Genomic DNA, 55,503 nt, shown 5'->3' with positions numbered 1-55,503 from the left:
GAAGATCACCACCGTGGCCGATGCCGCGGGCACCCTGTACTGCGCCGAGGGCCTCGACATTCCGGCGCTGCTGGAACTGCGCGACGGCTACGGCGAGATCGACCGGTCCCGCCTGCCCGCGGGCATCGAGGAGATGCCGCGCGGTGCCGTGATATCGGCCGACGTCGATATCCTTGTGCCCGCGGCGATCTCGTATGCGATCACGCCGGACAACTCCTACGACATCCGGGCGCGCATCGTCGTCGAAGCCGCGAACGCCGCCACCACACCGGAAGCCGAGGCCATGCTCGCCGCCCGCGGTGTCCCGGTACTGCCCGATTTCGTCGCCAACGCGGGTGCGGTGGCCTGGGCGTGGTGGTTGCTGCTCGGCGAAGTGGACGACGTCCCCGACACCTCGTTCGACCGGCTTCGCACCACCATGCACGACAAGGTCGCACAGCTGCTGATCGCATGGGCCGACGAGAACATCACCCCCCGCGAGATCGGCCACCGCTGGGCCGACGACCCGTCACCGCTCACCGGACCGGTCGTCATCCCCTGACAGCGCGGCATGCGGAGGACGGTGCTGCCCGCACGAGTGAAGGCAGCACCGACTCCAGGTCAGCGAGTGAACATCGAGTGCAACTCCACCCACTGGTCCGGGTGGACATGGGCGACGACAGTGCTGTGGTCGATGCCGGTAGCGGTCAACGCTTCGTCGACTCCTCGGTAGCGGGTACGCAGCGAAGCGCGCACCGTGCCACCGATACCGGAGTAGCCGGTTCGCACCAGCTCGGTGTAGGAATCCTGCTGTCGCACACGTGGTTCCGGTCTTCTGGTGATCCGCAAGATCGCCGAATCGACCGACGGGATCGGGCGGAAGCTGTCGCGGGGTACCTGCCCGTGGAGTTCCCAGCTGAACCACGGCCAGGTCGTCGCGGTCAGTAGGCTCCAGCGGCCGTAGTCGCCGGTGCGCTTGCGGGCGTATTCGCGTTGGGTGAGCAGTGTCGCCGAGGTCAGGGCCGGTGCGGTCAGACACCAGTCGACGATCTCGGCGGTCACGGAGAACGGGATGTTGCCCACCACGGCGAACGGCTCACGGGGAGCCCTGGCCTTGGTGAAATCGCCACGGACGACGCGGATTCCGTTCTCGGACCGGGTTCGTGCCGAGAGCTTGGCCGCGAGCAGCGGATCGATCTCGTACGCGGTGACCTGAGCGCCCCGGCGAGCCAGTGCGTGTGTGAGAACGCCTTCGCCCGCACCGGGTTCGAGAACTGTTCCCGCCGGATCGGCCACCGTCACTATCGATTCGACGGCGGCACGATCCACCAGAAAGTTCTGGGACAGTGTTCTTCTCGCGTGGTCACGGGCGGTCCGACCGCCGCTCTTGCCGGTGACCTTGCGCTGTGTGTGTGAGTAGTTTCGATGTGCGAAATCCTGCGCCACGGCAGTTGCCCCTTCGGGTCTTCGAGTCGAATGAGTCTCGAAGGGCCCTGGGCGCGCCGGTGGACGCCGATGAAGTTATCCGCGTCCGCTAGCGGGCCAGAGCCCGGATGTAGCGGAGGCGAATGAAGTAGTGGCACGACATGGGACCGACTCTAGGAAGCGGTCGAGAACCAGGCAACCGAATTTCGGACCGGCGCCGATCGGCTCGAGGGGCTGGGCGGAACGAGATCCGTGGGTCACTGTGGCTCTGACCGGCCGTGAGCAAATTTATCGCAACTGCGCGGATTCGATGGGAATTACCTGGGTAAGCAGCACGAACAGGTGCATCGGCAATTCAGCCGCACTGATCGGAATGAGCGAAAGGATAGGCCGTGGATACCTCCGTCATTGCGATAGATTTCCAGCAGGGCTTGACCGACGCATGGAGTTCGGTCGCGCAGTTCGTCCCCAAAGCGGTGGCATTCATCGCCATTCTTCTCGTCGGCTGGATCATCGCGAAGGTGGTCGCCAAGATCGTGAACGCGGTGCTGGAACGTGTCGGATTCGACAAGCTCGTCGAACGTGGCGAACTGCGGAAAATGATGTCCCGCAGTAAATATGACGCTTCCGACATCATCGCCAAGATCGCCTATTACGCGATTCTGCTGATCGCGTTGCAGATCGGTTTCGCGGTGTTCGGGCCGAACCCGGTCAGTGCGCTGCTCACCAGCATCGTGGCGTGGCTGCCCAAGGCGGTGGTCGCGATCATCATCGTGGTGATCGCCGCGGCGATCGCGCACGCGGTGAGCGATCTCGTCTCCAACGCGCTCGGCGGGCTGTCCTACGGGCACATGCTCGGCCGGATCGCGGCGGTGTTCATCTGGGGTATCGGCATCATCGCGGCGCTGAACCAGATCGGTGTCGCGACCTCGGTGACCACCCCGGTCCTGATCGCCGTGCTCGCCACCATCGGCGGCATCCTGGTGGTCGGTGTCGGTGGCGGCCTGGTCAGGCCCATGGAGCAGCGCTGGAGCAATTGGCTCGGCAACCTGGAATCGGAGATGCCGGCGATGAAGGGCCATGCCCAGGCCTACCAGCGCGGACGTGAGGACGCCGAGCGTCAGGGCGAGCGGGTGGCGCCGAGTGCGGCCGAGCAGGCGCGGGTCACCCCCGGCGCGACCTACCCCGGCGGCGAGCCGGGCTGGGGCGGCGAAACCGTGCGGTAGTCAACGGGCAAAGGCGCACCGTCACCTTCGGGTGGCGGTGCGCCGATGTCGTCGGTGGGGTATCAGTCGGCGGCGTACGCGCACACCGCGGCAAGGCGTAACTGCAGCCAGTCGGCGTCGTGCCAATTGTCCGGCGCACCCGCGAAGAACCCGTCGGCCCGCTCGGCGAAATGGTCGAGCAGTCCGCGGACATAACCGGCGAGCAGAATGGCGAGCGGCACCCGCGTCGAATCGTCGACGCCGAGAGCGAGAATGTCGCGCACCGCGGCGGCATGCTGGTCGAGCTGGGCGGACAGCCCGGGTACCACCGCGGCGACGGCGGCCGCGGGTGCTCCGAACTCGGTGTTCAACTGCTGTAATTGTCGTTGCGCCGAGAGTTCGAGCAACGCGGGACCTGGCGCAAACATTGCAATATGGTAGCAATCTCTCCGTCGCTGAAGAAATTGGATCGATTCAAGATCGATAGTGTGACCGGGCGAATACAGCGCAACCATGTCGCGGTCGATCGAATTCGGTTGAGCGCAACCATGGTCGCTCGCGCAGCGCCCTGCTGGACTGTCGACCATGGGCAGCGAACGTCGGAAATTGAAGACCGTCACCGGGGTGAGCGGATCACGCGATGTGTACGCCGCGGCACTGGACCCGACCCGTTCCACGCTCGAGGAAGGCATCCGGATCGCGCGGATCGCACAGCAGAACAAGATCGGTGCGATCTTCGCGGCGGACCTGCTCAGCTTCGGCGCCCAGGGGGCGATCGGCGCGCAGGAACCACTGATCCAGCTCGCCGCCCTCGGCGCGGTGACCACCGATGTCGGCCTGATCGCCACCGTGTCCACGACCTTCCATCATCCCTATAACCTGGCCAGGCTCTTCGGCACGCTCGACCACATCAGCAACGGCCGCGCGGCCTGGAACGCGGTGACCTCGTCGCTGGGCGAGGAGAACTACGGCGACCGCGATCTACCGAGCCCGGAGCAGCGCTACGCGCGCGCCACGGAATCCATCGAGGTGGTCAACGCGCTGTTCGACAGCTGGCGCCCTGGTGCGCTGCGGCCGGACGGCGCGGGAGGGGCGACCGTGGACGAATCGCTCGTGCGGCCGATCGACTTCGCCGGACAGCATTTCTCGGTCCGCGGCCCGCTGAACATTCCGCCGCTGCCCCAAGGCAGGCCGGTGCAGTTCCAGGCCGGTCAATCCGCGGGCGGCGTCGAACTCGGCGCACGATTCGCGGAGGTGGTGTTCACCTCGCTGGCCACGCTCGAGGATGCGATCACCTACACGAAGAAGATCCGCACCCGCGCCGCCGAGCTGGGCAGGCCGGACGGGCTTCCGCTCATCTTCAGTTCCTTCCATGCCACCTACGGCGCGACGGAGGAAGAAGCCCGCAGGCTGGTTCGCGAGGCCGCCGAAGCCACCGATTTCGAGGCGGGGCGCCGTCAACTCGCCGACATGCTGGGTGGCGGCCTCGACCTGTCCGAGCTACCGCTGGACAAGCCCATCCCGGAAACATTGCTGCCGCAACTGGATTCGGTACACCGACGACGCGGCCGGGTCGAGATCTTCGCCAAGCTCGCCGCCTCCGGCGCGACGCTGCGGGAACTCGTCATCGCCGCCAAGGACACCGGCCACTGGGCCGCGGCGGGCACACCCGAACAGCTGGCCGACGCGATCGAGGAGCGCTATCGGGCGAATGTGCTCGATGTGATCTCCCTCGGCGGGTTCACCGACGAGCGAACCCACGATTTCGTCGTCAACGGACTGCTGCCCGAGCTGCGTCGCCGGAAGCTGCTCGACACCGACTATCTGGGCGCGACCTACCGTGAGAATCTGGAACTGCCCGCGCCGACCTCGACGACGAGGGCGTAGCCGACGAGATGTGATCGAGATCGCGGACTTGCGTGAACCGGGCGCCCGATGGACTCTGAATGGGTATAACCGTTCGGAGACAACTTTCGGCAAACCAGCCCGGCGAGCGAAGGGATCCCGCAGTGCAGGTCACCGACCCGGCCGTTCACCTGTTCGGCATGAGCACGGTAATCGCTGCTAGCGCAGGGTATTCGGCGCAGACAAGGGTCTCCCGCGCCTGGCGCCGCTCGCCCTACGCACCCCTGCTCGGCCGTCTCGCCGCCGCGATCTTCTGGGGTTGCGGCAGTGTGGCCGGGCTGACCCTGCTCGGCATTCCCGCAGCGATCACCGTGCCGATCGCGCTGACCGTGCTCACCGTGGTGATCGTGATGCTCGCCGCTGCCTTCGCCGGCGGCATGATCAGGCCCGCGCCGAGGCCGAGCCTGTCGGCCCGAACCTGACCTACCGGAACGCGTTGGCGTCGGTGAGCGCCTTGCCGATGACCAGCTGGTGCACCTCGGCGGTGCCCTCGTAGGTCAGCACGGATTCCAGGTTGTTGGCGTGCCGCAGCACCGGGTAGTCGAGGGTGATGCCGTTGGCGCCCAGGATGGTCCGGCATTCGCGAGCAATCTTGATGGCCTCGCGCGTGCTGTTCAGCTTGCCCGCGCTGATCTGCTCGCCGGTGATCTCGTGTCGATCCTTCAACCGGCCCAGGTGCAGCGCGAGCAACTGCCCCTTGCCGAGTTCGAGCGCCATATCGGCCAGTTTGGCCTGGGTGAGCTGATAGCCCGCGAGCGGCTTGTCGAACACCTCGCGGGTGCGGGCGTAGTCGATCGCGGCGCTCAGGCAGTCTCGCGCGGCGCCGAGCGCGCCGAAGACGATGCCGAATCGCGCCTCGCTCAAGCAGGCCAGCGGCGAACTGAGCCCGCGTGATTCGGGCAGCACGGCATCGGCGGGCAGGCGCACATCGTCGAAATCCAGTGCGGCGGTGAGCGATGCGCGCAGCGACAGCTTGCGATGGATCTCGCGAGTGGTGAAACCCGGTGTGCCCGCGGGTACCAGGAAGCCGCGCACCCGCGCCTTGTCCGCGCCGGGCTCCTCCGCATACGCCCAGACGACGGCGACATCGGCCACCGACCCATTGGTGATCCACATCTTCGACCCGTTCAGGATCCAGTCGTCACCGTCGCGGCGCGCCCGCGTGCGCATGCCGCCGGGGTTGGACCCGAAATCGGGTTCGGTGAGCCCGAAGCACCCGATCACCTCACCGGCCGCCATCGCAGGCAGGTACTGCTGCTTCTGCTCCTCGGAACCGAAGAAATGAATGGCCGCCATCGCCAGCGAGCCCTGTACCGACACCATGCTGCGCACGCCGGAGTCGACGGCTTCGAGTTCCAGGCAGGCGAGGCCGTACGCGGTGGCCGACGCGCCCGCGCAGCCGTAGCCGTCGAGGTGCATGCCGAGCAGCCCGAGCTTGCCCAGTTCCGGTGCGATCTCGCGGACCGGGAATGTGCCCTGCTCGAACCAGTCGGCGAGGTGCGGTCGCAGCCTGCGTTCCCCGAATCGCGCCACCGTGTCGCGGATTTCGCGCTCCTCCGACGACAGCAACGGATCGATGGCGAACAACTCTTCGACAGTGACCATGGCGTGAGCTTAACCGCAGTACCAGCCCTGAAACCGACACTTCGACCAGGCCGCCACCCCAGCGATCGCACCCGGAGCAGGCCAACTAGTCTGAGGTGATGAGTGAGCTGGGATTCTCCACCAGGGCCGTGCACGCCGGATACGAACCCGATCCTCAGACCGGTGCGGTCAACGTGCCCATCTACGCGAGCTCCACCTTCGCCCAGGACGGCGTCGGCGGCATGCGCGGTGGTTACGAGTACGCGCGCACCGGCAACCCCACCCGCACGGCACTGGAAGCCAACCTCGCGGCCCTCGAATCGGGCAGCTACGGGCGTGCCTTCGCCTCGGGCATGGCGGCCACCGACTGTGCGCTGCGCGCGATGCTGCGCCCCGGCGATCACATCGTGATTCCCGACGACGCCTACGGCGGCACCTTCCGGCTCATCGACAAGGTCTTCAGCCAGTGGGGCATCGAGCACTCGCCCGCCCACATCGCCGACCTCGACGCGGTGCGCGCGGCCGTCCGCCCCAACACCAAGCTGGTGTGGATCGAGACGCCGACCAACCCGCTGCTGAGCATCGGTGACATCCCCGCGCTGGCCGATATCGCCCACGAGGCCGACGCGAAGCTGGTGGTGGACAACACGTTCGCCACCCCGTACTTGCAGCAGCCGCTGCTGCTCGGCGCCGACGTGGTGCTGCACTCGACCACCAAGTACCTCGGCGGTCACTCCGATGTCGTCGGCGGCACGCTGATCACCAACAGCGCCGACCTCGACAAGGACTTCGCGTTCCTGCAGAACGGCGCGGGCGCGGTGCCCGGTCCGTTCGACGCCTTCCTCACGATGCGGGGCATCAAGACCCTGGCCGTGCGCATGGAGAAGCACTGCGACAACGCCGAGGTGATCGCGGAGTTCCTGACCAACCATCCGGCCATCTCGCAGGTCATCTACCCCGGTCTGCCCACGCACCCCGGCTACGAGATCGCGCAGAAGCAGATGCGTCGCAGCGGCGGCATGATCTCGGTGCGCCTGGCCGGTGGCCGGGAAGCGGCGCTGAAGTTCTGCTCGCGGACCGAGATCTTCACGTTGGCCGAATCGCTGGGCGGTGTCGAATCGCTCATCGAACACCCCGGTGCCATGACCCACGCCAGCACCGAGGGGTCGGCGCTGGAAGTCCCCGCCGACCTGGTCCGGCTCTCGGTCGGCATCGAAGACATCAGCGATCTCCTCGCCGATGTCGAACAGGCGCTGAGCTGAGCGGGACCCGACACACATGACGAAGCGGCCGCATCCGGTATCCGGATGCGGCCGCTTGCGTTCGGGTTCCCGACGTACGGGTTCAGCGAGCTCAGCTGTGGTACGGCTCCGCGCTGACCAGCGTCACCTTCATGGTGTTGCCGTTGGGGAGTGTGTACTCGCGGGTCTCGCCCACCTTGGCGTCGATCAGCGCCCCGCCCAGCGGCGAGTTCGGCGAGTAGGCCTCCAGGCCGGTGGCGCCGAGTCCCTCTTCGCGGGTCGCGATCAGGAAGGTCTCGGTATCGCCCTCGTCGCCGTCGTAGTAGACCGTGACGACCGAGCCCGGCAGTGCCACACCGGATTTGGTGGGGGCGACGCCGACCTTGGCGTTGTTCAGCAGTTCCTGCAGCTGGCGGATACGCGCCTCCTGCTGACCCTGCTCTTCACGCGCGGCGTGGTAGCCACCGTTCTCCTTGAGGTCGCCCTCTTCGCGGCGCTCGTTGATCTCGGCGGCAATGACCGGACGATTGGCAATGAGCGAGTCCAACTCGCCCTTGAGCCTGTCGTGCGACTCCTGGGTAAGCCAGGTCACATTCTCGGTCATCTCGATCACTCCCTAGTAGTTGTTCCCGGCGCACCGGGATTCCCTGAAACCAGCGCGAAACCTCCCGAAGGAGGGCATGCACCAGCCCGACGGCTGGAGCGATCCTGGGGGTGAACCCGATACCCGCAAACAGCACCGCTGGCCGCCAATGCAGCAAACACGGCTCCGAACCCCGGAACCGTGTATCAGCCCATTTTAGCATGTCTCACAAAAATGCAGGTCAGCCTAGTCAGGCGGGCTATTCGCCGTGCAGTGTCACTGATCGCTGGTGCGCAGATACCCGGGAATCTGGTCGCTGCAACCATAAATATCGCCCGCCGAAGCGCGTGCCGACGACTTCACCGTAGTGCTCACCTGCACGCTGGTCGAGTCCGAGCCCGGCACGAGTATTTCGCGCCGGCCCACCTCGGCACCGTCACGGTCCATCGCCCGTACGAAGCAGACCACGGCCTGCTGCGGGTCGTCGCGGGTGACCTTGATCCGCATGTCCAGGGTGGCGTCGTCGACGACCACGTAACCCAGCTGCTCGGTCTCGATCGCCTTGGGGCCATATTTCTGGAAGCCGAGATAGGCCACCGCGAAGCCGGCCGCCACCACGCCGACACCGAGCAAAACCATCAGCCACAGGCGACGCGCAGGTGGTTTCGTGCCATATCGATCGGCGTGTCGCGCTGCTGCGGCGGCCGAGGTCGCGGCGGAGTCCGGTGCGGGCTCGGTCATCGTTTTCGCGCTCCCGGGGGTGGTCGGAACAAACAGGGGGTCGGATGGAACTATAGGTAACGACATCTGACACCCGCGAGCGAGAGCGACGGTGAACGAGAAGTGAGTGGCCTTCGCCTCATGGCAGTGCACGCCCACCCCGACGACGAATCGAGCAAGGGCGCCGCGACGACCGCCAGGTACGCCGCGGAGGGCGTCGAGGTGCTCGTCGTGACGTTGACCGGCGGCGAGCGCGGCAGCATCCTGAACCCGGCCATGGACACCCCCGGTGTGCTGGACCGGATCAACGAGGTCCGGCGCGAGGAGATGGCCGCGGCCGCGCACGCGCTCGGCGTGCGCCAGCACTGGCTGGGATTCGTCGACTCGGGCCTGCCCGAGGGCGACCCGCTGCCGCCGCTGCCGGAGGGCTGCTTCGCGCTGGTGCCGCTGGAGGAATCCACCGAGGCGCTGGTGCGCGTGATCCGCGAGTTCAAGCCGCAGGTGATCACCACCTACGACGAGAACGGTGGCTACCCGCACCCGGACCACATCCGCTGCCACGAGGTCTCGATGGCCGCGTACGAGGCGGCGGGCGATCCCACGAAGTTCCCCGGGGCGGGCGAGCCGTGGACACCGCTCAAGCTCTACTACGACCACGGCTTCAGCATGAAGCGCCTGGAAGCCTTCGCCGAGGAGTACGAGCGCATCGGTGAACCTTTCCCGCTGCAGGAGTGGCTGGACCGGATGAAGCAGTACCAGGCGGCCCGCGGCGACATCATGGGCCGGGTCACCACCCAGATCGAATGCTCGAAGTACTTCCCCCAGCGTGACGACGCCCTGCGCGCCCACGCGACCCAGATCGATCCCAACGGCGCGTTCTTCGCGATCCCGTTGGAGATGCAGCAGCGGCTCTGGCCGACCGAGGAGTTCGAATTGGCCAAGACGCGCGTGTCCACCGCCATCCCGGAGACCGACCTGTTCGCCGGCATCGAGGACAACGACCGGTGATGTTGGTCTACCTCGCACAGCAACCGACGGGCCCCGAGTTCGGCAAGGCTTCCCCGCTCGGGCTGCTGGTCATCCTGATCCTGCTGGCAGGCACGGTGCTGCTGGTCCGCTCGATGAACAAGCACCTCAAGGGCCTGCCGGAAACGTTCGAACCCGAGCACCCGGAACCGGATCAGAAGGCCGACGACGGCACCGAGCCCGGTGTGATCGCCGTCGAGGAATCCGAACCGAAACAGAACTCCTAGCGCGCCGCGGCGAGGTCGGCGACGAGTTCGCCGACCAGGTCGCGCGCGGTGGCGGCGTGTTCGGCCACCGACCGCGACGCGCCGCCCGCACTCAACTCGATCATCGTGTTCATCAGGCCGAACAGTGCGACGAGTTGACGTAGGGCGGCGCGACGTTCGGACACTGTCATCGGCGCGGTGGTTATCGGCAGGTTCACGACTATGGGATCGTCACTGTTGACGGGTTCGTTTCTGCCGATACCCAATCGACGCCGTGCGCGACCTACCAGTCGATCAGGTCGAGTTCGTGCAGGCGCCGGAACACCATCATCGAACCGGGTGCGACGTGCTCCATCGCGGCGTATTCACTCACGGTGAAGTAGCGGAATTCGGCGATTTCGCCGGTGGCGTGGGGTTCTCCGGTGAGCTCGGCACGGAAACAGGTCATGTGCAGGCCGGTGTTGCGGCGGTGCCCGAAAGCCTCGGCCTCGAAGACGCCGAACTCGGCGACCCCGGCCAGCCCGACGCCCAGTTCTTCCTCGATCTCGCGATGTAGCGCCTGTAAAGGGGTCTCGCCGGGGTCGATCTTGCCGCCCGCCATGTAGAAGACATCTTTGCCTTCGGGGCGCGTCTGAATCAGCCTGCGGTCGCGGACATGGGCGAGGGCGGCGGTGCGGATCATGGGGATCACTCTAAGGAGCGATCGGCCCCGTTCCATGCCGAACGTGCTCCGCGTCACGCTGGTGTCTGGGTCAGCTCACCGAGACGGTGCCCGCGGCGGCGCGTCGACGGTCAGCGTTTCGGCTGCGGCCAGCGAGTCGGTACGCGAGGTGTCTTTGAGGTCGACTCCCGAGCGACCCAGTGCGCGGGCTCCCGCGACCAGACCCGCCACCACGCGGGCGGCGTCGGCGTAGGTGAGGCCGTCGGGTGGGTGGATGTTGGAGACGCAGTTGCGTTCGGCGTCCGCGCGGCCGGGGCGTGGTAGGTGGGTCAGGTAGATGCCGAGGCTGTCGGCGACCGAGAGGCCCGGGCGTTCGCCGATCAGCACCAGAACGGTGCGCACGCCCATGGCTTCGGCGATGTGGTCACCCAGCGCCACTCTGGCCTGGGTGGCGATCACCGGTGGGGCCATGGTGTAGCGATCGCCGAGTTCGGTTGCCAGGGCGGCGAGGAGTTCGGGGGCGTGCTCGGACAGTGCCAAGGGGGACAGCCCGTCGGCGAGAACGACGCCGATGTCCGCGCCGCTGGCGGTGACGGGGGTGAGATCGTCGGGCACTCGGCCGAGATCGGGGCGGCGCAGGTACTCGGCGCGATCGGCCGCCCTGCTGGCTACGGTGACCGGGGTGCCGAGGCCGAGTGCGGCGATGTGTTCGGTGAACGTCGCGACATCGAGAGGAAGGTGCACGGCGTCACGGGCCGCGGCGTGTGCGGCGCGCAAGGTGAGGACATCGGTCGTCGGCAACGCGTCGCCCGTGCGGCCGAGCCCGATTCTGGCTTGCGTACTGCCCCGAAGATCTCGCCAGAAGTCTTCGGCGACAGGCGATTGCGTCTCGTGCGCAGCGGCGATCGGTGGGGCCGGAACAGGTGGGGTCACAGGCGGTTCCGTTTCTGCGTCGATGGTCGTGAGCGGCTCGTCCGGCTGACGCGGTGCGCTCATCGAGTGGCTGTCAGGGCTCGCAGGGGTGAGGACAGCGGTTCCACCTGTCGCACACGGCCGTTCGCGTCGAGCATGCCGAGCCCCGACAGCCAGGCCTCGAATTCCGGTGCGGGCCGCAGGTTCAGGACCTGGCGGGCATACAGGGCATCGTGGAACGACAGGCTCTGGTAGCCGAGCATCACGTCGTCGGCGCCGGGCACCGCGATGACGAAGGCGCAACCGGCCGCACCCAACAGGGTGAGCAGGGTGTCCATGTCGTCCTGGTCGGCCTCGGCGTGGTTGGTGTAGCAGACATCCACGCCCATCGGCAGGCCGAGCAGCTTGCCGCAGAAGTGGTCTTCGAGTCCGGCCCGGATGATCTGCTTGCCGTCGTAGAGGTATTCGGGTCCGATGAAGCCGACGACCGTATTCACCAGCAGCGGTCGCAGATCCCGGGCTACGGCGTAGGCGCGCGCTTCGAGGGTCTGCTGGTCCACCGGCCGATCACCCACGCCCAGATGGGCATTCGCGCTCAGTGCCGATCCCTGCCCGGTCTCGAGGTACATCACGTTGTCGCCCACGGTGCCGCGCCGCAGGGATCGTCCCGCTTCGTTCCCCTCCCGCAACAGCGAAATATTCACGCCGAAGCCGGTATTCGCGCCCTCGGTGCCCGCGACGGACTGGAACACCAGATCCACCGGCGCGCCCGCCTCGATCAAACCGATGGTCGTGGTGACGTGGGAGAGCACGCACGACTGGGTCGGGATGTCGAAGCGCAGGCGCACGTCGTCGAGCAGATGCAGGAGATCCGAGGTGGCCTGCGGTGAATCCGTGGCGGGGTTGATGCCGATCACCGCGTCGCCACAGCCCAGCAGCAGCCCGTCCAAGGTGGCGGCGGCGATCCCGCGCGGATCGTCGGTGGGATGATTGGGCTGCAACCGCGTGCTCAACCGGCCGGGCAGGCCGATGGTGGTGCGGAATCCCGCGGTCACCTCGGCCGCCTTGGCCACCGCGATCAGATCCTGATTGCGCATGATCTTGCTGACCGCGGCCACCATCTCCGGCGTCAGCCCCGGCGATACCGCGGCCAGGGTCGCCGCGGAATCGCCGGCGGCGGCGACGGCGAGCAGCCAGTCGCGCAATCCGCCGACGGTCAGATGTGAGATCGGCGCGAACGCCGATCGGTCGTGACTGTCGATGATCAGCCGGGTGACCTCGTCGGTCTCGTACGGCACCAGTACGTCGCTCAGGAACGTGATGAGTGGAACTTCGGCCAGCGCCCACTGCGCCGCGGCACGTTCGGCATCGGTGGCCGCCGCGCAACCGGCGAGCTCGTCGCCGCTGCGCAGGGGGGTGGCTTTCGCCATCAGGTCGATCAAACCGTCGAAGGTGTAGGTCGTGACGCCGATTGTGCTGCGGTACACGGTCATCGGGTCCCTTTCGAGAGATGTACTCGGCCGCCGGAGCCCGGCAGCATGCGCGACGCTGCCGGGTGCCCGACGGTCTACTCGAGCTCGGATTCCGCCTTGGCGATGGCCGCGAACTCCTCGTCCGGGGATTTGGCGACCAGGTGTTTGCGACTGTAGAGCCCGAAGTAGGCCATGAAGGCGACGAACACACCGAGCGTCCACAGCGCGGCCTGCTGGTCGACCAGGAACGTGGCCGCCACCGATGCGGCCGCGATGACCAGCGCGAACGCCGTGGTAACGATGCCGCCCGGCGTGCGGTACGGGCGCGGCATGTTGGGTTCACGCACGCGGAGCACGATGTGGGACACCATCATCAGGACGTAGCTCAGCGCCGCGCCGAAGACGGCCATGTTCAGCAGCATCGCGCCCTTGCCGGTGAGCGAGAGGGCGAAGCCGATGATGCCGGGCACGATCAGCGCCAGCACCGGCGCCTTGCGGGAGTTGGTGATCGACAGGACGGTCGGCAGGTAGCCGGCGCGCGAGAGGGCGAAGGTCTGGCGGGAGTACGCGTAGATGATGGAGAAGAAGCTGGCGACCAGACCGGCCAGGCCGATGTAGTTGACCACCTTGGCCATCGAGCTGTCGCCCAGCGCCTCGACGAGCGGGTTGCCCGAGGCGGAGGCGCTCTGGGCGCCGAGCGCGCCGGTGACCAGGAACAGCACCACCGCGCCGGTGACGCACAGCAGCAGCATCGCGACGATGATGCCCTTGGGCACGTTCTTCTCCGGCTCGCTGGCTTCCTCGGCGGCCAGCGGCACGCCTTCGACGGCGAGGAAGAACCAGATCGCGAACGGGATGGCGGCCCAGATGCCCAGGTAGCCGAACGGCAGGAACGACGACGACCCGGTCGCCGCGGGATCGGCCGCGATATCGGTCAGGTTGGTCGCGTCGAACTTGCCGACGGCCGCGAACGCGAAGATCACCAGGCCGACGAGCGCGATCCCGGTGATCACGAACATCGCCTTGAGCGCCTCACCCGCACCGGTCAGGTGGATGCCGATGAACAGCGCGTACACCGCCAGATACACCCACCAGCCGTCGGTGATCCCGAACAGGTTCAGCGACTCCACGTAGGCGCCGATGAAGGTGGCGATCGCGGCGGGCGCGATCGCGTATTCGATGAGAATGGCTGTGCCGGTAGCGAATCCGCCCCACGGGCCGAGCGCGCGCCGAGCGAAGGTGTAGCCGCCGCCCGCCGCGGGCAGTGCCGAGGACATCTCGGCCATGCCGAGCACCATCGCCAGATACATCGCGGCGATGACGACGGTGGCGATCAGCAGGCCACCGAATCCGCCCTCGGCGAGACCGAAGTTCCAGCCGGAGAAGTCGCCGGAGATCACGTAGCTCACGCCGAGGCCCGCGAGCAGTACCCAGCCCGCCGAGCCCTTGCGCAGGGTGCGTTTGGCGAGATAGTCGTCGACCGGTGCGCCCTCGCCGGTGGCGGGGCTGATTTCTGTACTCACGTGGAGCTCCTCATCAACAAGCAAAGCGCGTTCGGCGGCAACGGTGATCGTCGAGGGTTGAAGAATGGTTGACGACTGTTACGGCCGTGGATCCGTCAGGTCAGCGGTGCGTATCGAGCACCGCTGACCTGCGGAAACGAACTGATTACGGGTGTTTCAGATCACCCGGTTCGCGGCGGCGCCGATTCGAGCGCGGCCGCTTCCTCGTCGGTGAACAGGCGTGAGCGGATCAGGAACCGCACGCCCTCGGGAGCCTCGAGCGAGAATCCGCCGCCGCGGCCCGGCACCACGTCGACGGTGAGGTGGGTGTGTTTCCAGTACTCGAACTGGTCGGCGCTCATCCAGAACGGGGTGTCGCCCGGCAGGTATCCGAGCAGCACGTCCGAACCGCCCACCCGGAACTCGCCACGCGGGTAACACATCGGCGAGCTGCCATCGCAGCACCCACCGGACTGGTGGAACATGACCGGGCCGTGTTGCCCGGTCAGGTCCCGCAGCAGCGCCGCCGCCTTCTCGGTGAGGTCGACGCGCTGCACCATCAGAAGAAGCCGAGCTTCGTCGCCGAGTAGCTGACCAGGATGTTCTTGGTCTGCTGGTAGTGATCGAGCATCATCTTGTGGTTCTCGCGCCCGATGCCGGACTTCTTGTAGCCGCCGAACGCCGCGTGCGCGGGGTAGGCGTGGTAGCAGTTGGTCCAGACCCGGCCTGCCTTGATGCCGCGGCCGAGGCGGTAGGCGGTGTTCATATCGCGCGTCCACACGCCGGCGCCGAGACCGTAGAGGGTGTCGTTGGCGATCGAGAGCGCTTCCTCGGTGGAGTCGAAGGTGGTGACCGCGACGACGGGGCCGAAGATCTCCTCCTGGAACACGCGCATGTCGTTGCTGCCCTTGAAGATCGTCGGCTCGATGTAGAAGCCCTCGGACAGCCCGTCGACGCTGCGGACCGCGCCGCCGGTGAGCACCTCGGCGCCTTCCTTCTTGCCGATGTCGATGTAGGACAGGATCTTCTCGAACTGATCGTTGCTGGCCTGGGCGCCGATCATGGTCGCCTCGTCGAGCGGGTTGCCGCTGATGATCGCCTTGGTGCGTTCGACGCAGCGGGCCATGAACTCGTCGTAGATCGACGAGGCGATCAGCGCGCGCGACGGACAGGTGCACACCTCGCCCTGGTTGAGGGCGAACATGACGAATCCTTCGATCGCCTTGTCCAGGTAGTCGTCGTCGGCGGCCATCACATCGGGCAGGAAGATGTTGGGGCTCTTGCCGCCCAGCTCGAGGGTGACCGGAATGATGTTCTCGCTGGCGTACTGCATGATCAGCCGGCCGGTGGTGGTCTCTCCGGTGAACGCGACCTTCGCCACGCGCGGGCTCGAGGCCAGCGGCTTACCCGCTTCGACGCCGAAACCGTTGACCACGTTGAGAACTCCCGGCGGCAGCAGATCCGCGACGAGTTCGACGACCTTCATGATCGAGGCCGGGGTCTGCTCGGCGGGCTTGAGCACCACCGCGTTTCCGGCGGCCAGTGCGGGCGCCAGCTTCCAGGTGGCCATCAGGATCGGGAAGTTCCACGGAATGATCTGCGCGACAACGCCGAGCGGCTCGTGGAAGTGATAGGCGATGGTGTCCTTGTCGACCTCGCTGATGCCGCCTTCCTGCGCGCGCAGCACTCCGGCGAAGTAGCGGAAGTGGTCGACCGCCAAGGGGAGGTCGGCGGCCAGGGTTTCGCGGACCGGCTTGCCGTTGTCCCAGGTTTCGGCGACGGCGAGGGCCTCGAGGTTGGCCTCGATCCGGTCGGCGATCTTGTTGAGGATGTTGGCGCGCTCGGCGGCCGAGGTCTCACCCCAGGCCGGGGCCGCACGGTGGGCGGCGTCGAGCGCCAATTCCACATCGGCGGCGCTCGAGCGGGCGATCTCGCAGAACGGCTGCCCGTCCACCGGCGAGGTGTTCTCGAAATAGCGGCCTTCGACCGGCGGAATCCACTTGCCGTCGATGAAATTGTCGTATCGCGGCGCGTAGCTGACGACGCTGCCCTCGGTGCCCGGCTTGGCGTAGATCATGTGCGGTGGCTCCTCGCTGATTCCGGTGAATCGTGACGCCCATCACTATCCCCGCTCAGGGTTGATGAAACGTTGAAGCCGGACCGATCAGGCGCGAAGGGCGCTGTGCAAGCGCGCGGCGGCGACGGCGCGGCGTGCGTCGCGGGTGGGGAGCAGCGCGAGGGCGTGTTCGTGGACGGCGATGTCGTCGGGGGCGGAATCGCCGTATGTCAGTGCGTGATTCGCGTCCGGGCTGTTGAGAACCGCGTTACGCATGGCGACTTCGAGGTAGTCGCGCCATTCGCTGATGCCCGGTGTCTCCGAATCGGGAAGCAGCGGGCCGTGATACAGGCGAACGGCCGTGTCCAGGTCGCCTCGCTCGATGGCGCGCAGCACGTCGACGGCGTCGCAGGACAGGGGAGTGGTGAAGCGGTAGACGCGACTGGTGATGTCGCCGCCGGTGGCGCGGCGCAGGTACGACATCTCCGATTTGAGAGTGCTCGCGCCGACCGCGCGATCACCGTAGACGGCGTAGTGCAGGCGTTCGTGGCTGTAGCCGTCGTCGTCGAGGGCGAGCAGGGTCAGGATCTCGAGATGGCGTGGCCGCAACCGGATCTGCTGACCGTCACGCATCAACCGGCCGGTGCCGAGGCAGGTCAGCCGCATTCCGGCGGGCGCGGGCACGGCGGCGTGCAACTTCGATTCGATGGCGCTGGTCATGGTGCGCACGGTGGCCATGGCCAGCGGATGTGAGCGTTTCCAGGTCGTCGACAGGTCGAGCACGCCGAGCAGGGTCCCGTCGGCGGCGCGGATCGGCGCGCAATAACAGACCCAGCCGTGCAGGGCCGCGACAAGATGCTCGGCCGAGAACACGGTGTGCGGTTGGTCGGTGCGCAACGCCAGCGACAGGGCGTTGGTCCCCATGTGCGCCTCGTCCCATCGGCCACCCGGCGCGAAGTTCACCTGCTCGGCGCGTCTGCGCATCACGGGTCCGCCATATGTCCACAGAATCGTCCCCGAAGCATCGGTGACCGCCGCGACGTAGCCCGCGTCGTCGGCGACGCTGTGCAACTGCTCTTTCAGCTCGGTCACCGGCCCTCGCAACGGCGACTCCGCCCACCGTGGCCCGATATCGGTCTCACTGACCGGCGCGTGATCGCGCCCAGGATCCACGGTCCGCAACGACCGCGACCAGGACTGCGCCACCTCGGACCGCACTCCTGCCCCCGAAACCCCCACCCCGCCCGGCACCCACATCGCCCACTCCCGCTCCAGCGCAGCCCGCTGCGCGGAAAGCGTGAGCTGCACCATCTCGGGTCTTCCTACTAGACGAACTGGGCGAGGATTCCACATTTCATCATGCCCCAGCGCCACCCGCTGAGCAGCGGTTTCGTCAGGCCGAACTACCCGATAAACCTGGAGACGCCCGACTCGGCGAGACGGCGACGTACCCTGTCTCCGTGGAGCCACCAGGTCGCCTCGGGCGAAGTGCCGCCGAACTGGTCGCCCGCCATCGAACGTTGCCGCGGGTGGACGGCGCGACGATGTGCCGGGACGCGGATGAGTTCTTCGGTTCGGAGGATCGGATCGGCGAAGACTCACCGGTCGAGCGGTGACCAGGTGAGCACATTCATACTGATCCCCGGAGCGGGGTGCGCGGCGGGTTACTGGGGGCCGGTGGCCGACGAGTTGCGCGGGCTCGGCCATGACGCGGTGCCCGTGTCGTTGCCGAGCGAGGACGACAGCGCCGGGTTGGCGGAATACGCCGACGCGGTGGTCGAGGCGATCGGCGCGCGCCGGGATGTTGTCGTGGTGGCGCACTCGTTCGGCGGGTTCACCGCACCGCTGGTGTGCGATCGAGTGCCTGTGGAGCGAATGGTGTTGGTATCGGCGATGATTCCGGCGCCTGGCGAGGCGCCAGGCGATTGGTGGGCCAACACCGGACACGCGACCTCCGGTGATGACGATGTGTTCTACAACCAGCTCACCCCCGAGCAGCGGGCCGAGGCGGAGAAATACGAGCGCGGCCAGTCCGATACGCCGATGACGTCCCCATGGCCGCTGGCGTTTTGGCCCGAGGTGCCGACCCGGTTCATCTTGCTGCGCGACGACCGATTCCTCCCAGCCGATTTCATGCGCGAACTCGTAGCCTCCCGGCTGGGGATCGAGCCGGTCGAAATGGACGGCGGGCACATGGTCATGGTGTCCAGTCCCGCGGAACTGGCGCGTCTGCTGCTCTGATGGCGCAGCCGAGCTGCTCATCCGGGCCGGACGGCCCCGGCACCCAGGTCGAAGTGGATGCCGGCCTGCAGCATCGTGGTGGCGGGCAGGCCGATCATGGCGCGGAAGGATTCGCTGAAGTGGGAGGGGGTGGCGAAGCCGGCGTCGATGGCGGAGCGGGTGAGGTCGTGGCCGTTGACGGCGTTGGTGATCGCGGTGACCATGCGGTTCCAGCGTTGATAGCCGCGGAACGTGGTGCCGCAGTGCTGGGTGAACAGGTGCAGGAAATGGCCGGTGGACAGGCCGAGGTTCGCGGCGATCTGGTCGGCGCGCAGCGCGTTGGCGGGCTGGTCGCGGATCGCGGCGGCGAGCCTGGCGATGCGTGCGTCCGTGTCGAGGGTCGGGCCCGCGACGGCGCGGTTGTAGAGCAGATCCGGGTCGACGCCGGGTTGGCCACACAGCTCGACGAGTTCGCGCTCGCGGCGGTGGCTGAGACCGAAAGTACCTGCCGCGGAAGTCATCTCGTCGGCGATCATGGTCGCGGGCGCACTCGACGGGTCGATGAACAACACCAGGATCCACCCCTGCGTGGCAACGACGCGGTGGGCGGTGCGGGCAGGCGCGAAGGAACTGCCCGTGCGAATCAGACCGCGGGTGGTGTGCACGATCAGCGGTCCGTCCAGGCCCACGGTGAGCATCGCGACCGGCGGCGAGTGCGTATCGGGCCGCAGATCCGGCCCGATGTACCCGATGTGGCCCGGCCGTGCCCACGCGGTCGGTATCCGCGCGGAACCGCGGATCTTCGAACGGGTATCGACGCTCACCCGTACCAGGGTATCGACGTGTCGCCGGGGACGTCGCGACCCGGGGATTCGGGTCGGCGTCGCTGTGGTGGTCATCGGCGATCGGCGGCCTCGGGGAGGCGGGGGACCGAGGCGACGAGTTGGCGGGTGTATTCGTGCTGGGGTGCGCGCAGGACGGAATCCGCCTCGCCGGATTCGACGACCCTGCCGTCTTTCATGACGAGGACGCGGTCGGCGAGGTGGTGCACGACGCCGAGGTCGTGGGAGATGAGCAGCAGGGCGGTGCCGAACTCGGATTGGAGTTCGGCGAGTAGGTCGAGGATCTGGGCTTGGACGGAGACGTCGAGGGCGGACAGCGGCTCGTCGGCGACCAGGAGGGCGGGGTTGGGGGCGAGGGCGCGGGCGATGGCTACGCGTTGGCGTTGGCCGCCGGAGAGGGTGCGGGGGTGGCGGGGGAGCAGGTCGCGGGCGAGGCCGACCGCGTCGAGGATCTCGCGGACGCGCCGGGTGCGGGCTTTGCCCCGCAGATCGACGGTGTCGAGGCTTTCGCCGATGACGCGCTCCACGGTGTAGCGGGGGTCGAACGAGCTCAGTGGGTCCTGGGCGATCAGTTGCGCCGCGCCACGCAGCGGCCGTAATGCCTTGTCGGAGAGCTCACTCCACGGTTCGCCGTCGACGACCACCCGTCCGGACGACGGTGTGATGAGCCGCAGCGCGAGGCGGGCCGTGGTGGTCTTGCCCGAACCCGATTCGCCGACGATGCCCAGAGTTTCGCCGCCGAACAGGTCGAAGTCGACGTTGTCGACCACGGTGCGGGCGGCCGATCCGGAGCCGTAGGTCTTGCGCAGGTTGCGGACCGAGAGCACGACCCGGGTGTTGTCGACCGAGCGCGGTGGCAATGGCTCGCGCAACCCGGGTTCCTCTGTGTGTCCGCTGGTTGGGCTTGCCGTCGATGCGGCGCGAACCGGCTCCGATTCCGGCGTTGCGGTGGCAGTCGGGTTCTTCGGCCGTGGCGATGCGGTGGCGCCCGCGACCTTCGGCGGTGGCGAGGTGGGGTAGGGCAGCGGTAGCTCGGCGGGCTGGCCGGAAACCGCCAGCTTCGAACCGCGCGAGGCGGCGGAGGGTACGGCCGCCAGCAGCTTCTTCGTGTACGGATGCTCCGGACGGGTCAGCACGTCGTGTGTGCTGCCTTCCTCGACGACCTCCCCCTCCCGCATGACCAGCACCCGGTCGGCCACCTCGGCAACCACTGCCAAGTCGTGGCTGATCAGGAGCAGTGCCGTGCCTTCGGCCTTGCGTGCACGGAGCAGCTCGAGGATCTGTTGCTGGACAGTCACATCGAGCGCTGTGGTCGGCTCGTCGGCGATGATGAGTCGTGGATCGCCTGCGAGCGCTGTCGCGATCAGCACGCGCTGGCGGAGTCCGCCGGACAGCTCGTGGGGATATTGGCGCAGCCGCAGTTCGGGTTCGGGGACACCGACGTCGGTGAGCAGTCGCACGGTGCGGGCGGTGAGTGCCTGCCCGCGCAGGTCGGTCAGCGCGCGTTGCGCTTCGGCGAGTTGGCTACCGATCGAGTACAGCGGATCGAGGGAGACCAACGCGTCCTGGAGTACGAATCCGATGTCGCTGCCGCGGATTCGCCGCCACTGCCGATCGCGATGATTGCGCGCGTCCTGCCCGAAGAGTTCGAGACGGTCTGCCCGCACGCCTGCGCCCGGACCGGCCAGGCCGACCAGCGCGCGCGCCGTCACCGATTTGCCCGACCCGGATTCACCGACGAGGGCGACGGCCTCGCCCGGCTCGATCCGCAGATCGATGCCGTGCACCACTTCCTTGCCCGCGAACCCGACTCGCAGATTCTCGACCGCGATCAGACTCATACCGATGGCCTTCCGTCGTAGTGCCGCTGCCAGTGCCGGCCGAGCGAGCTCACCGCGATCACCGTGGCGGTCACCGCCACGCCGGGCAGCACGGCGATCCACCAGGCATTGCGCAGATAGTTACGTCCCTCGGCGAGCATCGCGCCCCATTCCGGTTCCGGCGGCTGCGGGCCCATCCCCAGGAAGCTCAGACCGGCCGCGCCGAGGATCGCGGTGCCGAGGCCGATGGTGGCCAGGATCGGGACCTGCGCGACCGCGTGCGGCAGGACGTGCCGCCGCACCAGCGTTGCTCTGGTGAGCCCGAAAGTCCGTGCCTGTTCGACATACCCGGACTCCTGCACGACGAGGGTCTGCGCGCGCACCACCCTGGCGAACCGGGGGATCGAGGCGATGCCGAGCGCGAAGATCAGGTTCGTGGTGCCGGGACCGGTGAACGAGATCAGGACCAGTGCGAGCAGGAGATCGGGGAAGGCCGAGACCACGTCGAGGAACCGGGTGATCAGCTCGTCGAGCGGCCCGCGCGCCAGCCCGGACAGCAGGCCGAGCGCCGTGCCCGCCACCACCGCGATCGCGACGGCGGTGACGCCGATCAGCAGCGAGTAGCGCGCACCGTGGATGACCCGGGTGAGAACGTCGCGGCCCAGGTGATCGGTGCCGAACCAATGCTGCGCACTCGGCGGCAGTTGGGCGGCAAGGGGATCGGCGGCGAGCGGATCGGCACCGGTCAGCAGGGAAGGTGCGACCACCGCGATCACGACCAGTCCCACGGTCAGCGCGGCGACCGCGACGCCCGGCGCGACGGCGAAGCCCTGTGCGTGCGGTACTCGGGTGGCCGTCATCGATCCCCTCCATTGCGTGAGTCACGGCGCAGGCGTGGGTCGAGCCACAGGTAGAGCAGGTCGACCAGCGTGCTGATCACCACGTAGACGAACGCCGAGAGGATCGCCACCGCGAGCACCACTGGAAGATCCTGTGCGAGAACGGCTTCGACGGTCACCCGCCCCAGGCCGGGTCGACCGAAGACTTCTTCGATGATCACTGCACCGCCCAGCAATCCGCCGACCAACCAGCCGGTCAGGGTCACCGCGGGCAGGGCCGCGTGGCGCAACCCGTGCCGCAGCCGCAGCGCGCTCTCGCTCACCGACCACGACCGCACCGTCACCGCGAACGGTTCGTCGAGCGCTCGCTCCAGCCCGTCACGCAGCACCTGGGAGATCACCGCGCCCAGCGACAGACCGAGCGCGAGTGCGGGCAGGACCAAGGCCGACAGCCCCTTGTTCGCCGCCACCGGAAAGATCTTCAGCTGGAAGCTGAACACCGACAGCAACACGATGCCGAGCCAGAAGGAGGGCGTCGAAACAAGCGCCAGTTCCACCGCGTTCGCGATGGCGCGCGATCGCCGCCGCTGCGCCGTGCTCGTCGCGACGACGACCGCGAACACCAGCGCCACCAGCAACGCGGCACCGGTCAGCGCCAAGGTGGGGCCTGCCTGCGAGCCGATGACTTCCGACACCGGCCGCTGCAACACGTAGGAGCGGCCGAAATCCCCGTGCGCCACATTCCACAGGTAGCGGGCGTACTGGACAACGGCCGGGCTGTCGAGTCCCCATTCGGCACGGATGGCGGCCTCGACCTCCGGGGTGCGCTGCTGTTCGCCGAGCAACACGTCGACCGTGTCGCCCGGCGCCAGCCGCACACCGAGGAACGACAGCGTGGTCGCGCCCCACAGCACGCCGAGACCCGTGATCACCCGCAGCGTGATCCGTTTGGCTGTGCCGACGCGAGCATCGCTGTCCACGGTGGTGGTCACGACCTCCGGTGGGATCGCTTCCGTCGTCATCGGTGGCTATCCACGATCGACCCAGATGTCGTACGCGTTCTCCGCGAGCTGCTTGTACGGACGGTATCCCGCGCCGTACACGTGGGCCGCCGTCGCGATCTGGTTCTCGGGAATGTAGAGCGGCAGCCCGTAGGCCTTGTCGACGATCGCGAAGCGCTGCAACGCCGCGTACTGCTTGGCCCGCTCGGCGGAGTCGGTGGTCGAGGCGGCGGCCCGCAGCCAGGTGGACAGTTCGGGATCGGTGGCGCGGCTGTAGTTCAGCGTGCCCAGCGGCGTCGGCGGGTACCAGTGGTTCTCGATGTCGATGCCGCCGGTGATGGTGTCGGAGTTGGCGATCGACCCGAAGGCGTTCTTCTTGCGGAGCTCGCTGTAGGTGCCGAGGTCGACGTAGGACAGCTTCAGATCGATGCCCGCGTTCTGCTTGGCCTGCGCCTGCACCGCCTGCAACAGCACCTCACGCTGATCGCGCACCGTCGACTGGGCCTGCACCAGTTCGACGGTCAGCCGCTGGCCGTCCTTGGTCCGGAACCCGTCGGAATCCTTTGCCGTCCAGCCTGCTTCGTCGAGCAGCCGGTTCGAGGCGGTCTTGTCGGCGCCGTAGGTGCCCTCGATGCTCTTGTCGTAGAACAGGGTGTCCACGCTGGAGGCGATGCCCCAGCCGCGGGTGCGCTCGCCGCGATAGATCGACTGCAGCACCGCGTTCACGTCGACGGAGTTGTTGAGCGCCTTGCGGACTCGTTGATCGGTGGCCGGGCCGGAGGTCGCGTTCCAGTACAGCGTGTACGGGCTGCCGTTGTTCAGCCCGGTCGAATAGGTGAAGTCGGGATTGTCCCGGAACAGTGCGGCGTCGTTGCCGGAGACGCCTTCGATGAGGTCGACCTGACCGGAGGTGAGCGCGCCGGTGCGCACCGACGACTCGGGCAGGAAACGGTAGGTCACCTCGTCGAGGTAGGCCGGACCCTGATGCTTGGCGCTCTGCGGCGCCCAGTTGTAGTCGGGGTTCTTGCGGAAGTGCAGTTCCTGACCCTTCACGTAGCGGTCGAGGATGAACGGACCGGTCCCCGCGATCTCCGGCCCACCGGCCTTGAGCTGCGGCTTGTCCCACGCGGCCGAGGAGATGATGGGGAAACCGGCGGCGAAGTCGAGGAACGGCGCGTACGGGTCCTTCAGGGTGAACACCACGGTGCGCTCGTCGCGGGCGGTGACCGCGGCCAGATGTGACAGCGGCCCGGCGGACCAGCCGCCGGAATAGGACACGTCCTGCATCGTGGTGAAGTTGCGCGCCACGGCGGTCGCGGTGAGCGGATTGCCGTCGGTGAACTTCACGCCCTCACGCAGGGGGAAGGTGTAGGTGAGCCCGTCGGGCGAGATCTCGTGGCCGGTGGCCAGCCACGAGACGAAACCGCCCTCGGTGGTGCGCGCGAGGAGCGACTCGAAGACGTTGCGCAACATCAGGTGCGTATTGCTCTGCCCGTTGAGGTGCGGGTTCAACGTGGTCGGCTCGGTCTCCACCCCCCACGTCAACGAGCCGCCGCTGACCGGTTGCGCCGATTCGCGTGCCGCGGTGTCCGTTCCACCACACGCGGTCGCCAGCACGGCCACCGCCGATACCAGAGCTGTGGCAAGTAGTCGCCGATGTCGCATCACAGCGCGGCGCCCCTCTCTTCGATGAGAAACAGTGATTGAGCTGTGGTGACCACGGCGCCTTCGGCCGCGGTCACGGTGACGATCCCCGCATGGGTGGCGGTCAGTTCGTGTTCGAGCTTCATGGCCTCGACCACGCCGAGCAGCTGTCCCTTCTCGACCGGGTTGCCCGATTCGACGTGGAGCTGCACGAGGGTGCCCGGCATGGGCGAGCGGATCTCGGGATCCGTCGCCGTTGTGCCGAGCGAGCGGTATTCGGCGTAGCGCACCTGCCGGGAAACCCCGGCTACCTGGCAGCTCCAGCCCTCGCCGTCGCGTCGAACGACACAGGGGGTGGAGCCGACCGTGATCGTGTCGCCGTCGGTTCGCCGAGCGGTGATGCCCACATCGGTCGTCGGCCGGGTTGTGGCATCAGGGCCGGTGGTGGCTTGCGCGGCGGTGCCGCTCGAGTCGACGGTTCCCTCGCGCACGAGCACCGCGTCGCCCTCGTAGCCGCCGACTCGCACCGTGAAGGCGCGCCCGTCGACCGACAGATCGAGGCTGCCGAGGTCGCGATCGGTGGGATCGAGCCAGGCCCGATCACCTCCAGGCGCCCCGGTCGACCATGGTGTCGCACGGTCGGGTGCGGTCAGCGCGGCGGCCACCGCGAGGGCGCTCAGTTCGTCGGGATCGGCGAACTCGGCGACCGGATCGATCCGGTCCAGATAGGCGGTGTCGTGCTCGGCGGCCGCGACGATCGGTGCGGCGAGCACACGTGCGACGAAACCGAGGTTGGTCGAAATACCCTGCCAGCGAATGTCTTCGCATGCTCGCCGTGCGGCGGCGAGCGCGTCGTCGCGGGTGGTGCCGGTGGCGACGAGTTTGGCGATCATCGGATCGAACCCGCCGCTGACATCGAGCCGGCGGGTGAAGGCGCGTTCGACGCGAACATCCGGCCAGTGGGTGACCTCCAGCCCGCCAGGGCACGGCAGGAACGACCGGAACGGGTCCTCGGCGTACATCCGCACCTGCACCGAAGCGCCCGAGTACGCGATGTCCGCCTGCTCGGCGGGCAGTGGTTCGCCCGCGGCGACCCGCAATTGCCACTCCACCAGATCGAGGCCGGTGATCTCCTCGGTGACGGTGTGCTCCACCTGCAAGCGCGTGTTCATCTCGATGAAGAAGAACTCGTCACCGACCAGCAGGAACTCGAAAGTCCCCGCGCCCACGTACTGGAGAGCCTTCGTCCCCTGCACCGCGGCGGCGAACATCGCCGCGCGCACCGCATCGGGAATCCGTGGGGCCGGGGCCTCCTCGATCACCTTCTGATGCCGCCGTTGCAGCGAGCAGTCGCGATCGAAAAGGTGAACAGCGTGGCCGAATTCGTCGCCGAAGACCTGCACCTCGATGTGACGTGCGCGCTCGACGTACCGCTCCAGATGCAGGCGGCCGTCGGCGAAAGCCGCTGTCGCGGTGCGGGAAGCAGACGCCAGTGCCTCGCGCAGTCCGGCGGCCGAGCGCACCACCGACATGCCCTTGCCGCCACCGCCGCCCGCGGGCTTGACGATCAGCGGGTACCCGATGTCGGCTGCCCCGCCCACCAGGGCGTCGAGGTCTTCGCTCGCCCGCACGGTGCCGGGCAGTACCGGCACACCCGCCTCGGCCATGACCTGGCGCGCGGAGGACTTGTCGGCCATCGTCTCGATCACCCGGGAACTCGGGCCGGCGAACACCAATCCGGCAGCCCGGACCGCGCGCGCGAAATCGGCGTTCTCGGACAGGAACCCGTATCCCGGATGCACCGCGTCACAACCGGTTTCGGTCGCGGCGTGCACCAGCGCCTCGATATCGAGATACCCCTCGGGCAGCGCGACGGTCGACACCGCCGCCGCGTGATAGGTGAGCGACCGGTCCGCCGCCACGCTCACGGTCACGTACTCGATGCCGAGGCGATCGCAGGTGCGGGCGATCCGGGCGGCGATCTCGCCCCGGTTCGCGATGAGTAGTCGGGAGATCACAGCCTGAACACCCCGAAGTTCGAACCCGCGGGCTGCGGCCGATCCCAGCGCTCGTGCGCCAGCGACAGGCACCGTGCCAACCACGAGCGGGTGTCCTCCGGTTCGACCACGGCGTCGATCCACATGCGGGCCGCGATGTAGGTCGGCAGCGATTGGCGCTCGAAGCTGTCGATGATCGGCTGCTTGATGGCGGCTTCCTCGGCGGCGCTGAGCTCCTTGCCCTCGCGGCGCAGCCGGTCACGCTTGAGGATCGCCATCACCGCCGCTGCCTGTTCGCCACCGACCCCGGTGGAGCGGGCATTGGGCCACATCGCCATGAACTGGCCGCCCATCGACCGCCCCGACATCGCGAAATTGGCGGCGCCGAAACTGCCGCCGATCACCAGCGAGATCTTCGGCACCGTGGCGCACGAGACCGCGTTCACCATCTTCGCGCCGTGTTTGGCGATTCCGGCCCGCTCGTACTCCTCGCCGACCATGAACCCACTCACGTTGTGCACGAACAACAGTGGAATGCGGCGCTGTTCGCAGATCTGGATGAAGTTGGTGGCCTTGAGCGCGCTGTCGGGGAAGATCACGCCCTGATTGGCGATGATCCCCACCTCGTAACCCGCGATCCGGGCGGTCGCGCACACGATCGTGATGCCGTAGTCCTTGCGGTACTCGACCCACGAGGTGGCATCGACCACGCAGCGCAGAATCGCGCGGACGTCCATCTCCTTCTTGGTGGTCGCCGGAATCAGATCCGGCAGCCGCGCCGGATCGTCGGCGGGCTCGAGCGCCTCGAAGGCCGGCGGATGCACACGGTCACCGGGGGTACGGGACACGATGTCGCGCACCATGGCCAGCGCTTCCAGTTCGTTCGCCGCGAGATGATCGGCCACCGCGGTGTCGCGGACGTGCAGATCGGCGCCGCCGAGAGTCTGCGCGTCGACCACCACGCCCGTGGCGGCCTCCACCAGCTGCGGCCCGCCGAGGAAGACGGTGCTCAGATCCTTGACCATCACGGTCTCATCGCTCATCGCCGGGATGTAGGCGCCACCCGCCGTGCAGATGCCGAGCACGGCCGAGATCTGCGGCAAGCCGAGGGCCGACATCTCCGCGATATTGCGGAACATCTTTCCGAGGTGCTCCTCGTCGGGGAAGATCTCCTCCTGCAACGGCAGGTAGATCCCGCCCGAGTCGGCCAGATACACACACGGCAGGCGGTACTCCCTGGCCAGCTTCTGCCCCCGCAGGTGCTTCTTGATCGTGAGCGGATAGAAGGTTCCGCCCTTCACGTGCGGGTCGTTGGCGAACACCATGCACGGTCTGCCGTGGATGGTGCCGATGCCGACGATCAGCGCGGCCGCGGGCAGATCGGTGTCGTAGACCTCGTGCGCGGCGAGGCGACCGATCTCCAGGAACGGTGTCCCCGGGTCCAGGATGCGGTTGACCCGTTCGCGCACCGGCAGTTTCGCGTCACCGTGGCGCCGGCGCGGCGCCACGATCTCGGCGGTGTGGTCACGCAGCAGGGCGCGTTGGGCTTCGAATCCGAGGGTGTTCTCGATGACGGCGGTCATGCTGGTAGTTCCTCCCGGTCCTGATGCGCGGCGAGACTCGAGCTCAGGGTGTCGGCGAAGCGGCGGATCGTGTCGGGGTCGAGGTCGGCCCGCAGCATCAGGCGCAGGCCCGCGCTGCCGCGGCGGATGATCGGGAAGAACACCGGCGAGGTGTAGAAACCGGCGTCGAGCATGTCCCGGGCCACGGCGACGGTGACGTCCTCCTGCCCGATGCTCACGAACCGGATCGGCAGGCCGTCACCGGCGAGGTCGGTGTCGACCAGCGAGTCGAACAGGCGGACCCGTTCCTGGAGCGCGACCTGGAGCCGGTCGACGGTGCCGTCGTCGTGGAGGTCGCAGGCGGCGATGATCGCGCCGAGTCCGGCGGTGTTGACGCGCTGCGACCACATCAGCGGGCCGCTCGTGCGCAACAGGGTGGGCGTGCGGGACGCGTCGCCCGCCGCGCCGAAGAAGATCACGCCGCCGCTGGCGCCGAAGCCTTTGTTGAGCGAGGCGATCACGAGGGTTCGTTCCCGCCAGCCCTCGTAGGCTCCGAGAACGTATCCGCGGCCGTGGCTGCCCAACGTCGAAATGCCGTGCGCCTCATCGAAATACAAGAACAAGCCGTATCGATCCTGGAGCCGGTGCAACTCGGCGAGCGGTGCGCCGCCGCCGGTGCTGTAGACCCCGTCGGCGACATAGGCCACGTGCGAATGCGTGCGGCACAACTCTTCCAGGGCGGCGATGTCGTTGTGCTCGATCGTGACCAACTCGGTCTCGTCCGCGACCAGTGGCTTCATCGCGTTCAAGCAGAAGTGCGCGTTCTTGTCGAAGACCACCAGCGGCGGGTGCCCGTCGGTGAGCTCACCGGAGGCGAGCAGCGGCAAGGTCGCCCACGCGGCGGCCGCACACGACGACACGGTGACCGTCTGCGCGCCGAAGGTCCGGGAGAGCCGCTGTTCGGCCTCCTCCAGCAGACCGAGCCGGATGCGCATCCGGGAAATAGAAGAATTGATCGTCGCGGTTTCGTCGAGCCCGCGATGGGCGCCCTCGATGATTCGTGGATCGCTGTCCAAACCGAGATAGGAATAGGACGAGAAGTTGACGATCGTTCGACCGTCGCGGGAATGGACAATTCCCTCCCGCATATCATCGGCGATGATGTCGACCAGTCCGTGCGTGGTGCTGTCGTCCCAGAATGTGTTGCTCAGTTGCAACTGCCTGCGGATATTTGCGAATTGGTTTCTGGCCATTCCGTTCATTCCTTTGTTGGCGAGGGTGCGTCAGTTTTCTCGGGCGCCGCGACGACGAGTACGTTCACCGCGGCGAGCAGGGTGATGGCGATGGACCAGGCGAGGAGCCCGGACAGGGTGGGGCCTGCCAGCGAGGCGATGCCCGCGAGGCCCTGCTGCACCAGCGCGCACCACGAGACGGCGATGGCGGCTCCGGTGGCGAGGTGGCTGACAGCGTGCGCGGCGCTGTTGGGGAACAGCGTCGCCTGGCCGAAGGTCGTGGTGACGTACCCGGCGAGGAAGACCGGCAGCGCGATCGCCCGGGGCAGATCGACGGCCCACACGACGGTGACGAGCACGCAGCCCGCGAGCATGATCACCGCGCCCTGGCGCATCATGGCGTGCGCTCCCACCTGTCTCACACGCCGGCGGACGTAGGTCGCGCCGCCGAGGTAGGCGGCACCGTAGAAGACGCCGAACAGGCCGAACACCCACGGCGCGAGCGCGAAACGGTCGGTGAAGATGAACGCGGACTTCTGCTGGATCATCACGATGACGGCGAATCCGATGCCGCCCGCCACCGCGCTGACGACGAAGATCCGGTCGGTGAAAAGGCGTCTGGCTGTGCCTTTGTCTTTCGGCCCGGTTTCGCGTCGGGGCAGTGAGATGCGCAGGGCGAAGGCGACCGGCACCGCCGCGAGCACGGCCAGCACGGCGAATCCGTACCGCCACCCGACCGTCGAGGTGACGATGCCGCCGATCACCTGCCCGCCGCCGAGCGCGACGACGAAGGCCATCGACAGCAGCGCGAGTTGGCGCGCGAGCTCCGCGCCGGTGAACAGATCCTTGATCATCATCCGGCCGACGACCGCGATCCCGCCCGCCCCGATCGCCTGGACCACGCGCAGCCCGAGCAACTCAGGGGCGTTGGTGATCAGCGCGAGGCCCGCGCTGGCGAGGACGAAGCACAGCCCGGCCGCGACGAAGGCGGGAACCCGGCCGAACCGTTCCGCCGCCCTTCCCCACGCGACGACCGGGAGCGCGGCGAACACCACGAACACGGCCACCGACAGCTGCAGGACGCTGTCGCCGGCGCCGATGTCGGCGCCCAGCGCAGGCATGCTCGGCAGGTAGATGGTGGTCGCCATTTGGGCGACCGCGACCGCGACACATGCCGTTGTGACAACTGCTCGGCGTGTTGCCACGGAAGCCGGAATTTCGCCGGTTTCCGCTTGCACAGACAATGCACTCCCCTATGGCCGAGCGAATCACGCAGGACGCTGGATCCGAGTTATAGGTATACGGCCAGGCGAAGCGGTCGAACACCGTTGCGATCGCGTTGATTTCAGTAGGAAAGGTAAATAATCGATGGCGGATTCGTGACCACGCGGTGGGCCGCACAGGGGATGCGAAGAAATTGCCTGACCACCGCTGGCCGGGCGAAGTCGGTGTCCACCACATGGGGCGCAGCCGGCGTTCGTCGCGTATGGCAGGGTGGAACTCGTGAACCGATTGGCCGGTGCGACCTCGCCCTATCTGCGTCAACACGCCGACAACCCCGTCCACTGGCGGGAGTGGGATGCCGACGCGCTAGCCGAGGCCGCCGTGCGCAATGTGCCGATCCTGCTGTCGATCGGATACGCGAGCTGCCACTGGTGCCATGTGATGGCCCACGAGTCCTTCGCCGACCTCGCCACGGCCGAGCAGATGAACGCCGACTTCGTCTGCGTGAAGGTGGATCGGGAGGAGCGTCCCGATCTTGACGCGGTGTACATGAACGCCACCGTGGCCATGACCGGGCAGGGCGGCTGGCCCATGACGTGCTTCCTCACGCCCGACGGCGCGCCGTTCTACTGCGGTACCTACTACCCGAAGCAGCCGCGCGGCGGCATGCCGTCGTTCACGCAGTTGCTCAGCGCGGTGACCGAGACCTGGCGCAACCGGCGCGACGATGTGGACAAGGCCGCGCGGCAGGTGACCGATGCGCTCCAGGCGCAGGCATCGGGTCTGCCCGACGCCGAATTCGCGATTGCCCCTGATCTTCTCGACAAGGCCGTGCCCGCGATCGTCGCCGACGAGGACTCGACGCACGGCGGATTCGGTGGGGCGCCGAAGTTTCCACCGTCGGCGTTGCTGGAAGGGCTGCTGCGGCACTGGGAGCGGACCGGCGACCAGTCGGTGTTCGACGTGGTCGAGCGCACGGCCGAGGCGATGGCGCGTGGCGGAATCTACGACCAGTTGCGCGGCGGGTTCGCGCGCTACTCCGTCGACGCCGGGTGGCTCGTGCCGCACTTCGAGAAAATGCTCTACGACAACGCCCTCTTGCTGCGCGCCTACGCCCATCTCGCGCGTCGCGCGCCCGTGACCCCGCTGGAGTCGTTGCCGCACAGGGTGACCCGGGAGACGGTCGAATTCCTGCTCGGTGATCTCGGGACGGCGCAGGGCGGTTTCGCCTCCGCTCTCGACGCCGATACCCACCTCGAACCGGAGGGGCCCGGCGTCGAAGGCGCGACCTATGTGTGGACGCCGGCCGAGCTGATCGGCGAACTCGGCCCGCTCGACGGCATGTGGGCCGCCGACGCTTTCGGCGTCGGCACCGCCGGTAATTTCGAACAGGGCACCTCGGTGCTCACCCGCCACAGCGATCCCGTCGACGCCGAGCAGTCGTCCCGTTTCGATCGACTGCGCGCTCAGTTGTTCGAGGCCCGCACCCGGCGCCCCCAGCCCGCCCGCGACGACAAAGTGGTCACCGCCTGGAACGGCATGACCATCACCGCGCTCGCGGAAGCCGGTGCGGCACTGGAAGAACCGTCGTGGATCGCCGCCGCCGTGCGCTGCGCCCGCTACCTGCTCGACGTCCACCTCGTCGACGGCCGACTGCGCCGCGCCTCCCTCGACGGCGTCGCGGGCACCCCGCCCGGCGTCCTCGAGGACTACGCCTGGTTCGTCACCGGCCTGCTCGCCCTCTACCAGGCCACCGGCGAATCCGACTGGCTCGCCGCCGCACAGCTGTTGCTGGACAACACGATCGACCACTTCGCCGATCCCGAACGCCCCGGCAGCTGGTTCGACACCGCCGACGACGCCGAAACCCTGGTCGCCCGTCCCCGCGACCCCGTCGACGGCGCCACCCCGTCCGGCGCCTCCGCGTTGGCCGAGGCCCTCCTCACCGCCTCGGCGGTCGCCGATACCGACCGAGCCATCCGCTATCGCGAACTCGCCGACCAGACCCTCGCCCTCGGCGCGATCCTGCTGGCTCGCGCACCCCGCACCGCGGGCAATTGGCTCTCCGTCGCCGAAGCGGCGGTCCGCGGCCCGTACCAGGTAGCCATCGCGGCCACCGAGAAGTCAGCCACGGCAATGGAACTCCTGGCCGCCGCCCGTGCCAGCGCCCCTGGCGGCTCGATCATCCTCGCGGCCCCGCCGAACACCGCCCCGCTCCTCACCGACCGCCCCCTCGTCAACGGCGCCCCCGCCGCCTATGTCTGCCGTGGCTCGGTCTGTGACCTCCCGGTCACCGATCCCGCCGCCCTGACGGCTTCGCTACGGCGGTAACGGACCTGGTTCTCACTTTCTCGGTGAGATGTCCGTCCAGGTCCGGGTTCGGCCGGGGATTCCGCGCAGCCGTAAGTCCTTGTAGCGCTTCCATTTGGCTCGTTCGGCCGGGGTCGCGGCCTGCCAGATCGCATCGCTGACCAACACCCGCCGCGGTGCTTCCTTCGCCACCGTCGTGAGGCGGGCCGCTTCGTTGACCGCGTCGCCGATGACGGTGAATTCGAGGCGGGTGTCGGCGCCCACGTCGCCGGCGAAGACCTGGCCGCGAGCGACGCCGATGCCGACGTCGAGCTCGCCGGTGGCGACTACTTCGTCGCGGATGCGGCGGGCGGCGCGCAGGGCGGGGGTGGCGTTGTCCTGGAGTGCGGAAGGCGCGCCGAAGATGCACAGCGCGGCGTCGCCGGCGAACTTGTTCACCAGGCCGCCGTTGTCCTCGGTGGCCGCTACGACGGTGGCGAGCAGCCGGTTGAGTTTGTGGACGAAATCCTCGGGGGCCATTTCGGCGGAGAGCTGCACCGAGCCGGTGACGTCGACGAACAACGCCGAGACGATGCGCACATCGCCGGTGAGGTCGGAGCTGCCCGACAGTGCGCGTTCGGCCACCGTGGAGCCGACGTGCCTACCGAAGACGTCCTCGGTGTGCATCTGGTCGCGCAGGGTGGCGGCGAGTTCGTTGACGGAGTGTTCGAGGCGGCCGATCTCGCTCGCGCTGCCGACGGGCACCCGCACATCGAGTTCGCCGCGGGTGATCCGGTCCAGCGCCCGGTACATCGTGCGCATCGGCGTGGCCACCGAGCGCGCGAGCAGCGCGGTGGCGAGGGCGCCCACGCCGAGCGCGACGATCGAGAACAGCCACGCCGCGCGCACCCGGTCCGATGCCGGGGTGGTCGTGTCGCTGAGGACGACGATGATGATCAGCGCCGGCAGCGCGCTGGACACCGCCCAGGTGACGAGCACCCGCACCAGTACGGTCGAGCTGGGATGGACGGTCGGCCCGAGCACCGCGGCGATGATCGGCACGGCCGGGCGGATCAGGCGGTCGAGGATCAGGTAGATCGCGCCCGCGGCCTCCAGCCCGCCGAGGGCGAATCCGGCCAGCAGCACGGTGATGTTGTGATAGTCGGTGTACCGGTCGACGAGCCACACGGTCAACGCGACGCCCGGTGTCCACAGGATGATCGCGCGCAGGGTGATCGCGGCGGGCAGCCGGATCAGGACCCGCGCTTCCTCCGGCGTCGGTTTGCGGTTGTCGTCGAGCCAGCGCATATATCGGCGCCGGTCGTAGAGCGCGATGCCGATCCCGAGGGTGAAGGCGAGCACCGGGTAGATCAGGATCAGGACGGCCGCGTCACTCCAGTCGTCGCCGATCCGGGTGAACACGCCACCCGCCCAGCTGACCAGGAAGATGGCCGCCACCCCGACCATATTGGCGGTGATGACCACCAGCGCGAGTCCCCAGTAGGACCGCAGCGCCCACCGGACCAGCCGGTTCACCGCGCACGCCCGAGCCCGGCGCCCGAGGACGCCCGGGCATCACGAGCTGCGCTGACGGGTGACACAACTACCGAGCATAGAAGGCGCGCAGGCCGCGGCCGCGCGCACGCGCCGTTCAGCCGAGCACGACCAGCCAGATCGCGATGTAGTGACACAGCGCCGCGACCACCGTCGCGGCGTGGAAGAACTCGTGGTGCCCGAAGTCGGGCCAGGGGTTGGGCCACTTGGTCGCGTAGAGAACAGCCCCCACGCTGTAGATCACGCCGCCGACCGCGAGCAGCACCAGCGGCGCTACTCCGACGTTGTGCAGCAGCTCGGGGGCCACCGGCACGATCGCCCACCCGAGCAACAGGTACAGCGGCACCCCCACCCACGCGGGCGCGGTAGGCCACAGCAACTTCAACGCGATCCCGGCGACGGCCCCTGCCCACACCACGGCCAGCAGGATCTGCCCGGTCCGCCCGGGCAATCCGAGCAGCGCGAACGGCGTGTAACTGCCCGCGATGAACAGGAAGATCATCGAATGGTCGGCCCGCTTCATCCGCACCCGTGTCCGCACGCTCGCCCAGGTGACCCGGTGATACACCGCGCTCACCCCGAACAGCGCGCACACCGAGATCCCGTAGAGCAGCGTCGACCAACCCGCGGTCAACGACGTGAGGAACCCGAACACCACGAGCACCGTCACCGCGACAGCGGCGACGCCGACCGCCCACGTATGGATCCAGCCACGAAAACGGGGCTTGATCACCGTGGCGATCTCAGTCAGGACATCGTCCACGTAACCTCCCGAGCCGGAACCTACGGTACCGTAGGTTGTGCCCAACCGTACGTCAACCGCCCATCTCGACACCACAAACGTGCCCCTGGCCACACAAAACCCGACCGGCTGATCTCGGGAGGACATGGGTAACTTCCCGACCACCCCGAAACCCGGCCTTGCCCGTGCCGCCGGCCCGGCACGGATCTCACCCCCTACTCACGACCGGCAAAATACTCGGGGAGGCGGGCAAGCGTAGGGTGCGGGCGTGGAGTTTCTTGGTCGGGTGCGTGGATTGCCGTACCGCATCTACGAAGCCAGGCTGTCGCAGCAGCTGGCAGACAAGCAGCACCCTCGCCACGTCGCCGTCATGTGCGACGGCAATCGACGCTGGGCGCGTGAGAACGGGTTCACCGATGTGAGCCACGGCCATCGCGTCGGCGCGCTGAAGATCGCCGAGCTCGTCGGCTGGTGTTCCGACCAGGGCATCGAGATGGTCACCGTCTACCTGCTCTCCACCGAGAATCTGCGCCGCGACCCCGAAGAGCTCGAGACCCTGTTCGAGGTCATCACCGATGTCGTCGAGGAACTGTCCGCCCCGGAGCAGAACTGGAGCGTGCGGATCGTCGGGTCGCTCGAGGGTTTCCCCGAGTTGATCGCCAAGCGGCTGCGGGTGGCCGCCGAGCGAACGAGCGGGCGCGACGGCGTGCACGTGAATGTCGCGGTGGGTTACGGCGGCCGCCAGGAGATCACCGACGCGGTGCGCTCGCTGGTGCGCCAGGAGATCGCCTCGGGCGAGTCGGGCGAGGATCTGGTGCAGTCGATTACGGTCGACGCGATCGGCCAGCATCTCTACACCTCCGGTCAGCCCGACCCGGACCTGGTGATCAGAACCTCTGGTGAGCAGCGGCTTTCGGGGTTCCTGTTGTGGCAGAGCGCCTATTCGGAGATCTGGTTCACCGAGGCGTATTGGCCGGAATTCCGGCGTGTCGACTTCCTGCGCGCACTAAGGGATTACGCCGCGCGCCACCGCCGTTTCGGCGTGTGAGGCCGTAGCCGTCGCGTACTCTGCGGTCAGTGGAACCCGGACAGCCTTCTTACATCAGCTATGAGGAATTCGGCAGGCGTTTCCTGGAATACGCCGTCTCCGAGCAGCGCATCGCCGACGCGTTCGGCCAACTCACCGGTGCCGCTTTCGATTTCGGGCCGATCGGGGTGGGGCCGGGTCGATTGGCGAAGGTCACCGCGCAGGTGGAGCTCGGGCAGCCACGAATCCTGCGTTTCGTCGACGCGTTCATCTCCTTCGAACTGACCATTCCCTTGCGCGTGGATCTGGTTCTCGATCTGGCGGTCGACAGGTCACGTTTCCGGGTCGACGGCACCGTGCATCTGCATCTCACCGCGCGCACCGCCGACCCACTGCGGGTGGTCATCGACATCGCCGAGCCGCGTCCCGGCGATGTGCGGGTCAATGTCGCCAGCAGCTCCAAGCGCGGCGAGTTGCTGCGGGTGCTGGCCAGCGTCGACCACGAGATCCGCCGGTTCGTCGCCCGGTACGTCGCACAGGAGATCCGCAAACCCGAGATCGCGGCGGTCCGCAATATCGACGTGGCGACCAGGCTCGACGCGGCCTGGAAGTTGTAGCGGAGTAGGCCCGATCCGGCGCCACCCCCCGCTAGGCTGCTGCGCGAGACCGGGCCCGACGACACATTGCAGGGGTGTGAGCTGTGGGAATTGCGACGAAGGCGAGCGGGTGGCGGGCGCGGATCGTGGTGCTCGGCGTCGTGTGCGGTGCCGTGGCGGTCGTCGCGGGCTGCGGTGGGGTCGACCAGCCCGCGCCGCCACGACTGACGCCCGCCGAGGAGCAGGCCGCGAAGGGCGCGGTGTTCGCCTATCGCACCGACGCCGAGCTGGCGGTGGTGCGCGGCGGCGAAACCGTGCGGGCGCCGGGCAGTTTCGGCTATTCGTCGGCCGCGGTGGCGTTCACCAGGGACGGGCACTACGCCTTCGCGGTGGAGAGCGGTAGCAAGACGCTGGTCGCGGTGGGTGTGCGCGACCGGTCGGTGACCCGCATACCGTGTGACTGCGCCAACGCCGTGGCGTTGCGCGGTTCGGTGGTCGGCTGGTGGCGGGAGCCGGGCGAGATCATGAGCATGGACCTGGCCGGTTCCGAGCCCGCCGCGCCCGAACGCGAGATCGTCCTGCCGGATTCGCCGAGTCCGCTCACCGGTGGTGGGTGGGGCGGGGCCGAACTTGTGGCGGCCACCGACGAGTTCGTGCTGCTGGCCCGGGTGGAATCGCGCGGCTTGTGGTGGGAGAAGAGTCACCTCTACGCCATCGGCTCCGATGTCATCCTGCCGCTGGGTCGTGTGCCCGGCATCGACGCCGGACTGTCGGCCGCCGCCGGTCCCGATGGGCACACCTTCGTGCTGGCCGGGGCCACCGCGCGCAGCGCGACCTGCGGCAGCGGCAACGTGGCGACCATCGACGCCGCCAACAACGGTGTCCTGGCGATGCCCACCCTGCCGGGTGAGTGCTCAGCGGCCTACAACCCGCGCTGGAGCGCCGATGGTTCGATCACGATCGCCACCCGCAAGTGGTCCGACCTCGCGGGCGCGCCGAGCACGGTCGACCGGATGCAGTTGGCGGCGCAGGGGTGGGCGCCGGTCGGGGAGTACCCGGTGGTCGACATGCTCCCGCGGAAACAGGCGCAGGAGCCGATGCTCGAGGTGGTCGCCGGTGAGCCCACCGACGCGCGCGGCACGCCGCATGGAGTCCTGGTCGTCCACCAGGGCGAGGACAGCGCGGAAGTGGCGACGCAGGTCGTCTCGTTGGGCTCGCCGACGGCCACCGGCTGAGCGGTGTCGGCGCGCGAGCCGATCAGAGTTTGCGCAGCCGCAACCTGTTGATCGTGTGGTCGGAGTCCTTGCGCAACACCAGGGTTGCGCGGGGGCGCGTCGGCAGGATGTTCTCCACCAGGTTGGGCCGGTTGGTCGAGTGCCAGATATCGCGCGCGGCCGCGGTGGCCTGTTCGTCGTCGAAGGCCGCGTAGTGGTGGAAGTGCGCGTCGGGGTCGGCGAAGCCGGTCTTGCGCAACGCGAGAAAGCGCTGCACATACCAGTTCTCGATGTCCTCGATGCGGGCGTCGACGTAGATGGAGAAGTCGAACAGGTCCGACACCATCAGTCGCGGACCGGTCTGCAGCACGTTCAGGCCCTCGACGATGAGAATGTCGGGCTGGCGGACACAGTGCTTCTCGTCGGGCACGATGTCGTAGGACTTGTGCGAATACACCGGCGCGCACACCTCTTCGGCGCCCGACTTCACCTCGGTGACGAATCGCAGCAGCTTGCGCCGGTCGTAGCTTTCCGGGAAACCCTTGCGGTGCATGATGCCGCGACGAATGAGTTCGGCTGTGGGATAAAGGAATCCATCGGTGGTCACCAGGTCGACCCGGGGGTGGTGATCCCAGCGCGCCAGCAGCGCCTGCAGCACGCGCGCGGTGGTCGACTTGCCGACCGCGACACTGCCCGCGACCCCGATCACGAACGGCACCTGCTTGTCGGGATGTTTCTCGCCGAGGAAGGTGGCGGTGGCGGCGAACAGCCGCTGCCGGGCCGCGACCTGGAGATGGATCAACCGCGCCAGCGGCAGGTACACCTCGGCGACTTCGTCGAGGTCGATCTGCTCGCCGAGACCGCGCAGGCCGGTCAGCTCGTCCTCGGTCAGTACCAGGGGAGTCGACTTGCGCAGTGTGCGCCACTGGCTTCGATCGAACTCCACATAGGGGCTCGGTTCGCTCATCCGTGCCACCTACCCGACCCTCCGTCCGGGCGCATCCGCACAGCTTGGCTGCCCGTCTGGTGAGATCCGGGATAACTCTGACCGCATAGCGAGATTGTGCTCCGTGCTCGCTGCCCGCGCGCAACAGGGGGTTTGGCTACCGGTCGGTAACCAGCGACAACGCCGAGGTAAGACGCCATTTTCCGATCGACCACGTAATGTCGGGCGGATGGGGTCACATCCACTTGTCACCGAATACCTGCGCCTGGGTTTGGCTTTCGATCGCCTCGAAGAGGGGTTCGTCGACGCCTACACCGGCGATCCGCAATTGCGCCGCGATATCGAGAACGCGGCCGTCCCGGTGCCCTCGGAGCTGGCCCGGCGCGCCGTCGATCTGCGCGCCGCCCTGCCCGATGCCGGGCTCTCGGCGCAGCGCACCGAATTCCTCGATGCCCACCTGGTGGCGATGGAATGCTCGGCGCGCAAGTTCGCCGGTGAGCAGATCGGCTTCGTCGACGAGGTCCGCGCCTACTTCGACGTCGACATCGCACCGGGCGACCCCGACGACTATCGCGAAGCGCACCGGCAGATGGACGAGGTGCTCGGCGGCGACGGACCGCTGGCCGAACGCGCCGCCGCCTACCGCCGCGGTGACGAGATCCCCCCGGAAAAGCTCGCTACCTGTGTCGAAGCGTTCTCGAGTGCGCTGCGGGAGCGGGTACGCGAGCGCTACCCGCTGCCCGACAACGAGCACGTCACCTACGAGGTGGTCGGCGACAAGCCGTGGTCCGGCTTCAACTACTACCTGGGCAATTTCGCCTCGACGGTCGCGATCAACTCCGACCTCAAACAGCACATGGGCAACCTCCCCGCGCTCATCGCGCACGAGGCCTACCCCGGTCATCACACCGAGCACTGCCGCAAGGAGGCCGGACTGGTCGCGGCGGGCGAGGACGAGCAGACGCTGTTCCTGGTCAACACCCCGCAGTGCCTGATGGCCGAGGGCCTCGCCGACCTGGCCCTTCGGTCGATCGTCGGGCCCGGCTGGGGAGTCTGGGCGCAGGAGATCTACGCCGACCTCGGCCTTCGTTTCGACGGTGAACGGGCCGAACGCTTCTCGACCGCGTCGGCGAAACTGCTGAACGTGCGTCAGGACGCCGCGTTGCTGCTGCACGATCAGCATCGCAGCGAGGACGAGGTGGCGCTGTTCCTGCAGCGGTGGATTCTGGCGACGCCGGAACGGGCGCGGCAGTCGCTGCGGTTCCTGTCCTCGCCGCTGTGGCGGGCCTACATCAGCACCTATGTCGAGGGTTACCGCCTGCTCGGGGGGTGGCTCGACGGTGCGGTCGGCGCCCAGGATCGGGTCGAGCGGTTCGGGCGTCTGCTCGACGAGCCGCTGACGCCGGGGGCGATCCGGCGGATGAGTGTCGCTACTGGATGACGGCGCAGCCGCCGGGGTTCAACAGCGAGCAGACCAGGTAGCTGATCTGCAGCAGGAGTGCCTCGATCGGGTCGGACGGTGCGATGGCCGGGGTCACGGGCAGTGCGGTCATATCTGTGTCATCGGTCACCGTCGGATGGGTCGTTACGCCGAGTCTGTTGTGTTCGACGGCTATCGAACCTGGTCAGCCGGGCTGTGACCCTGGTCTCTCCGGTGGCGGCTCGGACGGTGTTGCGGTATCCCCGTGCTCGGCTCGCACACGGTCGGCAATAGACTCGACGGCGTGACGCAGACGACCGCTTCGGTGAATACCCAGTCTCTCGGTGAGCTCGATCCCGAGTTGGCCGCCGCGATGGCGGGCGAGCTCGCCCGCGAACGCGACACCCTCGAGATGATCGCTTCGGAGAACTTCGTGCCGCGCGCGGTCCTGCAGGCGCAGGGCTCCGTCCTCACGAACAAGTACGCCGAGGGGTACCCGGGCCGCCGCTACTACGGCGGCTGCGAGGCTGTCGACGTGGTGGAGACCCTGGCTCGCGACCGTGCCAAGGAGCTCTTCGGCGCCGAATTCGCCAACGTGCAGCCCCACTCGGGCGCGCAGGCCAACGCCGCGGTGCTGATGGCGCTGATGAACCCGGGCGAGACCCTGCTGGGTCTGGACCTCGCGCACGGCGGTCACCTCACCCACGGCATGCGCCTGAACTTCTCGGGCAAGCTCTACGACGTCCACTCCTACGGTGTGTCGAAGGAAGACCACCGGATCGACATGGACGAGGTGCGTGACATCGCACGCAAGGCCAAGCCGAAGGTGATCGTCGCCGGCTGGTCGGCCTACCCGCGCCACCAGGACTTCGCCCGCTTCCGTGAGATCGCCGACGAGGTCGGTGCCTACCTGTGGGTCGACATGGCGCACTTCGCCGGCCTGGTCGCCGCCGGTCTGCACCCCTCGCCCGTGCCGTACGCCGACGTGGTGTCCTCCACCGTGCACAAGACCCTCGGCGGTCCTCGCTCCGGTCTGATCCTGGCCAAGCAGGAATTCGCCAAGAAGCTCAACTCCGCGGTGTTCCCCGGTCAGCAGGGCGGCCCGCTCATGCACGTGATCGCCGCCAAGGCCGCCGCGTTCAAGATCGCCGCCACCGAGGAGTTCGCCGACCGTCAGGTCCGCACCCTGTCCGGCGCGCGTATCCTCGCCGAGCGTCTGACCGGCGCCGACGTGAAGGACAAGGGTGTTTCGGTCCTGACCGGCGGCACCGACGTGCACCTGGTCCTGGTCGATCTGCGTAACTCCGAACTCGACGGCCAGCAGGCCGAGGATGTCCTCCACGAGGTCGGCATCACCGTCAACCGCAACGCCGTCCCGTTCGACCCTCGCCCCCCGATGGTCACCTCGGGCCTGCGCATCGGCACGGCGGCCTTGGCCACCCGTGGTTTCGGCGACACCGAGTTCACCGAGGTAGCCGACATCATCGCCGCCGCCCTGGCGGGCACCTCCGACGTCGACACCCTGCGCGGCCGGGTGTCGCGCCTGGCCCAGAGCGTCCCGCTCTACCAGGGTCTCGAGGACTGGCGCCTGCTCGGCTGAGCCGGAGAACCTCTGCCCGATGGCCCCTGTCAGCTCCATGCAGACAGGGGCCATCGTGTTGTCGGAACACACAAAGTTCTGGTGAATCGCGTACGGGCCTAATGGAATAGGGCATGGTCAGTCCGTATGGAATATCGACGCGCGCTGGCGCGTGAGGTCGGCGGGGAGGTGCACGCGTTCGAGTTGCTCTCCGAGGCCGAGGCCAGGGAGCTGATCGAACTGTTCCGCGCCGCGCGGGCCAACGAGGTGCGGGCGCTGCGCCGGGCCATCGATGCCGCGCTCACCGCGATGCCCGCTCCGCTGCGTAAGGTCTCGCGCAAGATCCTCTTCGGCAGCTGATGATCGAAACCGAACTCGAAGCTCAGACACAGCTCGTGGTGCTCGCGCGCACGCTGAAAGTGCCGCCGCAACGCCTCGCACCGCTGGCCCGTCTGGGCGCGGTGCACCTGTCGGCGATACAGCAGCAGATCCTGCGCGCACTACATGCCGAGCACGCGGACACCTTCCGCCGGGTCAGCCCGCTCGTGCCGATCTTTCCGGTGGGTGTGGGCGTCGCGCTCTTCGAGCGGGTGGTGCCGCCGGTGCTCGCCGCCCGATTCCTCGGCGCGGTCGGCGTCAAACATCCGCGCAAGTGCGCGCAGGCGCTGTGCGCGGTCGATGCCGTCTACGCGGCCGACGGAGCGCCGTACCTGGACCCGAATGTCTTCGAACAGCTGATGCGATACGGCAGGCCGGAGCCGATCACCCTCATCATCAACGAGCTGTTGCGGCGCCGCGACTACGTGACGGCCGCGCGGTTCCTCTCGGTGGTGAACGAGCCGCTGATCGCGGCATTGGAGCAGACCGTCCTCGATGACGCGGGCTTGGTCTTCACCGCCGCCTACGCCTACCCGGCGCACACGTTGAGCCGGATCGTGCGGCAGTTGCTGGCGGGCCCACGCCAGCGGGTGCCGGCCATGCTCCACACCGTCCTGGCTGGCCCACCCACCCTGCATCACGCGATGCTCGCCCTGTTCTGCAAGGTCGACCCCGAAATCACCGGCATTCTCGGCGACATCTTCTTCGGCCGCGGCACCACACACGAGGTCGGCCGATTCCTGCTCACCGCGGTCAACCGGAACGCCTCGCCCGCGCTGCTCACCGTGATCGGCAGACTCGAACCCGTTGCCCTGTGGGCCTTGTCGACGAACCCGCAATTCGCGAACACCGACGTGCTCGGCGCGCTGGTCCGCTCGCTGGACGGCAAGGACGAAGCCGACCCGTGGCGCGGGCTGTTCGCCCTGTCCGCCCGCCTGAGCGAACCGGCCCGCCGCCACATCGCCGCCACCCTCGCCGAACTCGACGAAACCTCGGTAGCCGCCCTGCCCGCGCACGCCACCGACGCCACCTACTGGCCCGCTCTCCTGCAACTACTCGCCGAATCCGAACCTGCCGCCCAGTCCCGAGTCGCCGCGATCTGGTCGCGCCTTTCTCCTGAATGGCAAGCGGGCATAGAACGCCACATCCATGAAAACCGCTACGACACCCGCCTGAGCCGCATCACCAACGCCCTCACCACCGTCACCCCGGAAGAGGTCTTCTTCCGTCGCCGCCAGCAGAACCGCCAGCGAGGAGAAGACCACTTCGCGTCGTGGTGAGCTCGCTCAGTGCACCAGCGGGCTCAGGGTGCGGCCGACCCGGTCGATGACACCGGGCTCGTGGCCGTTGGCGATCAGGTTGATGATGACGCCATCGATGCCGTGGTCGAGGACGCGGGCCTGGATCTGTTCGGCGACTTCGTCCGGGGTGCCGGCGAATTGGCGGTCGGCGACGGTGGCCCGGCGTTCGGCCTCGGTCAGGGTGGACAGGTCGACGCCGAGTCGCGACAGCATGTCGGCCTGGGTCTTTCGGGCGCGGTCACCGTCTTCGTCGACGATGGTCAGCGCGAGGAAGCTGGTTTCCAGGGTGGCGGGGTCGCGGCCCGCCTCCTCGCACCGCTGGTGCAGAGCGTCGAGTTTGCGGGGCAGTTCGGAGGCGTTGCAGATGATGTTGAGGTGATCGGCGAAGCGGGCGGCCATGCCGAAGGTCTTCTTCTCGCCGCCACCGCCGAGCAGAATCGGCAGGTCGTCGCGGATGCGTGGCTCGTTCATCGCGTTCTCGGTGTGGTACCACTTTCCGTCGAAGGTGGATCGCTGCCCGCGCAGCATCGGCGTGATGATCCGCAATGCCTCGTCGAGCCGCTCGAACCGCTCGGTGAAGGTGCCGAATTCGAACCCGTACTGCTGATGCTCCAGCTCGAACCACCCCGCCCCGATGCCGAGCACCGCCCGGCCACCGCTCACCACGTCGAGCGTGGTGACGGTCTTGGCCAGCAGGGCGGGATTGCGATAGGTATTGCCGGTGACCAAGGCCGACAACTGGATTCGCTCGGTCGCGGTAGCCAGACCCGACAGCGCCGAGTAGGCCTCCAGCATCGGCTCGTCGGGCTCGCCGATCAACGGCAGCTGATAGAAGTGATCCATCACGAAGGCGGCGTCGAACCCCGCCCCCTCCGCCTCCCTCGCCTGCGCGATCACCGCGGGAAACAGCTCACGCACCGAGGACGTGTTGCTGAAGTTGGGCATCTGATAGCCGAGTCGAATGCTCATGTCGCCGACCTTATGACTTGGAGTGCACTCCAAGTCAAGCGCTACACCCGACCAGCTGCGGATAGTCGATCAGGTCGATGTCGTTGGCGGCCTTGTCGCCGTATTTCAGCATGAGGGTGAAGAAGCGGGAGCCGAGGAACCAGTTGCGCGCCTTGATGCCCAGGGTGGTCTTGGGCGCGAGGAAGGGGCCCGCGTTGCTGTTGCCCGCGATTTTGGCGTAGCGCTTCATGATCCGGTCGTAGTTGGCGAAGGCGGTGATGTGATCACCCGCGGCGGCGGCCAGTTCGCCCGCGAGAACGTAGGCGCCGACAACGGCGAGGCCGGTGCCGAAGCCCGCCAGGGTGTTTCCGTACGCGGCGTCGCCGATGAGGGCGACGCGGCCGCGGGTGTAGGCGCCGTTCATCCGGACCTGGCTGATCGAGTCGAGGTAGATGTCGTCGAATTCGGCCAGGTCGGTGAGCATGCGGGGGGCATGCCATGCCATGTCGGCGAAGGTTTCGGTGATGATGCGGCGCTGGGCGTCGACGTCGTTGCGGGGGTAGTCGAGTTCGGGGGCGGCGAACATGTACATCTGCTGGGCCTTCGGGCCGCCGTCGATGGCGAGTTTGCCCGGGGTGTTGTGGGCGGCGCCTGCCGCTTTGTCGCGGGGCGTGGCCGCGTCGCTCCAGCGGCTCGCGCCGGCGACGCAGTAGTAGTAGCCGAGGTGCGCCACGTAGTCGGCCTCGGGGCCGAACGCCAACTTCCGGACTCGCGAATGGATGCCGTCGGCGCCCAGGACGAGGTCGAAGGTGCGGGGCGGGTTGTGCTCGAACCGTACGGCCACGCCGTCGCCGGTGTCGCGCAGGTCGGTGATGGTGTCGCCGAAGAGGTACTCGACGGTGTCGGCGGTCTTGTCGTACATGACCTCGGCCAGGTCGCCGCGCAGGATCTCCAGGTCGCCGCCGGTGAACTCGCCCGACATCACGCCGAGCTCACGCCCGTTGTCGTCGACGAAGACCAGGTCGGTGGTACCGGTACGCCGGGCCCGGACCTCGTCGAGGATGCCCATCCGCTCGAGCACGGTCAGGTGGGTCTTGCCCTTGAAGTCCACCGCCTGACCGCCTGCCCGCAGCGCGGGGGCACGTTCGACAACGGTGACGGAGAAGCCGTAGCGGTGCAGCCAGTAGGCGAGGGCGGGGCCGGCGACGCTGGCGCCGGAGATGAGAACAGTACGCATGACGTAACTCCCGAAGATCTGTGTCCGATGGAATCTGTATCCGGTGGATGCAGATAAGAGTATGGTAGACACAGTTTCACGTCAAGACGATTTTCGAGAGGATGGGCAGATGCCACCGCCGACCACGGTCGAGCTGTTGTGGGGGACCACGCAGCGCCCCAAGCGCGGGCCCAAACCCGCGCTCACTCTCGACGGGATCGTCGCCGAGGCCATCGCGCTCGTCGACGCCGAAGGGCTGTCCGCGCTGTCGATGCAGCGGCTGGCCGAACGCCTCGGCTTCACCAAGATGTCGCTGTACCGATATGTGCCGGGCAAGGAGCAGTTGACCGCGCTGATGCTCGACGCGGCGATGGGCGAACCGCCGAAGGCCGCGGGCGCGCAGCAGAACTGGCGAACCGGCCTCCGCACCTGGGTCGAAGCGCTCTTCGCTCGCTACCGTGCGCACCCGTGGTCGATCGAGCTCACCGTCGGCATGCGGCCTCTCGGCCCGAACGAGATGGGCTGGACCGAGGCCGCCCTCACCGCACTGGCAGGCACCGGGCTCTCCGGCTCGGAGAGGCTGGACACGATCGTCCTGCTCAACGGTCACGCCCGCAGCCTGGCTCAGCAGGTCGCGTCGATGAGCGGGGACGGGGAAGTGCAGTTCACCGAGCAGTTCGCCGCGATGATGACCGCGGCCGCAGGCCGCTACCCCGAGGTGCAGGCCGCCTTCGCCGAGGAAGCCGCCGCGCCGGCGGGCAAGGGCGGACCCAACGACGCCCTGCGTTTCGGTGTCGAACGCATCCTCGACGGTCTCGCCGTCCTGATCGATCAGCGAAACTGAGCTGACCCCTGGCCCGGCCGCGATCGGCACCCTAGGCTCATCTCATGACCGATCAGCCGGAACTGCCGGAGCCCGCTGTCACCATCGTTCGCGAGTTCTTCAACGCACTCGAACTCAGCGCGGTCGACGAGGCGCTGGATCTGCTCGATCCCGCGATCGTCTGGAAGAACGCCTCGCTGCCGACCGTGCGCGGCAAGAATCGGGTCGCGGCGTTGTTGCGCGGCCTGGATCGACCGAAGCTCGGGTTCTCCGCGGAGATCCACCACATCGCCGCCGACGGCGACATCGTGCTCACCGACCGCACCGACTACCTGCACGTGGGCCCGGTGCGCATCGGCTTCTGGGTGAGCGGCACCTTCGAACTGCGCGACGGCCGAATCGTGCTGTGGGACGACCACTTCAGTAAGGGCAACGTCCTGCGCGGCGCCGTTGTCGGCGTGGTGAAGGCGATCACCGGCCGCTGAACTATCCGTGCTTGCGCAGATACTCCAGGTAGGTCGGGCGCAGCACATCGGCTAGTTTGCCGTCGCCCGCGTGGAAGTAGTCGTCGAGCATCGGCAGCACGTACTTGATGTCGGCCGAGCTCTCGCCGAGGTCGCCCGCCTCGGCCTGGGCCGCCGGAATCGACTTCAGCAGTTCCCACAGGAACTTCACGTCGCCGTGGCGCACGGCCGTCTTCACCGCGCGATCGTGCAGTTCCTTCGACGACAGCTTCTCCAGATCCTGGTCTTCGGCCATGTCATCGACTCTAGCCCTCGGTGGCGCACACGTGCCGGATCCGTCGCGACAGTGCCGGTTAACGACAAATTCACGGACACGTGTGCCGGTCCAGCAGCGCGGCTACGAATTCGGCGGTAGCGTCGGTGATGCGAGTCGCGTCGGTGTGATTCGTACGGGAGGTCCTGACCGTGACTGAGCTATTCAGTGCGAGAGGGCCGGCACCTGGCCCTCGTGGCGGTTGACTCAGCGTCAAACGCCCACAAGGACGGACCGGTCCAGCGAGATCGTTCGCACGGGTGCCGTGCGAACACATAAGGAGCCCACCGTGACTGCTGCACGCTCCGTTTCCGCTTCCGCGAAGCACACGGCCTCGGCCTCGGCCTCGAGCAATTCGGCCTCGAAGAAAGGGGCTCGCCCCTCACGTTCCGGTCGCAAGACTTTCGTCGTAGACACCTCTGTACTCCTGTCGGATCCCTGGGCCGTCACCCGGTTCGGGGAACACAGTGTGGTCCTGCCCCTGGTCGTGATCAGTGAGTTGGAGGCGAAACGGCACCACCACGAGCTCGGCTGGTTCGCCCGCGAAGCTCTGCGCATGCTCGACGACCTGCGTGTGCAGCACGGCAGGCTCGACCAGGCGCTGCCCATCGGCACCGACGGCGGCACCCTGCAGGTAGAGCTCAACCACACCGATTCGTCGGTGCTACCCGCCGGATTCCGTTCCGACACCAACGATTCCCGCATCCTGGCCTGCGCGCTGAACTTCTCGGCCGAGGGCGAGGACGTGGTGCTGGTGTCGAAGGACATCCCGCTGCGCGTCAAGGCGAGCGCGGTCGGCTTGTCCGCCGACGAGTACCACGCGCAGGACGTGGTGACCTCCGGCTGGAGCGGGATGGTGGAACTCGACGTCGCGGGCGCTCAGATCGACCAGCTCTACACCGATTCGGTGATCGACCTCGACGATGCGCGAGAGTTGCCGTGCCACACCGGTGTTCGGTTGCTGGGCAGCAGCTCGAGCGCGCTGGGCCGGGTTACCGCGGACAAGCGGATCCAGCTGGTCAGGGAGCGGGAGGCCTTCGGGCTGCACGGGCGTTCGGCCGAACAGCGCATCGCCCTCGATCTGCTGCTCGACGAGAGCATCGGGATCGTGTCGATGGGTGGGCGCGCCGGTACCGGCAAGTCTGCCTTGGCGTTGACCGCCGGACTCGAGGCGGTGCTCGAGCGGCGCACCCAGCGCAAGGTGGTCGTGTTCCGGCCGCTGTACGCGGTGGGCGGGCAGGAACTGGGTTATCTGCCGGGTTCGGAGAGCGAGAAGATGGGCCCATGGGCGCAGGCTGTCTTCGACACGCTCGACGGGCTGGCCAGCCGCGAGGTGCTCGAGGAGGTGCTCAGTCGCGACATGCTCGAAGTGCTGCCGCTGACCCACATTCGAGGGCGGTCGCTGCACGATTCGTTCGTGATCGTCGACGAGGCTCAGTCGCTCGAGCGCAATGTGCTGCTGACGGTGCTGAGCCGCCTCGGCACGGGTTCTCGGGTGGTGCTCACCCATGATGTCGCCCAGCGCGACAATCTGCGGGTCGGCAGGCACGACGGTGTGGCCGCGGTGATCGAAAAGCTCAAGGGACACCCGCTTTTCGCGCACATCACCCTCACCCGCAGTGAGCGCTCGCCGATCGCGGCGCTGGTCACCGAGATGCTCGAGGAGTACGGACCGAACGCGTAATCGTCGGCAATCGGGCCGCGTCGCGGCCGGAATCCGTTTGATTACCGCAAACAGTGGGTAATATCCGCTCCGACACCAATCCAGCAACGGCTCGGCGAACACTGTTCCGCCGGGCCGTTGCGGATGTCGGCCAGGCTCCATTCCGGGGGCACCCCCGGGGGCCACTCGCGAGAGGATGGATATGAACCACTTCGCTCGACGTACTGCTGCCGGGAGCGCCGCGGTCCTGGCCGCGGCGGGTCTGCTGCTCGCTGCCGGCTGCAGCGATGACGACAAGGACAAGGCAAACGACGCCGTCGCCTCGGTGACCTCCGCGATCGGCGCCCCGGGTGGCAGCGCCACCACCGAGCCCGGGATGGGCGGGATGACCACCACCCCCGGTTCGGAAACCACCTCCGGTTCCGAGACAACGTCCGGCGCGGCCACCACCAGTGGGGCGGCGGGCGAATCGACCACCGTCTCCACCCCGAACGGTGACATCGTGATCGCCGGCGAGGTGTACAAGAAGTACGTGGCGGCCGGCGGCGCGAGCAGCCCGCTCGGCGCACCGGAGGAAGCTCAGGAATCCGGCCCCGACGGCGGCGAGTACCAGGACTTCACCGGCGGCACCATCTACTGGAGCAAGGATACCGGCGCCCACATCGTGTGGGGTGACATCCGCGAGGCCTGGGAGGAGAACGGCGGCGCCAACGGCACGCTGGGCTACCCGACCAGCGACGAGAAGACCATCGCCGGAGGCAAGCAGAGCGACTTCACCGGTGGCACCATCACCTGGGTCAACGGCGAGACCACGGTGACCCCGAAGTAGTCGGGCCCCACGTCAGCGTCGCGCTCCGCCCAGCGCGGGGACCCGGTTCACCCCGTAGGTCCCCGCGCTTGCGCACGAGGTACTAAGTTGTCGGGGTGCAGAAAACTTTGACCGACCGCGAGCTGCTGGATTCGCTCGCGGACGAGGTGGAAATCAACCTGCGTCGCCATATCGAGGTGGCCGACGGCTGGCAGCCGCACGAGCAGGTGCCGTGGTCGGACGGGCGCAACTTCGCCTTCCTCGGCGGCGAGGACTGGACCCCGGAACAGTCCGAGCTCAGTGATACCGCCCGGCTCGCGCTGACCGTGAGTGTCCTGGTCGCCGACAATCTGCCCTCCTACCACCGTGAGCTCGGCAAGCACCTGCGCACCGGCCCCTGGTGGCGCTGGGTCGGCCGGTGGACGGCGGAGGAGAACCGCCACGAGATCATGATCCGCAACTACCTCATGCTCACGCGTGCGGTGGACCCGGTCGCGCTCGAGCGGGCCCGCATGCAGCACATGACCGACGGTTTCAACCGCCCCCCGATGCACCTGATCGACGTGCTGGCCACCTGCGCGTTCGAAGAGGCCGCTGCCGCGATCCGTCATCGCAACACCGCCGCGATCGGCGAGAACCCGATCGTCACCGCGATGGCCGAGAAGCTGGCCGCCGACGACGAACTGCAGGCCGAGTTCTTCGCCGTGCTCGTCGCCGCCGCCCTCGACCTGGTTCCCGATCAGGCAGTGCGCGCGATCGCCGATCGGGTCGCCGACTTCCGGGTACCGCACGTGGATCTGCCCGGTGGCGGATCCAGCGACGAGGCGCTGGCCGAGGCGGGCATCTACGCCCCCGCGAAGGAGGGTGAGCTGGTGTTCAAGCCGCTGCTGCAGCGCTGGAACATCTTCTCCCGCACCGACTTCAGCGAAGAGGGCGAAAAGACTCGCGCCGAACTCGCGCACCTGGCCTGACCTTGCACAGCGAACGGCCGTCACCTCCTGCGAGGTGACGGCCGTTCGGCGTTTCAGCGGTCGACGTCGGCCATCGCCAGCACGTCGAGTTTGCGATCGAGCTCTTCGAGCGAGAGCTTGTCCGGGACGAGCCCGCGGTCGATGACGGTCTGCCGGATCGTCTTCTTCTCGCGCAGCGCCTGTTTGGCGACCGCGGCCGCTTCCTCGTAGCCGATGGCCGAGTTGAGCGGGGTGACGATCGACGGTGACGATTCGGCCAGGGTCCGCAGGTGCTCCTCGTCGGCGACGAGCCCGCTCACACACTTGTCGGCGAACAAGCGAGAAACGTTGGCCAGCAGGCGAATCGACTCGAGCAGGTTGCGCGCCATCACGGGAATGTAGACATTGAGCTCGAACGCCCCGCTCGCCCCGCCGAACGCGATCGCCGCGTCGTTGCCGACCACCTGCACCGCCACCTGCGTCACTGCCTCGGGCAGTACGGGATTCACCTTGCCGGGCATGATCGAGCTACCCGGCTGCAGGTCCGGCAGCTGCAATTCGCCGAGCCCGGTCAGCGGGCCCGAACCCATCCAGCGGATGTCGTTGGCGATCTTGGTCAGGCTGACCGCGATGGTGCGCAGCGCGCCGGAGGCCTCGACGAGTCCGTCACGCGCGGCCTGGGCCTCGAAATGATCCTGCGCTTCGCGCAGCGCGTCGATTCCCGTGGTGCGTACCAGTTGCGCGACGACCTTCGCACCGAATCCGGCGGGCGCGTTGAGACCGGTGCCCACCGCGGTGCCGCCGATCGGCAACTCGCCGAGGCGGGGAAGCACGGACATCGCGCGTTCGATACCCGCGGCGATCTGGCGGGTGTAGCCGCCGAATTCCTGGCCGAGCGTCACCGGCACCGCGTCCATCAGGTGGGTGCGGCCCGACTTCACCACGGTGCGCCACTGCTGTGACTTGTCGAGCAGCGCCAGGCGCAGATGGTCCAGCGCGGGAACGAGTTCGGTGATCACGGCCTCGGTGGCGGCCAGGTGTGTCGCGGTGGGGAAGGTGTCGTTGGAGGACTGCGACATGTTCACGTCGTCGTTGGGGTGCACGCTCACCCCGTTACGGGCGGCGATCGAGGCGATCACCTCGTTGGCGTTCATGTTCGAGCTGGTGCCCGAACCGGTCTGGAACACGTCGATCGGGAACTGGTCGTCGTGCTCCCCGTTCGCGATCTCGCCCGCCGCGGCGATGATCGCATCGGCCTTCACCGGATCGAGCAGGCCCAGATCCTTGTTGACCTGAGCGCACGCGGCTTTCAGCAGGCCCAGCGCCCGGATCTGGGCGCGCTCGAGTCCCCGCCCGCTGATCGGGAAGTTCTCGACGGCCCGCTGCGTCTGCGCCCGCCACAGGGCGTCGACAGGGACGCGAACCTCTCCCATGGTGTCGTGCTCGATCCGGTACTGCGCGTCGTCGTCAGCCATAGTTCGACCCTAGGACGAGAACACCGCGAATGGTGGCCACACACCAGCGCGAAATCCCACATCCGCGGCAGGAATACTCGCCGGACTCAGTCGGTGGGCCAGACCGCGCACACCTCGTCGGCGAAGTCCCTGGCTTGGGTGTGGCCGGCCAGCGCGGCGCCGTGTACGCGCTGCGGGTCGAGCTCGTTGGGGCCGATGGCCTTGCGCGCGGCTTGGTCCGGATGGATCACCGTGACCCTGGCCGAACCGAGGTGGGCGAGCTGGGCGGAGATCTTCCCGCTGCGGCGCGGGGTGAGAATGTTGGACGCGAGGCCGACGATCCGGTCGTAGCCCTTCGCCAGATCCAGATTCAGCGGGGAGCGGACCCCGCCGTCGAGGTAGTGGTGCCCGTGACACGACGCCTCCGGCCAGGCGAACGGGATCGCGCAACTGGCGTTGACCGCCTCGGCGAGTGAGACGTCGCTGTCGCGGTCGAAGACCTTCAACACGCCGGTGTCGGCGTCGACCGCGGTGATCCATAACGGCTGTGCCGGCCACGACTTCTCGGGCAGGCGTGAGGACACCGCCGCCAGCCGCAACACGGGGTCGATCGTCGACCTGCCGCGCGAAGCGTTCGCGACCCGGCGTGCCGCGCTGGTCTCGCTGGGCGCGGTGCCCGCGATGAACGCCCACGTGGCCAGCTGCTTGACCGAGAGCCGGTTCGGGATCTCGGCGTTGAGCCGCCCCAGCTGCCGCTTGTAGAGCTCGTCGGTCGACAGCGTGCTGCGAATTTGCGCCCCGACGACCGCGCCCGCGGACGTGCCGATCACCAGATCGGCCGACCGCAGGTCCACCCCGGCCTCGGCCAGTCCGGCGATCATGCCGATCTGCCAGCCGATACCGGCGATTCCGCCGTTGCCGAGGACCAGGGCGGTGCTGGGCGCTGCCATAGTTCGACTATAGGGACGCCCAGCCCCGGATCACGGTAGCGGCGGGTTCGCGCTGTCGTCGCCGTCGAAGTCGACCGAGGAGTACTCGCGCAGCTTCGTCAGGCGGTGGTAGGCGTCGATCATGCGGACGGTGCCCGACTTGGACCGCATCACGATCGACTGGGTCGACGCGCCGCCGCCGTAGTAGCGCACGCCGCGCAGCAGGTCGCCGTCGGTGACGCCGGTGGCGCAGAAGAACACGTTGTCGCCGGAGACCAGGTCGGTGGTCGAGAGCACCCGATCCAGATCGTGGCCCGCGTCGATCGCCTTCTGCCGCTCTTCGTCGTCCTTCGGCGCGAGCATGCCCTGCAGCTCGCCGCCGAGACAGCGCAGCGCGGCGGCGGCGATGATGCCCTCGGGGGTGCCACCGATACCGACCAGGATGTCGACGCCGGACTCGGGACGCGCGGCGGCGATGGCGCCGGCGACGTCACCGTCGGAGATGAGGCGGATGCGGGCGCCCGCGTCGCGTGCCTGCTGGATGGTGTCCTCGTGGCGGGGACGGTCCAGGATGCAGACGGTCAGATCGGACACCGACAGCCGCTTGGCCTTGGCCACGCGGCGGATGTTCTCACCGATCGGGGCGGTGATGTCGATCGAGCCTGCGGCATCGGGGCCGACGGCGATCTTGTGCATGTAGAACACCGCGGACGGGTCGAACATGGCGCCGCGCTCGGCGACCGCGAGCACCGAGATGGCGCCGGGGGAACCCTTCGACATCAGGGTGGTGCCGTCGACCGGGTCGACGGCGAAGTCGACCTCGGGGCCGGTGCCGTCGCCGACGAGCTCACCGTTGTAGAGCATCGGCGCTTCGTCCTTCTCGCCCTCGCCGATGACGACGATGCCCTTCATGGACACCGAGCTGACGAGCTGACGCATGGCGTCGACGGCCGCGCCGTCGCCACCTTCCTTGTCGCCACGGCCGACCCAACGGCCACTCGCCATCGCGCCTGCCTCGGTGACGCGGACCAGCTCCAGCGCGAGGTTGCGATCGGGTGCCTCGCGGCGGCTGGGGGCGGGCGATGATGCCGTCATTGCGGAGTGCCTCCTTGGCGTTGGTGTTACGGGGGCATTGTCGCATTTCGAAACGGCACGCTCGTGCACGACCTCCTGCGATGACCCCTTGACGGCCTGGTCAGGACTCGAGTGGATACTGGTAGCCGTGGCACAGACCAAGCACCGCATCTTCAACGACTACCGCGATCTGTTCTGGTCGTTGATCCCGTTGGTGCTGGCCGCGGTGGTATTGGCCGGGGTCGCGAGCCAGTGCACGGTGGCGACGAACGGCCCGACACAGGGTCAGATCCCGCATTTCGATGCCGATGCCGCGCTGACCTCCGACGCGAAGACCCTGTCGTTCCCGATCCGCAAGCCGGCGTTGCCGCAGGGCTGGGTGTCGAACTCGGGCAGCCGCGACACCATCGCCACCGCGGATGGCGGTGCCGTGAGCACGGTCGGCTACATCACCCCGCAGGGCACCTACATGCGGTATTCGCAGACCGATGCCTCCGAAGAGGCGCTGTCGCGGCAGCAACTCGGTTCTCGCTATCCCACCGGGACGCAGGACGTGGCCGGGCAGAAATGGGTCGTCTACACCGAACCGACCGAGGAAACCGGCTGGATCGCCGACCTCGGCGGCGTACGGATCCTGATCACCGGCGCGGGCAACGAGGCCGCCTTCACCACCCTCGCGACGGCGATCACGACAGCTCAACCGCTGGCGAAGAAGTAGCCTCAGCTGAGCCGGTAGGACCACCCGCTGTTGGGTAGCGCGGTCGAGGTGGCGATGGTGTCTTCTGCGTCGTCGGACTTGCCCTTGGCCAGGAGGCCGTAGGGATCGAATTCGCGTTTGGCGGCATCCTCTTTCGGGCCCCACGGCTTCATGCCGCCCGCGCCGAGGACGGGCGTGTGCGAGTTCGCGATGAACAACCCCGCCCGCTGCAACCGCTCGGTGGTCGCCGCCAAGTGCTC

56 protein-coding genes (1 of these 56 only partly in view) are annotated in these 55,503 nt (G+C 67.8%); 23 read left to right on the top strand and 33 right to left on the bottom strand.

The genetic code is table 11. The annotated features are described in order from the left end of the window. Window positions 1-541: the end of a Glu/Leu/Phe/Val dehydrogenase dimerization domain-containing protein gene (locus tag ACFQ9R_RS22780; protein WP_378993324.1), read on the top strand. The gene continues 707 nt to the left of window position 1, outside the view; the window shows 541 of its 1,248 coding nt (coding positions 708-1,248); its start codon lies beyond the left edge, outside the window; its stop codon occupies window positions 539-541. A 59-nt stretch (window positions 542-600) separates the two neighbouring features. Here ACFQ9R_RS22780 and erm read toward each other — a convergent pair whose 3' ends face one another. Further along, complete coding sequence (gene erm / locus ACFQ9R_RS22775) at window positions 601-1,425, bottom strand: ErmE/ErmH/ErmO/ErmR family 23S rRNA (adenine(2058)-N(6))-methyltransferase (protein WP_378993097.1); 825 nt, start codon at window positions 1,423-1,425, stop codon at window positions 601-603. A 371-nt stretch (window positions 1,426-1,796) separates the two neighbouring features. Here erm and ACFQ9R_RS22770 point away from each other — a divergent pair, with 371 nt between their 5' ends. Next, window positions 1,797-2,630, top strand: a complete 834-nt coding sequence (locus ACFQ9R_RS22770; RefSeq protein ID WP_378993095.1) for a hypothetical protein — start codon at window positions 1,797-1,799, stop codon at window positions 2,628-2,630. A 62-nt stretch (window positions 2,631-2,692) separates the two neighbouring features. Here the strand turns inward: ACFQ9R_RS22770 and ACFQ9R_RS22765 are convergent, their stop codons facing one another. After that, the gene (locus ACFQ9R_RS22765; protein WP_378993093.1) at window positions 2,693-3,037 is read right to left on the bottom strand and encodes a DUF6401 family natural product biosynthesis protein; all 345 of its coding nucleotides are present in this window, start codon (window positions 3,035-3,037) and stop codon (window positions 2,693-2,695) included. Window positions 3,038-3,194: 157 nt separating this feature from the next. On the opposite strand from ACFQ9R_RS22765, the gene ACFQ9R_RS22760 reads away from it, so the two are divergent. Further along, the gene (locus ACFQ9R_RS22760) at window positions 3,195-4,496 is read left to right on the top strand and encodes an NtaA/DmoA family FMN-dependent monooxygenase (RefSeq protein WP_378993092.1); all 1,302 of its coding nucleotides are present in this window, start codon (window positions 3,195-3,197) and stop codon (window positions 4,494-4,496) included. 158 nt (window positions 4,497-4,654) lie between these two features. Further along, window positions 4,655-4,936 carry a hypothetical protein gene (locus tag ACFQ9R_RS22755; protein WP_378993090.1) on the top strand — a complete coding sequence of 94 codons (282 nt, stop codon included), beginning with the start codon at window positions 4,655-4,657 and terminating at the stop codon, window positions 4,934-4,936. Between the two features lies 1 nt (window position 4,937). On the opposite strand, the gene ACFQ9R_RS22750 is transcribed toward ACFQ9R_RS22755, so the two are convergent. Beyond that, window positions 4,938-6,119, bottom strand: a complete 1,182-nt coding sequence (locus tag ACFQ9R_RS22750; RefSeq protein ID WP_378993088.1) for an acyl-CoA dehydrogenase family protein — start codon at window positions 6,117-6,119, stop codon at window positions 4,938-4,940. Between the two features lie 98 nt (window positions 6,120-6,217). On the opposite strand from ACFQ9R_RS22750, the gene ACFQ9R_RS22745 reads away from it, so the two are divergent. Then, window positions 6,218-7,360: a cystathionine gamma-synthase gene (locus ACFQ9R_RS22745; protein WP_378993086.1), complete on the top strand. Its 1,143-nt coding sequence runs from the start codon at window positions 6,218-6,220 to the stop codon at window positions 7,358-7,360. 91 nt (window positions 7,361-7,451) lie between these two features. Here the strand turns inward: ACFQ9R_RS22745 and greA are convergent, their stop codons facing one another. Then, window positions 7,452-7,943: a transcription elongation factor GreA gene (gene greA, locus ACFQ9R_RS22740; protein WP_056813695.1), complete on the bottom strand. Its 492-nt coding sequence runs from the start codon at window positions 7,941-7,943 to the stop codon at window positions 7,452-7,454. A 255-nt stretch (window positions 7,944-8,198) separates the two neighbouring features. Further along, window positions 8,199-8,663, bottom strand: coding sequence for a DUF4307 domain-containing protein (locus ACFQ9R_RS22735; RefSeq protein WP_378993084.1), 465 nt, complete (start codon window positions 8,661-8,663; stop codon window positions 8,199-8,201). 120 nt (window positions 8,664-8,783) lie between these two features. Between ACFQ9R_RS22735 and mca the strand changes: the two genes are divergently transcribed. Continuing rightward, on the top strand, window positions 8,784-9,650 hold the full coding sequence (gene mca, locus ACFQ9R_RS22730; protein ID WP_378993082.1) for a mycothiol conjugate amidase Mca: 867 nt from the start codon (window positions 8,784-8,786) through the stop codon (window positions 9,648-9,650). Then, the gene (locus ACFQ9R_RS22725; protein WP_378636354.1) at window positions 9,650-9,895 is read left to right on the top strand and encodes a hypothetical protein; all 246 of its coding nucleotides are present in this window, start codon (window positions 9,650-9,652) and stop codon (window positions 9,893-9,895) included. The genes mca and ACFQ9R_RS22725 overlap by 1 nt, the downstream gene beginning before the upstream one ends. Here the strand turns inward: ACFQ9R_RS22725 and ACFQ9R_RS22720 are convergent. From ACFQ9R_RS22720 to ACFQ9R_RS22685, 8 genes are all read right to left on the bottom strand, one after another. Then, window positions 9,892-10,065 (bottom strand): hypothetical protein, encoded by a 174-nt coding sequence (locus tag ACFQ9R_RS22720; protein ID WP_378993080.1) that lies wholly within the window; start codon window positions 10,063-10,065, stop codon window positions 9,892-9,894. The genes ACFQ9R_RS22725 and ACFQ9R_RS22720 overlap by 4 nt on opposite strands. Before the next feature lie 92 nt (window positions 10,066-10,157). Beyond that, entirely contained in the window at window positions 10,158-10,556 is a 399-nt protein-coding gene (locus tag ACFQ9R_RS22715) for an NUDIX domain-containing protein (RefSeq protein ID WP_378636247.1), read from the bottom strand. A 75-nt stretch (window positions 10,557-10,631) separates the two neighbouring features. Further along, window positions 10,632-11,468 (bottom strand): ethanolamine ammonia-lyase subunit EutC, encoded by an 837-nt coding sequence (gene eutC / locus ACFQ9R_RS22710; protein WP_378993078.1) that lies wholly within the window; start codon window positions 11,466-11,468, stop codon window positions 10,632-10,634. Between the two features lie 59 nt (window positions 11,469-11,527). Beyond that, window positions 11,528-12,940: an ethanolamine ammonia-lyase subunit EutB gene (locus ACFQ9R_RS22705; RefSeq protein ID WP_378993076.1), complete on the bottom strand. Its 1,413-nt coding sequence runs from the start codon at window positions 12,938-12,940 to the stop codon at window positions 11,528-11,530. Between the two features lie 74 nt (window positions 12,941-13,014). Next, on the bottom strand, window positions 13,015-14,442 hold the full coding sequence (gene eat / locus ACFQ9R_RS22700) for an ethanolamine permease (RefSeq protein WP_378993075.1): 1,428 nt from the start codon (window positions 14,440-14,442) through the stop codon (window positions 13,015-13,017). A gap of 161 nt (window positions 14,443-14,603) precedes the next feature. Then, window positions 14,604-14,981, bottom strand: a complete 378-nt coding sequence (locus ACFQ9R_RS22695; protein WP_378993074.1) for a DUF779 domain-containing protein — start codon at window positions 14,979-14,981, stop codon at window positions 14,604-14,606. Continuing rightward, entirely contained in the window at window positions 14,981-16,498 is a 1,518-nt protein-coding gene (gene adh / locus ACFQ9R_RS22690; protein ID WP_378993073.1) for an aldehyde dehydrogenase, read from the bottom strand. The genes ACFQ9R_RS22695 and adh overlap by 1 nt, the downstream gene beginning before the upstream one ends. Window positions 16,499-16,585: 87 nt before the next feature. Next, window positions 16,586-17,788 (bottom strand): transcriptional regulator, encoded by a 1,203-nt coding sequence (locus ACFQ9R_RS22685; RefSeq protein WP_378993071.1) that lies wholly within the window; start codon window positions 17,786-17,788, stop codon window positions 16,586-16,588. Window positions 17,789-17,937: 149 nt separating this feature from the next. Between ACFQ9R_RS22685 and ACFQ9R_RS22680 the strand changes: the two genes are divergently transcribed. Both ACFQ9R_RS22680 and ACFQ9R_RS22675 read left to right on the top strand, forming a co-directional pair. Then, window positions 17,938-18,093 carry a hypothetical protein gene (locus ACFQ9R_RS22680; RefSeq protein WP_378993069.1) on the top strand — a complete coding sequence of 52 codons (156 nt, stop codon included), beginning with the start codon at window positions 17,938-17,940 and terminating at the stop codon, window positions 18,091-18,093. Between the two features lie 4 nt (window positions 18,094-18,097). Next, window positions 18,098-18,718 (top strand): alpha/beta fold hydrolase, encoded by a 621-nt coding sequence (locus ACFQ9R_RS22675; protein ID WP_378993068.1) that lies wholly within the window; start codon window positions 18,098-18,100, stop codon window positions 18,716-18,718. A gap of 17 nt (window positions 18,719-18,735) precedes the next feature. Here ACFQ9R_RS22675 and ACFQ9R_RS22670 read toward each other — a convergent pair whose 3' ends face one another. From ACFQ9R_RS22670 to ACFQ9R_RS22630, 9 genes are all read right to left on the bottom strand, one after another. Beyond that, entirely contained in the window at window positions 18,736-19,521 is a 786-nt protein-coding gene (locus tag ACFQ9R_RS22670) for a helix-turn-helix domain-containing protein (RefSeq protein ID WP_378993066.1), read from the bottom strand. A 71-nt stretch (window positions 19,522-19,592) separates the two neighbouring features. Further along, window positions 19,593-21,380 carry a dipeptide ABC transporter ATP-binding protein gene (locus ACFQ9R_RS22665; protein WP_378993064.1) on the bottom strand — a complete coding sequence of 596 codons (1,788 nt, stop codon included), beginning with the start codon at window positions 21,378-21,380 and terminating at the stop codon, window positions 19,593-19,595. Continuing rightward, complete coding sequence (locus tag ACFQ9R_RS22660) at window positions 21,377-22,219, bottom strand: ABC transporter permease (RefSeq protein ID WP_378993062.1); 843 nt, start codon at window positions 22,217-22,219, stop codon at window positions 21,377-21,379. Before ACFQ9R_RS22660 ends, ACFQ9R_RS22665 begins: the two co-directional genes overlap by 4 nt. After that, a complete protein-coding gene (locus ACFQ9R_RS22655; protein WP_378993060.1) occupies window positions 22,216-23,220 on the bottom strand; it encodes an ABC transporter permease in 1,005 nt (334 codons plus the stop codon). The genes ACFQ9R_RS22660 and ACFQ9R_RS22655 overlap by 4 nt, the downstream gene beginning before the upstream one ends. Window positions 23,221-23,226: 6 nt before the next feature. Continuing rightward, the gene (locus ACFQ9R_RS22650) at window positions 23,227-24,822 is read right to left on the bottom strand and encodes an ABC transporter substrate-binding protein (protein WP_378993059.1); all 1,596 of its coding nucleotides are present in this window, start codon (window positions 24,820-24,822) and stop codon (window positions 23,227-23,229) included. Window positions 24,823-24,863: 41 nt separating this feature from the next. Further along, complete coding sequence (locus ACFQ9R_RS22645; RefSeq protein ID WP_378993057.1) at window positions 24,864-26,861, bottom strand: acetyl/propionyl/methylcrotonyl-CoA carboxylase subunit alpha; 1,998 nt, start codon at window positions 26,859-26,861, stop codon at window positions 24,864-24,866. Then, complete coding sequence (locus tag ACFQ9R_RS22640) at window positions 26,858-28,423, bottom strand: acyl-CoA carboxylase subunit beta (RefSeq protein WP_378993055.1); 1,566 nt, start codon at window positions 28,421-28,423, stop codon at window positions 26,858-26,860. Before ACFQ9R_RS22640 ends, ACFQ9R_RS22645 begins: the two co-directional genes overlap by 4 nt. Continuing rightward, complete coding sequence (locus tag ACFQ9R_RS22635; protein ID WP_378993054.1) at window positions 28,420-29,655, bottom strand: aminotransferase class I/II-fold pyridoxal phosphate-dependent enzyme; 1,236 nt, start codon at window positions 29,653-29,655, stop codon at window positions 28,420-28,422. Before ACFQ9R_RS22635 ends, ACFQ9R_RS22640 begins: the two co-directional genes overlap by 4 nt. 5 nt (window positions 29,656-29,660) lie before the next feature. Beyond that, on the bottom strand, window positions 29,661-30,839 hold the full coding sequence (locus ACFQ9R_RS22630; RefSeq protein ID WP_378993052.1) for an MFS transporter: 1,179 nt from the start codon (window positions 30,837-30,839) through the stop codon (window positions 29,661-29,663). A 298-nt stretch (window positions 30,840-31,137) separates the two neighbouring features. Between ACFQ9R_RS22630 and ACFQ9R_RS22625 the strand changes: the two genes are divergently transcribed. Next, window positions 31,138-33,189: a thioredoxin domain-containing protein gene (locus tag ACFQ9R_RS22625; RefSeq protein ID WP_378993051.1), complete on the top strand. Its 2,052-nt coding sequence runs from the start codon at window positions 31,138-31,140 to the stop codon at window positions 33,187-33,189. A 12-nt stretch (window positions 33,190-33,201) separates the two neighbouring features. Here ACFQ9R_RS22625 and ACFQ9R_RS22620 read toward each other — a convergent pair whose 3' ends face one another. After that, window positions 33,202-34,683, bottom strand: coding sequence for an adenylate/guanylate cyclase domain-containing protein (locus ACFQ9R_RS22620; RefSeq protein ID WP_378993049.1), 1,482 nt, complete (start codon window positions 34,681-34,683; stop codon window positions 33,202-33,204). Window positions 34,684-34,798: 115 nt separating this feature from the next. Continuing rightward, complete coding sequence (locus ACFQ9R_RS22615) at window positions 34,799-35,464, bottom strand: hemolysin III family protein (protein ID WP_378993047.1); 666 nt, start codon at window positions 35,462-35,464, stop codon at window positions 34,799-34,801. A gap of 247 nt (window positions 35,465-35,711) precedes the next feature. Here ACFQ9R_RS22615 and ACFQ9R_RS22610 point away from each other — a divergent pair, with 247 nt between their 5' ends. The 3 genes from ACFQ9R_RS22610 to ACFQ9R_RS22600 all read left to right on the top strand — a co-directional run bounded on the left by ACFQ9R_RS22610 (window position 35,712) and on the right by ACFQ9R_RS22600 (window position 38,301). Next, entirely contained in the window at window positions 35,712-36,491 is a 780-nt protein-coding gene (locus tag ACFQ9R_RS22610; RefSeq protein WP_266293063.1) for an isoprenyl transferase, read from the top strand. 29 nt (window positions 36,492-36,520) lie between these two features. Then, window positions 36,521-37,087 (top strand): hypothetical protein, encoded by a 567-nt coding sequence (locus ACFQ9R_RS22605; RefSeq protein ID WP_378993045.1) that lies wholly within the window; start codon window positions 36,521-36,523, stop codon window positions 37,085-37,087. Window positions 37,088-37,170: 83 nt separating this feature from the next. Further along, on the top strand, window positions 37,171-38,301 hold the full coding sequence (locus tag ACFQ9R_RS22600; protein WP_378993044.1) for a hypothetical protein: 1,131 nt from the start codon (window positions 37,171-37,173) through the stop codon (window positions 38,299-38,301). Between the two features lie 22 nt (window positions 38,302-38,323). On the opposite strand, the gene coaA is transcribed toward ACFQ9R_RS22600, so the two are convergent. Beyond that, window positions 38,324-39,256, bottom strand: a complete 933-nt coding sequence (gene coaA / locus ACFQ9R_RS22595; protein ID WP_101465876.1) for a type I pantothenate kinase — start codon at window positions 39,254-39,256, stop codon at window positions 38,324-38,326. A 199-nt stretch (window positions 39,257-39,455) separates the two neighbouring features. Between coaA and ACFQ9R_RS22590 the strand changes: the two genes are divergently transcribed. After that, on the top strand, window positions 39,456-40,667 hold the full coding sequence (locus ACFQ9R_RS22590; protein WP_378993042.1) for a DUF885 domain-containing protein: 1,212 nt from the start codon (window positions 39,456-39,458) through the stop codon (window positions 40,665-40,667). Here ACFQ9R_RS22590 and ACFQ9R_RS22585 read toward each other — a convergent pair. Next, window positions 40,657-40,797, bottom strand: coding sequence for a hypothetical protein (locus ACFQ9R_RS22585; protein WP_378993040.1), 141 nt, complete (start codon window positions 40,795-40,797; stop codon window positions 40,657-40,659). The genes ACFQ9R_RS22590 and ACFQ9R_RS22585 overlap by 11 nt on opposite strands. Window positions 40,798-40,950: 153 nt before the next feature. Here ACFQ9R_RS22585 and glyA point away from each other — a divergent pair, with 153 nt between their 5' ends. The 3 genes from glyA to ACFQ9R_RS22570 all read left to right on the top strand — a co-directional run bounded on the left by glyA (window position 40,951) and on the right by ACFQ9R_RS22570 (window position 43,883). Continuing rightward, window positions 40,951-42,246: a serine hydroxymethyltransferase gene (glyA, locus tag ACFQ9R_RS22580; RefSeq protein WP_378993039.1), complete on the top strand. Its 1,296-nt coding sequence runs from the start codon at window positions 40,951-40,953 to the stop codon at window positions 42,244-42,246. A 126-nt stretch (window positions 42,247-42,372) separates the two neighbouring features. Beyond that, window positions 42,373-42,585, top strand: coding sequence for a hypothetical protein (locus tag ACFQ9R_RS22575; RefSeq protein ID WP_378636305.1), 213 nt, complete (start codon window positions 42,373-42,375; stop codon window positions 42,583-42,585). Beyond that, window positions 42,585-43,883, top strand: a complete 1,299-nt coding sequence (locus tag ACFQ9R_RS22570; RefSeq protein ID WP_378993038.1) for a hypothetical protein — start codon at window positions 42,585-42,587, stop codon at window positions 43,881-43,883. Before ACFQ9R_RS22575 ends, ACFQ9R_RS22570 begins: the two co-directional genes overlap by 1 nt. 6 nt (window positions 43,884-43,889) lie before the next feature. Here ACFQ9R_RS22570 and ACFQ9R_RS22565 read toward each other — a convergent pair whose 3' ends face one another. Beyond that, on the bottom strand, window positions 43,890-44,873 hold the full coding sequence (locus tag ACFQ9R_RS22565; RefSeq protein WP_378993037.1) for an LLM class F420-dependent oxidoreductase: 984 nt from the start codon (window positions 44,871-44,873) through the stop codon (window positions 43,890-43,892). 34 nt (window positions 44,874-44,907) lie between these two features. Then, a complete protein-coding gene (locus tag ACFQ9R_RS22560; protein WP_378993035.1) occupies window positions 44,908-46,089 on the bottom strand; it encodes an FAD-dependent monooxygenase in 1,182 nt (393 codons plus the stop codon). 109 nt (window positions 46,090-46,198) lie between these two features. Here ACFQ9R_RS22560 and ACFQ9R_RS22555 point away from each other — a divergent pair, with 109 nt between their 5' ends. Together ACFQ9R_RS22555 and ACFQ9R_RS22550 are read left to right on the top strand one after the other, a co-directional pair. Further along, complete coding sequence (locus ACFQ9R_RS22555; RefSeq protein WP_378993033.1) at window positions 46,199-46,912, top strand: TetR/AcrR family transcriptional regulator; 714 nt, start codon at window positions 46,199-46,201, stop codon at window positions 46,910-46,912. Window positions 46,913-46,956: 44 nt separating this feature from the next. Continuing rightward, window positions 46,957-47,376: a limonene-1,2-epoxide hydrolase family protein gene (locus tag ACFQ9R_RS22550; RefSeq protein WP_378636316.1), complete on the top strand. Its 420-nt coding sequence runs from the start codon at window positions 46,957-46,959 to the stop codon at window positions 47,374-47,376. Window position 47,377: 1 nt separating this feature from the next. Here ACFQ9R_RS22550 and ACFQ9R_RS22545 read toward each other — a convergent pair whose 3' ends face one another. Next, on the bottom strand, window positions 47,378-47,650 hold the full coding sequence (locus tag ACFQ9R_RS22545; protein WP_378636318.1) for a hypothetical protein: 273 nt from the start codon (window positions 47,648-47,650) through the stop codon (window positions 47,378-47,380). A gap of 307 nt (window positions 47,651-47,957) precedes the next feature. Between ACFQ9R_RS22545 and ACFQ9R_RS22540 the strand changes: the two genes are divergently transcribed. The 3 genes from ACFQ9R_RS22540 (at window position 47,958) to ACFQ9R_RS22530 (ending at window position 51,110) form a co-directional block, all read left to right on the top strand. Next, window positions 47,958-49,352 carry a PhoH family protein gene (locus ACFQ9R_RS22540; protein WP_378926338.1) on the top strand — a complete coding sequence of 465 codons (1,395 nt, stop codon included), beginning with the start codon at window positions 47,958-47,960 and terminating at the stop codon, window positions 49,350-49,352. A gap of 181 nt (window positions 49,353-49,533) precedes the next feature. Further along, entirely contained in the window at window positions 49,534-50,160 is a 627-nt protein-coding gene (locus ACFQ9R_RS22535) for an esterase (protein ID WP_378993030.1), read from the top strand. Window positions 50,161-50,255: 95 nt separating this feature from the next. Further along, the gene (locus tag ACFQ9R_RS22530; RefSeq protein ID WP_378993029.1) at window positions 50,256-51,110 is read left to right on the top strand and encodes an acyl-ACP desaturase; all 855 of its coding nucleotides are present in this window, start codon (window positions 50,256-50,258) and stop codon (window positions 51,108-51,110) included. Window positions 51,111-51,163: 53 nt separating this feature from the next. Here the strand turns inward: ACFQ9R_RS22530 and ACFQ9R_RS22525 are convergent, their stop codons facing one another. From ACFQ9R_RS22525 to glpX, 3 genes are all read right to left on the bottom strand, one after another. Then, window positions 51,164-52,564 carry a class II fumarate hydratase gene (locus tag ACFQ9R_RS22525; protein ID WP_378993027.1) on the bottom strand — a complete coding sequence of 467 codons (1,401 nt, stop codon included), beginning with the start codon at window positions 52,562-52,564 and terminating at the stop codon, window positions 51,164-51,166. 86 nt (window positions 52,565-52,650) lie between these two features. Continuing rightward, a complete protein-coding gene (locus ACFQ9R_RS22520; protein ID WP_378993026.1) occupies window positions 52,651-53,493 on the bottom strand; it encodes a patatin-like phospholipase family protein in 843 nt (280 codons plus the stop codon). 30 nt (window positions 53,494-53,523) lie between these two features. Further along, window positions 53,524-54,567, bottom strand: coding sequence for a class II fructose-bisphosphatase (gene glpX / locus ACFQ9R_RS22515; protein WP_378993025.1), 1,044 nt, complete (start codon window positions 54,565-54,567; stop codon window positions 53,524-53,526). A 127-nt stretch (window positions 54,568-54,694) separates the two neighbouring features. Here glpX and ACFQ9R_RS22510 point away from each other — a divergent pair, with 127 nt between their 5' ends. After that, on the top strand, window positions 54,695-55,264 hold the full coding sequence (locus ACFQ9R_RS22510) for a DUF4245 domain-containing protein (protein ID WP_378993023.1): 570 nt from the start codon (window positions 54,695-54,697) through the stop codon (window positions 55,262-55,264). 2 nt (window positions 55,265-55,266) lie between these two features. On the opposite strand, the gene ACFQ9R_RS22505 is transcribed toward ACFQ9R_RS22510, so the two are convergent. Next, on the bottom strand, window positions 55,267-55,503 hold a 237-nt coding region (locus tag ACFQ9R_RS22505), incomplete at its 5' end, for a hypothetical protein (protein ID WP_378993022.1).

Origin of the sequence: Nocardia sp. NPDC056541, from assembly GCF_042794235.1 — a bacterium.
Lineage (GTDB): Bacteria > Actinomycetota > Actinomycetes > Mycobacteriales > Mycobacteriaceae > Nocardia.
Note: the sequence above shows the minus strand (reverse complement) of the source record. Positions and strands in the feature narration are given on the sequence as shown.

What these genes read in the sequence shown, in the direction of transcription:
- greA (WP_056813695.1), bottom strand. Translation starts at nt 7,943, where the DNA reads ATGACCGAGAATGTGACCTGGCTTACCCAGGAGTCGCACGACAGGCTC.
- ACFQ9R_RS22590 (WP_378993042.1), top strand. Translation starts at nt 39,456, where the DNA reads ATGGGGTCACATCCACTTGTCACCGAATACCTGCGCCTGGGTTTGGCT.
- ACFQ9R_RS22575 (WP_378636305.1), top strand. Translation starts at nt 42,373, where the DNA reads ATGGAATATCGACGCGCGCTGGCGCGTGAGGTCGGCGGGGAGGTGCAC.
- ACFQ9R_RS22765 (WP_378993093.1), bottom strand. Translation starts at nt 3,037, where the DNA reads ATGTTTGCGCCAGGTCCCGCGTTGCTCGAACTCTCGGCGCAACGACAA.
- ACFQ9R_RS22570 (WP_378993038.1), top strand. Translation starts at nt 42,585, where the DNA reads ATGATCGAAACCGAACTCGAAGCTCAGACACAGCTCGTGGTGCTCGCG.
- ACFQ9R_RS22715 (WP_378636247.1), bottom strand. Translation starts at nt 10,556, where the DNA reads ATGATCCGCACCGCCGCCCTCGCCCATGTCCGCGACCGCAGGCTGATT.
- ACFQ9R_RS22735 (WP_378993084.1), bottom strand. Translation starts at nt 8,663, where the DNA reads ATGACCGAGCCCGCACCGGACTCCGCCGCGACCTCGGCCGCCGCAGCA.
- ACFQ9R_RS22565 (WP_378993037.1), bottom strand. Translation starts at nt 44,873, where the DNA reads ATGAGCATTCGACTCGGCTATCAGATGCCCAACTTCAGCAACACGTCC.
- ACFQ9R_RS22745 (WP_378993086.1), top strand. Translation starts at nt 6,218, where the DNA reads ATGAGTGAGCTGGGATTCTCCACCAGGGCCGTGCACGCCGGATACGAA.
- ACFQ9R_RS22535 (WP_378993030.1), top strand. Translation starts at nt 49,534, where the DNA reads ATGAACCACTTCGCTCGACGTACTGCTGCCGGGAGCGCCGCGGTCCTG.
- ACFQ9R_RS22665 (WP_378993064.1), bottom strand. Translation starts at nt 21,380, where the DNA reads ATGAGTCTGATCGCGGTCGAGAATCTGCGAGTCGGGTTCGCGGGCAAG.
- ACFQ9R_RS22760 (WP_378993092.1), top strand. Translation starts at nt 3,195, where the DNA reads ATGGGCAGCGAACGTCGGAAATTGAAGACCGTCACCGGGGTGAGCGGA.
- ACFQ9R_RS22750 (WP_378993088.1), bottom strand. Translation starts at nt 6,119, where the DNA reads ATGGTCACTGTCGAAGAGTTGTTCGCCATCGATCCGTTGCTGTCGTCG.
- ACFQ9R_RS22720 (WP_378993080.1), bottom strand. Translation starts at nt 10,065, where the DNA reads ATGACAGTGTCCGAACGTCGCGCCGCCCTACGTCAACTCGTCGCACTG.
- ACFQ9R_RS22635 (WP_378993054.1), bottom strand. Translation starts at nt 29,655, where the DNA reads ATGGCCAGAAACCAATTCGCAAATATCCGCAGGCAGTTGCAACTGAGC.
- ACFQ9R_RS22725 (WP_378636354.1), top strand. Translation starts at nt 9,650, where the DNA reads ATGTTGGTCTACCTCGCACAGCAACCGACGGGCCCCGAGTTCGGCAAG.
- ACFQ9R_RS22550 (WP_378636316.1), top strand. Translation starts at nt 46,957, where the DNA reads ATGACCGATCAGCCGGAACTGCCGGAGCCCGCTGTCACCATCGTTCGC.
- ACFQ9R_RS22655 (WP_378993060.1), bottom strand. Translation starts at nt 23,220, where the DNA reads ATGACGACGGAAGCGATCCCACCGGAGGTCGTGACCACCACCGTGGAC.
- mca (WP_378993082.1), top strand. Translation starts at nt 8,784, where the DNA reads ATGGCAGTGCACGCCCACCCCGACGACGAATCGAGCAAGGGCGCCGCG.
- ACFQ9R_RS22555 (WP_378993033.1), top strand. Translation starts at nt 46,199, where the DNA reads ATGCCACCGCCGACCACGGTCGAGCTGTTGTGGGGGACCACGCAGCGC.
- glpX (WP_378993025.1), bottom strand. Translation starts at nt 54,567, where the DNA reads ATGACGGCATCATCGCCCGCCCCCAGCCGCCGCGAGGCACCCGATCGC.
- ACFQ9R_RS22560 (WP_378993035.1), bottom strand. Translation starts at nt 46,089, where the DNA reads ATGCGTACTGTTCTCATCTCCGGCGCCAGCGTCGCCGGCCCCGCCCTC.
- ACFQ9R_RS22545 (WP_378636318.1), bottom strand. Translation starts at nt 47,650, where the DNA reads ATGGCCGAAGACCAGGATCTGGAGAAGCTGTCGTCGAAGGAACTGCAC.
- ACFQ9R_RS22520 (WP_378993026.1), bottom strand. Translation starts at nt 53,493, where the DNA reads ATGGCAGCGCCCAGCACCGCCCTGGTCCTCGGCAACGGCGGAATCGCC.
- ACFQ9R_RS22660 (WP_378993062.1), bottom strand. Translation starts at nt 22,219, where the DNA reads ATGACGGCCACCCGAGTACCGCACGCACAGGGCTTCGCCGTCGCGCCG.
- ACFQ9R_RS22755 (WP_378993090.1), top strand. Translation starts at nt 4,655, where the DNA reads ATGAGCACGGTAATCGCTGCTAGCGCAGGGTATTCGGCGCAGACAAGG.
- ACFQ9R_RS22525 (WP_378993027.1), bottom strand. Translation starts at nt 52,564, where the DNA reads ATGGCTGACGACGACGCGCAGTACCGGATCGAGCACGACACCATGGGA.
- ACFQ9R_RS22640 (WP_378993055.1), bottom strand. Translation starts at nt 28,423, where the DNA reads ATGACCGCCGTCATCGAGAACACCCTCGGATTCGAAGCCCAACGCGCC.
- ACFQ9R_RS22705 (WP_378993076.1), bottom strand. Translation starts at nt 12,940, where the DNA reads ATGACCGTGTACCGCAGCACAATCGGCGTCACGACCTACACCTTCGAC.
- ACFQ9R_RS22695 (WP_378993074.1), bottom strand. Translation starts at nt 14,981, where the DNA reads ATGGTGCAGCGCGTCGACCTCACCGAGAAGGCGGCGGCGCTGCTGCGG.
- adh (WP_378993073.1), bottom strand. Translation starts at nt 16,498, where the DNA reads ATGATCTACGCCAAGCCGGGCACCGAGGGCAGCGTCGTCAGCTACGCG.
- ACFQ9R_RS22685 (WP_378993071.1), bottom strand. Translation starts at nt 17,788, where the DNA reads ATGGTGCAGCTCACGCTTTCCGCGCAGCGGGCTGCGCTGGAGCGGGAG.